The sequence below is a fragment of the Paenibacillus sp. JT31N11 genome, assembly GCF_056269285.1.
The window spans coordinates 978,755-1,021,595 of record NZ_JBWDNQ010000002.1 but is presented as its reverse complement, the minus strand read 5'-3'; the positions used below and the strand labels follow the sequence as shown (position 1 = coordinate 1,021,595).

General features: G+C 47.5%; 34 protein-coding genes (1 of these 34 only partly in view). 30 read left to right on the top strand and 4 right to left on the bottom strand.

Translation table 11 applies throughout. From position 1 onward, the window contains the following. The first annotated feature begins 1,964 nt into the window (after window positions 1-1,964). The 6 genes from AC0YNV_RS12505 to AC0YNV_RS12480 all read left to right on the top strand — a co-directional run bounded on the left by AC0YNV_RS12505 (window position 1,965) and on the right by AC0YNV_RS12480 (window position 6,303). Window positions 1,965-2,141, top strand: a complete 177-nt coding sequence (locus AC0YNV_RS12505) for a DUF6440 family protein (RefSeq protein ID WP_475768386.1) — start codon at window positions 1,965-1,967, stop codon at window positions 2,139-2,141. A gap of 19 nt (window positions 2,142-2,160) precedes the next feature. After that, window positions 2,161-2,535 carry a GntR family transcriptional regulator gene (locus AC0YNV_RS12500; RefSeq protein WP_475768385.1) on the top strand — a complete coding sequence of 125 codons (375 nt, stop codon included), beginning with the start codon at window positions 2,161-2,163 and terminating at the stop codon, window positions 2,533-2,535. Between the two features lie 5 nt (window positions 2,536-2,540). Beyond that, window positions 2,541-3,401, top strand: coding sequence for an ABC transporter ATP-binding protein (locus tag AC0YNV_RS12495; protein WP_475768384.1), 861 nt, complete (start codon window positions 2,541-2,543; stop codon window positions 3,399-3,401). After that, entirely contained in the window at window positions 3,398-4,024 is a 627-nt protein-coding gene (locus tag AC0YNV_RS12490; protein ID WP_475768383.1) for an ABC-2 transporter permease, read from the top strand. Before AC0YNV_RS12495 ends, AC0YNV_RS12490 begins: the two co-directional genes overlap by 4 nt. After that, window positions 4,021-4,212, top strand: coding sequence for a cysteine-rich KTR domain-containing protein (locus AC0YNV_RS12485; protein ID WP_475768382.1), 192 nt, complete (start codon window positions 4,021-4,023; stop codon window positions 4,210-4,212). Before AC0YNV_RS12490 ends, AC0YNV_RS12485 begins: the two co-directional genes overlap by 4 nt. 75 nt (window positions 4,213-4,287) lie before the next feature. Further along, window positions 4,288-6,303, top strand: coding sequence for a M13-type metalloendopeptidase (locus tag AC0YNV_RS12480; RefSeq protein ID WP_475768381.1), 2,016 nt, complete (start codon window positions 4,288-4,290; stop codon window positions 6,301-6,303). A gap of 1,060 nt (window positions 6,304-7,363) precedes the next feature. Here the strand turns inward: AC0YNV_RS12480 and AC0YNV_RS12475 are convergent. The 3 genes from AC0YNV_RS12475 to AC0YNV_RS12465 all read right to left on the bottom strand — a co-directional run bounded on the left by AC0YNV_RS12475 (window position 7,364) and on the right by AC0YNV_RS12465 (window position 9,060). Continuing rightward, window positions 7,364-7,501, bottom strand: coding sequence for a hypothetical protein (locus tag AC0YNV_RS12475; RefSeq protein WP_475768380.1), 138 nt, complete (start codon window positions 7,499-7,501; stop codon window positions 7,364-7,366). A 102-nt stretch (window positions 7,502-7,603) separates the two neighbouring features. After that, window positions 7,604-8,368: an SDR family NAD(P)-dependent oxidoreductase gene (locus AC0YNV_RS12470; protein ID WP_475768379.1), complete on the bottom strand. Its 765-nt coding sequence runs from the start codon at window positions 8,366-8,368 to the stop codon at window positions 7,604-7,606. Between the two features lie 113 nt (window positions 8,369-8,481). Further along, window positions 8,482-9,060, bottom strand: a complete 579-nt coding sequence (locus AC0YNV_RS12465; RefSeq protein ID WP_475768378.1) for a TetR/AcrR family transcriptional regulator — start codon at window positions 9,058-9,060, stop codon at window positions 8,482-8,484. A gap of 130 nt (window positions 9,061-9,190) precedes the next feature. Here AC0YNV_RS12465 and AC0YNV_RS12460 point away from each other — a divergent pair, with 130 nt between their 5' ends. From AC0YNV_RS12460 to AC0YNV_RS12425, 8 genes are all read left to right on the top strand, one after another. After that, window positions 9,191-9,607 carry an Rrf2 family transcriptional regulator gene (locus AC0YNV_RS12460; protein WP_475768427.1) on the top strand — a complete coding sequence of 139 codons (417 nt, stop codon included), beginning with the start codon at window positions 9,191-9,193 and terminating at the stop codon, window positions 9,605-9,607. Window positions 9,608-9,797: 190 nt separating this feature from the next. Beyond that, window positions 9,798-10,667, top strand: coding sequence for an SDR family oxidoreductase (locus AC0YNV_RS12455; RefSeq protein ID WP_475768377.1), 870 nt, complete (start codon window positions 9,798-9,800; stop codon window positions 10,665-10,667). Window positions 10,668-10,845: 178 nt separating this feature from the next. After that, window positions 10,846-11,691, top strand: coding sequence for a polysaccharide deacetylase family protein (locus AC0YNV_RS12450; RefSeq protein ID WP_475768376.1), 846 nt, complete (start codon window positions 10,846-10,848; stop codon window positions 11,689-11,691). A 321-nt stretch (window positions 11,692-12,012) separates the two neighbouring features. Next, complete coding sequence (locus tag AC0YNV_RS12445) at window positions 12,013-15,954, top strand: pectinesterase family protein (protein WP_475768375.1); 3,942 nt, start codon at window positions 12,013-12,015, stop codon at window positions 15,952-15,954. 300 nt (window positions 15,955-16,254) lie between these two features. Further along, entirely contained in the window at window positions 16,255-17,808 is a 1,554-nt protein-coding gene (locus AC0YNV_RS12440; RefSeq protein ID WP_475768374.1) for an extracellular solute-binding protein, read from the top strand. Window positions 17,809-17,912: 104 nt separating this feature from the next. Next, window positions 17,913-18,869, top strand: coding sequence for an ABC transporter permease (locus AC0YNV_RS12435; RefSeq protein WP_475768373.1), 957 nt, complete (start codon window positions 17,913-17,915; stop codon window positions 18,867-18,869). Further along, entirely contained in the window at window positions 18,869-19,744 is an 876-nt protein-coding gene (locus tag AC0YNV_RS12430; protein WP_475768372.1) for a carbohydrate ABC transporter permease, read from the top strand. The genes AC0YNV_RS12435 and AC0YNV_RS12430 overlap by 1 nt, the downstream gene beginning before the upstream one ends. A 46-nt stretch (window positions 19,745-19,790) precedes the next feature. After that, window positions 19,791-20,903 (top strand): glycoside hydrolase family 88/105 protein, encoded by a 1,113-nt coding sequence (locus AC0YNV_RS12425; protein ID WP_475768371.1) that lies wholly within the window; start codon window positions 19,791-19,793, stop codon window positions 20,901-20,903. An 11-nt stretch (window positions 20,904-20,914) separates the two neighbouring features. Here the strand turns inward: AC0YNV_RS12425 and AC0YNV_RS12420 are convergent, their stop codons facing one another. Then, window positions 20,915-23,116: an AraC family transcriptional regulator gene (locus AC0YNV_RS12420; protein ID WP_475768370.1), complete on the bottom strand. Its 2,202-nt coding sequence runs from the start codon at window positions 23,114-23,116 to the stop codon at window positions 20,915-20,917. Between the two features lie 175 nt (window positions 23,117-23,291). On the opposite strand from AC0YNV_RS12420, the gene AC0YNV_RS12415 reads away from it, so the two are divergent. From AC0YNV_RS12415 to AC0YNV_RS12340, 16 genes are all read left to right on the top strand, one after another. Then, on the top strand, window positions 23,292-24,794 hold the full coding sequence (locus tag AC0YNV_RS12415; protein WP_475768369.1) for an extracellular solute-binding protein: 1,503 nt from the start codon (window positions 23,292-23,294) through the stop codon (window positions 24,792-24,794). Between the two features lie 337 nt (window positions 24,795-25,131). Further along, on the top strand, window positions 25,132-25,977 hold the full coding sequence (locus tag AC0YNV_RS12410) for a fumarate hydratase (protein ID WP_475768368.1): 846 nt from the start codon (window positions 25,132-25,134) through the stop codon (window positions 25,975-25,977). A gap of 16 nt (window positions 25,978-25,993) precedes the next feature. Further along, window positions 25,994-26,548 (top strand): FumA C-terminus/TtdB family hydratase beta subunit, encoded by a 555-nt coding sequence (locus AC0YNV_RS12405; protein ID WP_475768367.1) that lies wholly within the window; start codon window positions 25,994-25,996, stop codon window positions 26,546-26,548. Between the two features lie 21 nt (window positions 26,549-26,569). Then, window positions 26,570-27,199, top strand: coding sequence for a hypothetical protein (locus tag AC0YNV_RS12400; protein ID WP_475768366.1), 630 nt, complete (start codon window positions 26,570-26,572; stop codon window positions 27,197-27,199). A gap of 222 nt (window positions 27,200-27,421) precedes the next feature. Continuing rightward, a complete protein-coding gene (locus AC0YNV_RS12395) occupies window positions 27,422-28,345 on the top strand; it encodes an ABC transporter permease (protein WP_475768426.1) in 924 nt (307 codons plus the stop codon). Between the two features lie 40 nt (window positions 28,346-28,385). Beyond that, complete coding sequence (locus tag AC0YNV_RS12390) at window positions 28,386-29,264, top strand: carbohydrate ABC transporter permease (RefSeq protein WP_210037914.1); 879 nt, start codon at window positions 28,386-28,388, stop codon at window positions 29,262-29,264. 172 nt (window positions 29,265-29,436) lie between these two features. Next, complete coding sequence (locus AC0YNV_RS12385) at window positions 29,437-30,327, top strand: hypothetical protein (protein ID WP_475768365.1); 891 nt, start codon at window positions 29,437-29,439, stop codon at window positions 30,325-30,327. Window positions 30,328-30,395: 68 nt separating this feature from the next. After that, window positions 30,396-31,940, top strand: coding sequence for an extracellular solute-binding protein (locus AC0YNV_RS12380; RefSeq protein ID WP_475768364.1), 1,545 nt, complete (start codon window positions 30,396-30,398; stop codon window positions 31,938-31,940). 156 nt (window positions 31,941-32,096) lie between these two features. Further along, the gene (locus AC0YNV_RS12375; protein WP_475768425.1) at window positions 32,097-33,197 is read left to right on the top strand and encodes a mandelate racemase/muconate lactonizing enzyme family protein; all 1,101 of its coding nucleotides are present in this window, start codon (window positions 32,097-32,099) and stop codon (window positions 33,195-33,197) included. A 91-nt stretch (window positions 33,198-33,288) separates the two neighbouring features. Next, the gene (locus AC0YNV_RS12370) at window positions 33,289-34,203 is read left to right on the top strand and encodes a hypothetical protein (protein ID WP_475768363.1); all 915 of its coding nucleotides are present in this window, start codon (window positions 33,289-33,291) and stop codon (window positions 34,201-34,203) included. A 196-nt stretch (window positions 34,204-34,399) separates the two neighbouring features. Then, window positions 34,400-36,709: a helix-turn-helix domain-containing protein gene (locus tag AC0YNV_RS12365; RefSeq protein WP_475768362.1), complete on the top strand. Its 2,310-nt coding sequence runs from the start codon at window positions 34,400-34,402 to the stop codon at window positions 36,707-36,709. A gap of 53 nt (window positions 36,710-36,762) precedes the next feature. Further along, entirely contained in the window at window positions 36,763-37,830 is a 1,068-nt protein-coding gene (locus AC0YNV_RS12360; RefSeq protein WP_475768361.1) for a tartrate dehydrogenase, read from the top strand. A 308-nt stretch (window positions 37,831-38,138) separates the two neighbouring features. Then, entirely contained in the window at window positions 38,139-39,053 is a 915-nt protein-coding gene (locus AC0YNV_RS12355) for a Gfo/Idh/MocA family oxidoreductase (RefSeq protein ID WP_475768360.1), read from the top strand. 39 nt (window positions 39,054-39,092) lie between these two features. Further along, window positions 39,093-40,805, top strand: a complete 1,713-nt coding sequence (locus AC0YNV_RS12350) for a polysaccharide deacetylase family protein (protein ID WP_475768359.1) — start codon at window positions 39,093-39,095, stop codon at window positions 40,803-40,805. A 12-nt stretch (window positions 40,806-40,817) separates the two neighbouring features. Further along, a complete protein-coding gene (locus AC0YNV_RS12345) occupies window positions 40,818-42,053 on the top strand; it encodes a DegT/DnrJ/EryC1/StrS family aminotransferase (RefSeq protein WP_475768358.1) in 1,236 nt (411 codons plus the stop codon). Between the two features lie 121 nt (window positions 42,054-42,174). Continuing rightward, window positions 42,175-42,841, top strand: the beginning of a protein-coding gene (locus AC0YNV_RS12340) for a type 2 periplasmic-binding domain-containing protein (RefSeq protein WP_475768357.1). 932 nt of this gene lie beyond the right edge of the window; 667 of the gene's 1,599 nt are visible here — the first part of the coding sequence; the start codon lies at window positions 42,175-42,177; its stop codon lies off the right edge, out of view.

Sequence of the window (42,841 nt, the reverse complement as noted above, 5' to 3'; positions counted from 1 at the left end):
GTCCCACGGGCACGAACGTTCAATCCCCGGCTATGGCTATCTTACGACCACATAAAAATGAGGTCCACCAGAAAGATCTGGTGACCTCATAATACGAACGGGTACGATAGTGGAGTAGCTACCGCGGCAGATACTCCTATTTTCTTGCAGGAAGTTCAATTATGTAGCGAATAATTCAAGTGAAAAAGCTTATAAATTTATTCGTCAATACTGAGGATGATTGAATTATGAAGTACGTTCTTTTCTTCATAGTCAATGCTGTAGTTGCTTAGTATATCTACGATCAATCATCATTTGTTAAGCCTTTAGTGCAGTCTGTTATCTTAGTCATGTTGGTTTTGGTTATCGATTTGATTAAATACAACAAAAATAAAAGAAAAACTGAATCGAGTTAACGAACACCTATAACGGATCGGTGCTGCTGCCTTTTTACTCTAACGGGTACCTAACTTAACAAAAGACATGTGACTGAAGGAGTTGCTACGGCAGCTCCTTTTGCTTCTTCGCAAAGGCATTAATCAAGAAGTTCCGTTGGGTGTAAGTAGATTGATTGATTTTGGGCTTCCTATTAGGTGGAGTATTTGCGATATAAAGTAAAATTCACATGCAAATTAAATTGGCCCTTACGGTTACAATCTTTTTTGTAATTTCTAGGTACTAACTTTAATGTAGCCGAGTGTTGAACTTACTTTTCACAGTCACCAACTTTAATGTAATTAAGAAGTTGATCAAAAACTCGAAATAGCTTGATATTACTGGATTTTGTAGGTAACAACTACAGTGTCACTGAACAAAAATGTCCGGTTACATTAAAGTTGGAAACTTAACAATAAAGTTGGAACCTTTACATTAAAGTTAGAGCCTGAACAATATTAGTAAGCAACCAGAAGCGTCCCGATGGATTATCCTCGGGACGTTTCTGTACTCAGGAGCATCTATAATGAATTCCATTTGGTGAACGGCTTAATGTCCGCAAGAGTTCACGAACGGCAACCTTTCGTTCAACTAACGGGTACCCATAATGCAAAGACCAGGAACAGATCGCCGCAGCAGGCAACTGTTCCTTTTTCGTTGAAGTAAACGGGCAGGTTAGTTTAATACAACACTACAGTAGTGGGCTATCCGATAAATACTCTCGTGGCTGAGGACGACAATGACATCATTTCACCGAAAGAGATGGAGGTATATGCTGGGGAATCAGCTTTTCGAAGGGTCTTAGAGAATTTGATTCTCAATTCGATAAAGCATAACAACCGGTCCCGTACAAATCTGCTTTGAACAACAACACAGAATGGCTGTATTGACGATCCCTAACGAGGCTAAGGAAATATCCGAAAGTAATGTGATGTTTTTATTTGATCGTTTCTACACGGTTGATCGTACCCGATCTGCCCAAGGAACAGGACTTGGTTGTTCATTACTAAGAGTCTCATGGACAAGATGAACTGAACGCTTATAGAGGAGCTGCACGGGGGAAACTTAAAGATAATCTGCTGTTGTAAATTATGATCTGAGGGTGACATTTTATGACCAATGGCATTAATCGCTAAGCGATAGTTTTATTGAAAGCGACTTGACTTCAGATGAGTCGCTTTTGTTGTCTAAAAAAATTGTTAGAGTCAGCGTGTGAAAGCTACAGGCAACATTTTTTTTCGATAAGTGTAGATAATCAAGGTTAATCCGGTTTCCTGCTTGAACAGGTGGAAATACCTGTAAAAGCCGGTGTGGAAGAGTATCAGAAGGCTGCTTTGAACTAAAGTGCTTAACAAAGCAAGAGTGTCTTATTCTTTTAGTTCCTCCTTTTTATTATTAAATGTCTCTGTCTAAAGATTTTATAAGAAAGTTGACAATTGTAATTGAGTGTACTATATTGTACTTGTTGTATAAGTACAATATAGTACAGGTTGTAGGGATGAATTTTTACCGGAAGACAGTGTTTAAAACGAAAAGTAAGGAGGAGGATTATGAAAAAAGAAACAAGATTTGGAGTAGAGCATATTCAAGCTGAAAGTGCAGTAATGACACAAGTCATTACCGACAAAGAAACTGGAGTGCAATATCTCTTAGCTATATTCCCTAATGTAGGATCAGGGCTTACAGTTTTACTTGATACAGACGGAAAACCTTTACTAAAAAAATAATCTTAAACGGAGTGCTTACATGGAGATTATTATTAGCAGCAATACAAGTAAGCCTATCTACGAACAGATAACATCACAGATCAAAGCTATGATAATGAGTGGTGAACTACAGACTGGTGACCCCATTCCATCTATGCGTTCTATGGCAAAATCTATTCATGTCAGTGTGATTACTGTTCAAAAGGCTTATGAGGATTTGCAGCGGGACGGTTTTATAGAGACTACCGTAGGACGGGGAAGTTTTGTATCGGCACAAAACAAACAATTCTATCAAGAAGAAATCCAGCGCCGGGCTGAGGGACTTTTACAGGAAGCCGCAGATATTGGGCGCACAAATGGTATTCCTGTTGAAAAACTCATCGAGTTATTAAAGCTGTTCTATGTGGAGGAGTAATGGTGATGAACAATGCTTTAACTGTAAATGGACTGACAAAGGCGTATCACGACTTTGTTTTGGACAATGTATCATTTCATGTGCCGCGCGGGTCGATTGTGGGGTTGATTGGTGAAAACGGTGCAGGAAAAAGCACCACAATCAATTCGATTCTTGGATTGAAAAATAAAGATTCCGGCACGGTTACGATTTTCGGCAAGCAGGACCAGGAAATTGATAATGCTGTCCGCAATCAAATTGGCGTTGTTTTTGACGGCAGTAGTTTTCCTGAAGGATTGTCACCTAAAAAGCTAAACAAGGTTTTCCAAAATATTTTTACAGCCTGGGATGAAAAAGGATATTATTCTTTACTAAGTAAATTATCCTTGCCTGCGGACAAAAAGATCAAACAATTTTCCAAAGGAATGAAGATGAAGCTATCTATTGCTGTAGCACTTTCTCACGGTTCCAAGCTTCTGATTTTGGATGAAGCGACCAGCGGACTTGATCCTGTCGTCCGAGATGATATTTTAGATATATTTCTGGAATTTGTACAGGACGAAAGCAACTCCATCCTAGTATCTTCACACATCACAAGTGATTTGGAAAAAGTCGCTGATTATATCGTGTTCATTCATAACGGCAAGGTTATTTTCAACAAACCAAAGGATGAATTGCGATATAAGTACGGGATCATTAAATGTGGTGCGGCACAGTTTGATGCCCTTGACGAACAAGATATAGTCGCTTACCGGAAGCAGGATTATGCCTGGGAAGTATTAGTTGCCGATAAAGATTTGGTGCAAAAAAAATACCCCAATGCAGTGATTGACCGTGCCACAATTGATGATATTATGCTGCTGTATATAAAGGGGGAGCGAAAATGAAGGGGCTTATTCTTAAAGATTTCTATGCAATCCGCGATGGGTTGCTCATCCCCCTGTTAATAATGGTCGTTATTGGAATAGCTCTGTCAGTTTTAAGCTCTCCATGGATTTTGATTGTGATTGCCGGGACTTCGTTTGGCATGATGGCGGTAATGAGCATTCAGAGCGACAAAACGGCGCAGTGGGATAAGTTTTGCGCAACGCTTCCAGTGTCAAGAGTTCAAATCGCTTCAAGCAAATACTGTATGTATATGTTACTTAGCCTGTTGGGAATTGTGGTAGCCTCTATTATTTGTGTTGCTGCTTCAATTATAACATCTGGTTTTGAGTTATCCGCGGTTTATATGAATGTATTCTTTGCACTTATTCTCGCGTTTCTCCCAGCCAGTGTGAATATTCCCTCTTCTTTTTTGCTTGATGGAGAAAAAAGCATTGCCGGAATCATCCTTTCTTATGTAGTTACAGCCGCTGCCTTTGCGGGATTAAGGAAATTGCTGGGCTATTATATGAACATAGAAGAAAATTTGCTATTGGTATACGGTATAGTGGCCGCGATTAGTGTTGTAGCCTATTTGCTCTCATGGATCATATGTCCCAGATGGCTAAGCCGTAAAGAACTATGATGCAAAAATATGAATGGATATTGTGCCCGGTATGCGGTCAAAAAACAAGGATGAAAATGCGGGAAGATACGGAACTGAAAAATTTCCCGTTATTTTGTCCCAAGTGCAAACAGGAAACCTTAATCAATATAGTACAAATGAAAATGTCCGTTATCTCAGAGCCAGACGCTAAGATGCAGAGCCGATAACCGCGGGTACAATCGCAGTTATCGGCTTTCTTTGTATTCATTCATGCAAGAACATTTAATGGAGGAATTAACAAAATGAAAAATAAATCCCGGAATAAGAAACTGACCCTCGTTACTGCCTGTATCATGCTCATATGCCTGCTTGTAATTGCCGTTGTATTTAGGGATTCCCTCTTTTCCAAACCGGAAGGTCCAGCTTCAGTCCGGCCGCAGGATGACCTGTACGCAGCAGTCAATGGTGAATGGTTAGCCTCGACCGAAATTCCCCCTGAAAAAATTTCTGTAGGCGGGCTTGAAGATATTGGCGGCGATGTAGAAGCCCGGCTCATGGCGGATTTTGCCGAAATGTCACCGGACACTGCCACTTCAAGTGGTTTGCCGGAATTTTTGGAATTTTACGATCTAGCCGCAGACTATACCAAGCGAAATGTGGAAGGTGCGGCGCCGCTGCAGCCATACCTGGAACCCATTGATGCGTTGCAAAACCTTTCAGATTTTAACACGGCACTGCCGGATATAATAATCAGCGGCATGTCTCTGCCGCAGATAGCCTCGCCATTGGTGGTCTATGTGCAGCCGGATATGAAGGATGAGCAGCATAACGCACTGTATATGGATATGCCGAAGTTAATCCTGCCTGATGCGGGCTTTTATGATATGCCGGAGGGAGAGAAGCTGCTGGCAAATTATCAGGAAAACTTGCAAAAGCTCTTGGAGATGAGCGGAAGTACACCAGAGGAAGCCGTTCAAATAGCGGAGCAGACGATTGCGTTTGACCGCTTGCTTAAACCGTATTTTAAAACCGCAATGGAAAACAAGGACGCTTCCGCAGGATATAATCCAATGCCGCTTGATGAACTTACCGCAAGCAGCGAATCCATAGACTTCACGGCGCTGGTGTCTACATTGGTGCCAGAGCCTCCCGCATATGTGGTGCTTAGCAATCCGCGTTTTTTCAGCGCATTGGATGAAATTATCAATGAGGACAATTTCCCGTTACTCAAGGGGTGGCTCTACGGGCAAACGGTTTTCGCTGCCGCACCGGCTCTTTCAGAGGAGATGATGGTCACCGCCGATGCCTTTACTATGCTTTTGACGGGTAAAACAGCGATGGACGATCCCCAGACACTGGCTTATCGCTTGGCTTCTGTCCCCTACGACCAGTTAATTGGCGAACACTATGGCCGAATTTACTTCGGCGAAGAAGCTAAGCGCGATCTGACTAAGATGGCGGATAATATCCGCTCGGTGTATACCCGGCGTCTGAAAGCGAATGATTGGCTGAGTGAGGAGACTATCGAGACTGCGATTAAGAAGCTGGAGTCCATGAAAATACACATCGGCTATCCCGAGATGCTCAGCCCGGTGTATTCGCAATTGCATGTCAAAGACGGTACGTTGCTTGATAATTATGTCAGTTTAATGCGACTACTTACGGATGACAATCTACGCAGATGCGGACAGAAGGTAAACCCTGACGAATGGATCCTTCCTGCACACTCTGCTAACGCCGCGTATCATCTACTGAGTAATTCAATCAATTTACCCGCGGCAATCTTGCAAGAACCATTCTATAGCCTGAAGTATTCTCCCAGCCGCAATTATGGCGGCATCGGTGCAATCATCGCCCATGAGATCACCCATGCCTTCGATTCTAACGGAGCAAAGTTTGACCAGTACGGCAGTCTTCGTGACTGGTGGACTGAAGCAGACTACAAGGCCTTTCAGGAGCGTACCCAAGCTATGGTAGTGCTGTTTGACGGTCTGCCGTATGCCGGCGGTAAGGTGAATGGGGAGCTGACTGTAACAGAGAATGTCTCCGACGCCGGCGGCCTTTCCAGCGCATTAGAGGTCGTTCTGGCGCTGCCTGATGCCGATATAAAGGCTTTTTTTGAAAGTTGGGCCACCATTTGGCGACTTAAAGTGACCCCCGAATTTGAGCAATTGTTGCTTGCAAGAGACACCCATGCTCCTTACAAGTTGCGCGCTAACGTACAAATTCAGAACCTTGATGCGTTTTATGAGGTCTTCGATGTACATGAGGGAGATGGGATGTACCTTGAGCCTGAAAAACGTGTGACGGTGTGGTAAAGCAGTTTTGACATCTCGGTCATCATGGCGGGTATCGTTTGTTGCAGAATTTCATCCAAGCTCCTCTACTGTTCAATGCAGAGGAGCAGAAGGCGCTTCTTCATTCTGCTGTTTTTACACAAGGGGCGGGTATCCTTTTACTGGAGCCTTGAACAATGCAAATTTAAAGAAATACTCGTATTCAAATCAAGAACAACTCAGCACCCTTAATCATCATTAATCGTCATTTAACTGGATTCGAAATAATAAGTGGTAATAGTGCACTCGTTAGCGTGTACGTCAAGTCTTTTTTGGCCTTGGCATCCATTATGGTGTGGCTTGCTTAAGTTTGAAGACACGCCCTAATGAATGTACGGAGGAAATTTGAAGAAAATTGGATACATCAGGTATGGAACAGTGGTTTCGCTTTGTCTATAATTGCTGTTTTGGATCTATTTAAAATTCAAGTTGTGGAATTTCCAATTTCCAACTCCAAAAGGACTAATAAGTCGTTAAACTCCCATGAAAATTAAATCTCTGTTACTGTAAAAAGACATTAGTAAAGAAGACGCCGCGCACTCCTTTTTTAAAAAGGGAGCTGCGCCCGAAATGAAGAAGATAGGATTTTGAATAATTAGGAGACTTCCGTTATGGTCACAGAATAACCTAAGTTTTCTAGTCGCCGAACTGCGTACTTTACAATAGATTGTTGCTTCTGTTTGTCAAAATAATCCTCTCCGAGGTCCACGTACATTTCTACACGTGTTAATAGATAGTAGGCAATTCTCAACATAGCATGGGCCACATTTATGGCAGCTCGTTTTTTACTCGGTGATATCCGGATAAATTTGGTCATACTCCCCACTATAGATATTCCGGGACTCAGGGAACATTACAGCAAATATGTGCCGGTTAAATTCAACAGCTTCAGCTCCGACCAATCGTTGATGGGTATGGATGAAATCCGTACCATGCTGGTACGTGGAGGTTTTCTGTCATGAAACTGCTGATTGTCGGTGGGCATGGAATGGTAGGAGATATACTGTTCGTTATTTTCGGATGGAACAAGGGTTTGAAGTCGTCAATACGGCCCGTACGAAGCGCCATTCCGCAGGCTGAAGAGAAGAGACAGGAGTATAGAGACGGCCCGCGGACCGTCCCTCAGCAACCAGCCTTCGCCCGGCATGACCGCCTTGGTCACAACAAGCCTGGGCGGCACTTTTGTGCCGCCCTTATCGATCTACAATAGCAGCCAATCGAATACAGGTAATCGTCCTTTTCTTATGCCTCCCCTATTTCAGATGGAATTGGTATGTATGGATTACCAAGGAAGCGTGTTTTCAAGGAAGAAAAAGGAGCCGGTTGGACCATCCTCAGGCAATGTTGCCGCCATTATGCTCGTACGGCTGCCTTCCACTTCATCAATATCCGCTGCACTTCCACCAATTCTGGTGCTGACCCAACCCGGATGAATGGAATTAACTTTAATCGGTGTGCCCCTGAGTTCCGCTGCCAAATGTATGGTGAAAGCGTTAAGCGCTGTTTTGGATGCGTTATACGCAAAGGTCTTCACGGAATAAAGGGGTTGGTCAGGATTCGCCTGCAGGGAGAGTGATCCCAATATGCTGGACAGGTTGACAATACGTCCGGCATCAGATTTGCGAATCAATGGCAAAAGAATCTGTGTCAGATCAATTTGAGCAAAGAAGTTGGCATCAAATGTATCCCGCAAAACCTTCGATGACAGGGTACTTGTCCGGTTGATAACCTCGATGGACGCACTTTCCTGATCCAGCAAAATCCCTGCATTGTTAATCAGGATATCCAGCTTGCCATAGTTCTCATTCAAGTATTGATAAGCTGCCACATTATCTTCATGCACAGTGACATCGAGTTTAATACTTTCGACTTTGAACCCTTCTTGTTTAAATTGTTGAGCGGCTTCCATCCCTTTTTGAGCATCACGCGCACCGATTACTACCGCAGCTCCTAATTGAGCCAGACCGCGAACCGTTTCCAATCCAATTCCCCGGGCTCCGCCCGTTACCAATGCCACTTTACCGTTTAAATCCTGTGTTGTTGTCATATCTAAATCGTCTCCTTTAATTTTAATAGTATGTGGGTGGGGGATGAAATTTCTTGACGATAAGTGCAATTTTTACGGGAATGATCATTCTCTTATGCTTAAAAAAAAACGATTTACTTTTTTAAAATCTTTATAAATATGGCGGCTCTATCGTAAAGCTTTTCTTTGCTGATCGATGTCCGTGCCAGTACTCTTAGTCCCAATAGCGTATTTTGCATGGACGCCGCCAGATCTTCGGCATCATAATCCGTTGAGAATTCATCGTTCTGCTGTCCCCACTGAATAATAGATGCGAGCAGCTGTTCTTCCTTTGCAAAGCCCGTAATGGCCTTGGCATCAGTAACAGCATCACGTGCGCCCAGCTCAACTGCTGCATTTACAAACAGACAACCCGTAGGGGTATTGTCGGTTTCATCGATGGTGTACTTGAAAATGAAACGTATAGCTTGATCAGCCGTTTCAGCTTTTTTAATTCCTGTCTCAAGATTTTTGTCCATAATTTCTCCATAACGGTCCATAGCCTTGAGAAACAATGCGTGTTTGTCGCTGAAGGTATCATACAGGCTTCTTCTATGAATTCCCATATGTTCAACAAGATCAGCCATGGATGTTTTTTCGTAGCCCTGTTCCCAGAAGAGCTGCATGGCCTTATGAAGAACTGCATTCTCGTCATATTCTTTGCTTCTTGCCATTCAAATTCACCTCCCGAAGTCATCTTATCATTACGGGAACGATTAGTGAAGAATGATTTTAAAATGACTGGTATGAATCTTGACATAACAATTGGTAGTAACTATAATGGTTACAACGGTGGTGATTACCTTGAAACAAATTAGCACGCGTTTTTCGATGGCTGTTCATATCCTTTCCCTGATTGCTGTCAATGTGAACGAATTGACCGGGGACTACATTGCAGGTAGTGTGAATACAAATCCTGTGGTAATCCGAAGAATTATGGGGATGTTAAAAAAAGCGGGGCTAGTGGAAATACGTCCTGGGGTAGGTGGCGCTTCTCTTCTTAAAGAGTCTGAGGAAATTACGCTTCTTGATATATATCGCGCTGTTAATGTGATTGAAGATAACCAATTATTCCGTGTTCATGAAGAACCGAATATAGAATGCCAGGTCGGCCGGAATATCGAGACCGTTCTCCGAGCCGAATTGTATGAGGCTCAATCCGCTATGGAACAGAGGTTGGCACAAACGACATTGAGTCAACTCACTTCAAGATTCACTTAAATGAGAGCTCCCATAAGAGAGCTTTTATTTAAATATAAGAGATATAAAATTTGACCTATACGTTGCTTATATTTTTGGGGAAGAAACTAACTTTGCCGCCAAAAGACGGCGAAGCCGTTTCTTCTTATATAAACATGTTGTAACCTATACGGTTATAACCAAATTGATTCACATTAGGAGGAATGCGAAGATGAAAATCTTGGTGACAGGCGCAACAGGGAAATTGGGAACAAAAGTAGTTGAAACGCTGCTGAAATCAGTACCCGCTAGTCAATTAGCGGTCAGCGTTCGCGACCCGGAAAAAGCAGCAGGACTGCAAGCCCGGGGAGTAGAAGTTCGGCATGGGGATTTTGACCGCCCGGAAACATTGGATTCCGCCTTTGCGGGTATCGACCGGCTCTTAATCATATCAGCAGATGGGGACAACGAGACAAGAATTCGCCAACATACTGATGCGGCAGCAGCGGCACATCGGGCGCAAGTTGGATTCATTGCCTATACCAGTGCAGTAAATGCGAGTGAAAGCAAGCTGTCCCTTGCTCTCGTACACCGTGTCACGGAAGAAGCCATTATTAAAACGGGAATTCCGTACTCCTTCCTGAGAAACAACTGGTACTTGGAGAATGAGATCGGGAGCATTCAAGGAGTGTTGGCAGGAGCGCCGTGGGTGACATCTGCTGGTAAAGGCAAGACTGGCTGGGCTTCACGTCAGGATTACGCGGAGGCAGCGGCAGCAGTATTGGCGCAAGAGGGGCACGAGAATACGATCTATGAGCTTTCTGGCAAACTGTTGACTCAAGAAGAACTGGTGTCTGTTATTGGAGCCGTATTAGGTAAAGAAGTATCTGTGCAGCAAGTCGATGATGCCCAGTATGCCGAAATCATGAAAAGCGCGGGCGTGCCAGAATTCGTCATCCCTATTCTCGTGGGTATCCAGCAGGGCATCCGGGAAGGCACACTTGAGATCGAAAGCAGTGATTTGGAAAAGCTGCTCGATCGTCCAGCTACGCCAATCAGGGAGGCACTGACCCAAATCATTAACGGAATCTCTCAAGCTTAATAATTGAATTCCATTAGAAAACCGTCCTTTCGCTAAGTGAGGGCGGTTTTTTTCTATGGGATTTCGGCGGAAAACTTGAAATTAACGCATCATTAATTCTTCATTCTGTATAATTTATGGGCAATAACAACAACCTAAATGACAGGAAAAAATTTAAAAACGGGGGCTGCACAACTACATGAAACTAAATTGGCTCATTCCATTTCTTGTCGTTCTATCTATAGGTTCTGGTTGTACACAAAGAAGTATAGATCAAAAAGCGCCGCAGCCTGAACCGCGCAGCCTGACTGAGCAATCCAAAACACAATTACAGTCTGCGACACCTGATCTATTGGATGGGTCGGAGCAAAAAATCCGTCAACCCCATTCCCTCTCTCTATCGGATTTGCGAAATAAGTACCAAAGTACATTTCTGCTAAATGGTTCTGCAAAAAAACGTGAAGTCGCTTTGACATTCGACGATGCGCCTGATGCTGATTTCACCCCGCAAATACTTGATGTTTTGAAAAAAGCGGGAGTCAAAGCAACATTTTTTGTGATTGGAAACCGGGCTGAATCACACCCCGATATCATGAAACGCATTGTTCAGGATGGCCATTTAATTGGTAATCATTCCTACAATCACGCGAATCTCCCGAAATTGTCCGACGCCGAGTTTAGGTATCAAATTAATAAAACGGATCAGCTTATTCGTCAATTCACCGGATTTACTCCGAAAATTGTCAGGCCGCCTTATGGAAATATAAGTGAGAGACAAATCCAGTGGTTAGCGAGTCAGCACAAAAAAATTGTGAATTGGAACGTAGATTCTCTGGATTGGAAAGGTTTAAAGGCCGAACAGGTAGAGGGGAATATCCTTGCCCATGTGTACCCGGGATCCATTATTTTGCAGCATGCTGCCGGTGGAACGGGTGAGGATCTATCGGGAACGGTAAAGGCCCTGCCAAACATTATTAGCAAGCTTAAAAACGATGGGGTCAAGTTGGTTACGATTACCGAATTACTGAATATCCCCGCCAAATAAACAGGGTACAGAGGATACCGAATGTCTGGGCGATCATGGCCCGGTAAGTTCAGCCATTCACGGTGAGTGGCTGAGAAGATTCGTTCAAATGTGAGGATTAGGCTCTTTAAGTAGTCTTGACTCAAAAATCCGGGTATTTAAGCGGTGTCATTAGTCCAGATCGTAATCATCATTACAGATCGTATATCAATAGAGCTTCTACATGAGCTAATGATTGTATCCGTAACCATGCGGGAAATGTACAGTGAAAGTGGAGTAAAGGTGCAGAAATAATATAAGGTTTTGCCGACGTCAAAAAAATTCAATACAAGGAGAATTAAGATGAAGATGTATAAAAAACCAACAATGATAATGTTAGCGCTTACAGTTATGTTGGTATCAGTCATGTTCCTTACAGGATTGCGTACGTCCGCCGAGGAGAATGACCCGCCTGAAGACAGCATCGATTCCGGGCTTATCTATGACTATCTTGTAGATAGCTCGCTTCCGGCAGATATTCCCGAAGAGAAAAAATTTAGAACGCTGCAGGCGGCTTATGCAGCCGCGCCGGCAGGGACGGCAGACAATCCGACAGTGATTGGCCTGAAGCCGGACGTCTACCAAATTACGGGAACGGCTACCGAGCCGGGACTGACCATTACTAAAGACTATATAACCTTGCTTGGACTTACCGACGATAGAGGTAAAGTCGTGCTCGCCGACAATCGCGGTAATAAGCAAGGAGCCGGTACGGAGACGACTTCCAATAACGGTTATGTCGTCATTGTAAGAGCAACCGGATTCACAGCCAAGAACCTTACATTCCTTAACTATACGAACATAGATTATGAATATCCGGGCGATCCGGGCAAAAACCTGACGAAGCGGTCGAATGTAGAAACACAGGCAGTGGCGCTGCAAGCGTCTGGTGACAAGCACACCTATATGAATGTTGCTTTCCTCAGCAGATTAGACACACTCTTCTTGCAGACTACGCGTGCCTATTGCAAGAATTGTTATCTGGAGGGTACTGCGGATTTTCTTGGAGGCGGAACAATCAGTGTCTGGGAAGACTCTGAGATTGCTTTTCCGGATGGTTATGGACCTGTAATGGCGGCATCAGGCATTGTCTTCATTAATACGAAATTCACGTCAGATCGAGGCGTGGGCTTCTATAAAGGATTCTCGAATCCGGTTGCGCTGATCAACAGCACGCTGCCTGTATTCACCCCAACAACGCCTAACGTATGGGGAACTACGACCCCGATCGTCAGAAATAATTTATATTCTCTTACGTACAACACGAAGGATACCGCCGGTAACAGAGCGGAATTTGTAGATAGCCTTAATGGCGAGCCTGCCAATCATACATCGAGAGAATTATCGGATGAGGAAGCGTTAGCCTTCAACCCATGGAATCTGCTCCGCGCAACGCCAACGGGTGTCGCAGACGATTGGGATCCAGCGGGCCTTAAAGAGCAATACGCAGACCAGGGCGACTTAATCTACAGAATGGCGATCACAAGCGGAACGCAATCGATTCGAACGGGTGGAGAAGGCGCTGTCCTTAAAGCCTCCGTATCACCCGCAAGAGCGCCTGACAAGACAATTACATGGTCTACGGATTCAGACCTGATCTCTTTAAGCAGCAGCACAGGAGAGGAAATCGTTGTAACCGGCCGGAATACGACAGAACAAGCCGAGTATGTCACGGTCAGAGCAACTGCAGCTAACGGTTTTTATGTTACGGCGCATATTTATGTTGAGCCGGAGTATATTGATCCGCCGACGTTCGTTGAAAAGCCGATTTTAAATGCACCGGCAAACGGCAAAGTAAGTCTCAATTATTCGATGGATCTGGGCAAGAAGGAGGATCAATCGGTCATTACATGGTACATTAGCGACGATGCTGCAGGAACAAATTCAAGAGCAGTCGCCATGAGCAGAGGGAATTTGCCCTTGAAGGAGTACACGCTTACTCCGGGTGATGCTGGAAAATATATTCGTGCAGGCGTTGAGCCCAAGCACTCGATCAGTAATCCGGGCCCAGCGGAATACGCCATGTCCGCCGCACCGATCCGGGAGGCAGACATCCCATCGATGAACGTTTCTCCTAACTTCCGAAACTTCGTCACAACAACAAACGCGGAATACACCAGCGGTTTGTGGACCGTTGCCGGCAACTGGACATCGGCAGCGGGGGCGAATCTGGTACATGGCTATGGGGTTAGAGCGGCTTCGCAGGGAGCGGCGCTGTACTATCAGCAGGATGCCAAGTTTGGAGATATGCAAATCAATGCGGTGCTGTCGCCTGAGAAGATTGAAGGTCAAGGCTTTGGAAGCCCTGGCTCTGGCAGCGACGAACCACTCGTACAGAAATCGGATATCTTTATTAAATACGATCCGCGTACAAAGACCGGATACTCGTTGAGGTTCTGGAGAACAACACAATCCGGACAGAAAGTCATGTTCCAGCTTTATAAGATCGACAATGGTATAGGCCGACCTATTAGCGACACACAAGTATTAACAGGCGTTCTCAAGCCAAACACGTATATCAATCTCGCAATAACAGGAAATACCTTTACGGTAAGCGCCTATAACGATGTGGATGACGAGGTATTATCCCTCGCGGAAACGATTGCTCCGAATGATTTTGGCGGGGCGGGCGTGCAATGGTCTGGAACCGTTTCGAACGGAAACAGCAATGTGTACAGCCGCTTTGATATATCCTACCCCGGGACAGATCCGGGCACGCCGACAGATCCGGGCACGCCGACAGATCCGGGCACGCCGACAGATCCGGGCACGCCGACAGATCCGGGCACGCCGACAGATCCGGGCACGCCGACAGATCCAGGCACGCCGACAGATCCGGGCACGCCGACAGATCCAGGCACGCCGACAGATCCGGGCACGCCGACAGATCCAGGCACGCCGACAGATCCGGGCACGCCAACAGATCCGGGCACGCCGACAGATCCGGGCACGCCAATAAACCCTGACACTCCGGTGAATCCTGTAAATCAGAGTAGCGAAGCGGATGTTATGGTCAATGGGAAAGCTGAACATATAGGAACAGTAACGACGACATCTGAGAACAATCGTACAACGGCAGCGATAGTCATTAACTCTGAGGAACTGCATGCTGTCCTTGAAAGAGCAGGCCAGCATGCAATCATTGAGATATCAACGAATTTGAGCTCTGATTCTGTTAGTGGAGAATTTACCGGCCAATCAGTCCAAATCATGGAGCAGAAACAGGCAGCAGTGAAAATAAAGACTCCGAATGCGACTTATACGCTGCCTGCACAGCAGATTAACATTGACAAGCTATCAGAACAATTTGGTGCAGGCGTAAGGCTCGAAGATATAAAAGTACAAATCAAGATAGCGGCACCGACGGCAGCAGCGATGGAAATCGTTGAGAATTCAGCGGCTAAAGGAGAATTCAGCATCATCGTTTCCCCGCTGGACTTCACGGTGAGAGCTTCTTACGGGGATACCGCAATTGAAGTGGCCAGATTCAATGCTTATGTGGAACGTACAATTGCTGTACCGGAGGGTACTGATACAGGAAAAATCACAACGGGTGTTGTTATTGAGCCTGACGGAACGGTTCGGCATGTACCCACCAAGGTTGTTAGGATTGACGGCAAGAATTTTATAAAAATAAACAGCCTGACAAACAGCACTTACACTGTAGTCTGGCACCCGGTTGAGTTTAAGGATGTCGCAAGTCATTGGGCTAAAAATGCCGTTAATGATCTGGGGTCGCGAATGGTGATCCAGGGGGGCGGCGACGATCTGTTTAATCCGAATCTGGAGATTACACGGGCAGAATTTACAGCGATTCTCGTTCGAGGATTGGGCTTGAAGCCGGAAAGCGGAGCCGGTACGTTCTCGGATGTAAAAACATCGGATTGGTTCAGCGACGCGGTTCAAACGGCAGACGCTTTTAACCTGATCAGTGGGTATGAAGATGGTACTTTCCGCCCGATGGATAAAATCACCCGGGAACAAGCGATGGCAATCATCGCTAATGCAATGAACGTTACCGGCCTGAAAGCAACGCTTCCATCCAGAGCAGCAGAAGAATTGCTTCTTCCGTTCGCAGATGCCAATAAGGCCTCCGAATGGGCGATGGACGGTATTTATGGCAGCTTGCAGGCAGGAATCGTTATGGGCAGAAGCAGCGGGGAGCTCGCTCCGGAAGCTTACATCACCAGAGCAGAGGCTGCCATCCTTGTTCAGAGACTTCTTCAGAAATCCAACCTGATTTAAATCTGCCAGGACAAAAGGTTATCCTTCAAGCAATAAGCTGCTTGCGGGGTAACCTTTTTTCAAACCATCGTGAAAAAGGCGATAGAAAGAGCATTCTTAATCCTGCAGGGGAAACAATTATGCTGAAAGAAAAGCCGCCGTAAGGTCTTGATATATGGAGGTGTCATTAGCACAGATCATAATCATGGGTACAGATCGTGCATCAAACCGTCTTCAAATGAACTAATGATTGTATCTGAAACGCTGCAGATGAATGTACAGTGAAGTTGCACAAAACTAATAATACGGAGGTCAAGCAAAATGAAGAGAAAAGGTTTAGCGTTATTGCTTAGCATGATTATGATCTGCAGCATCGTTCTGTCCGCGTGCTCCGGCAAAGGTGCGGAGAACACGAGTGCACCAGCTGCAGGAGAGTCACCGGCCGGGAACGATGCAGCTGCAACGGATGTGGTTGAACCGGAAGCGCCAACGGAAATCACAATTATGCTTCCATTGAATACACCAGAGACGCCGCCGGACAGGATTAAGAATGAAGTAGAGAAGCTGACCAATACGAAGCTTACTTATCAATTCTTTCCGGCAGATGCGTATGAGGAAAAATTGAACACCGCGTTTGCAACCGGATCGCTGCCGCAGGTCACATATTTGAAGAATCAAGCCAGCTTTATTTTATTTAAAGATGCCATTCGTGATGGACAGTTCTGGGAAATCGGCCCGTATCTCCAAGAGTTTCCAAACCTCGGCAAATTAAAGGAAATCATTCTAAACAATACGAAGGTAGACGGAAAAATCTACTCGTTGTATCTAGGAAGAGAATTAGCGCGTCAAGGTATGATCTACCGCAAGGATTGGGCGGACAAATTAAGCTTGAAGGCTCCCGCCAATGTGGATGAATATTTTGAGATGCTGAGGGCGTTTACCGAAGATGATCCCGATGGCAATAACAAGGACGATACCGTCGGCTTGACGGATCGTAATGATCTGATCTACGGCGCTTTCAAAACAGCTGCTGCATGGTTCGGTACGCCGAATAATTGGGGCGAGCAGGAAGGTAAACTGCTGCCTGAGTTCATGTTCCCGGAATATATCGAAACGATGGACTACTTCGCCAAGATCCGGGATGCGGGATACATGAATAAGGACTTTGCTGCAACGAGTAAAACCGACCAGGTTAATATGTTCCAGGCAGGAACAGCAGGTACTTATATCGGTTCGATGGCAGATGTGAACGGTTTGTTCAATAATCTGGTCAAGAACGTTCCTACAGCTGAAGTTGACGTTCAAAGCCACATTAATGGACCTAAAGGCACATTTGGCAGCTGGACCATTCCCGGCTACAACAATGTTGTTTTGTTCCCGAAATCGGCCATCAAGGATGAAGCCGAATTAAAGAAAATATTAGCGTTCTTCGATAAAATGATGACACCTGAAGTTGCAAATATGATGTACTGGGGCATTGAGAATGAACATTATACCATCGTTGACGGTCGTGCGAAAGATGGAGACGACCCGGACAAGAACATTAGAGAAGTGAAAGGCTATAAGGACAGCGTGATCGGTGAGCCTGAAACAAATGGCCGATACGAGCCTTATTACACGCTTGACGCCGCTAATAAAGCCGTACAATTATCGAAGGAAAATGAAGGCTTCATGATCAATGATCCGACAACAACTCTGGATTCTGCAACTTATACGGAGCAAGGTGTACAGCTTCAGCAAATTATTACAGATGCTACTTATAAATATATTTACAGGAGCATTGATGCAGCCGGATTTCAAGCGGCTATCAAGGATTGGAGAGAACGCGGCGGCGATAAAATCATTGAAGAATATAACGCAGCTTATAAGAAATGAGAGCAGGGCAAAACCGGTAATGAGGTGTAGTCAAGCGGAAGAGATTGTGGATTGAACAATCTCTTCCGAATCGTTAATTCTGTCTGAAGAAAGGAAGAACGATCATGCAAGACTCAGCAGTTCAAACTGCGCAAGCCTATGTGCCAAAACCCGGCAGCAGCGAGCTAAAGAAACGGATCTGGAAAAACAAGCTGCTGTATATCATGATCGCCCCCGGTCTGATTTATTTTGTTTTATTTAAATATTTACCGATGTACGGGTTGATTATCTCGTTTCAGGACTATAAGCCCTTCAAGGGGATAACCGGAAGTGAATGGGTGGGCTTCAAGCATTTTGAAAGATTGTTCACCGAGCCGGATTTCATCAACATTCTATTGAATACGCTTATTTTGTTTGGGATGAATCTGATCTTCTTCTTCCCGATTCCGATAATTCTGGCTTTAATGCTGAATGAGGTCCGAATATCTTATCTAAAACGAACGATTCAAACGATCATTTACATTCCTCATTTTATGTCATGGGTCATTATTGTATCGATCAGCTTCGTTATGCTCACGATGGACGGCGGACTGATCAATGAGCTTCTCGTCTATTTTGGCTTTAATGAAGTGAACTTCCTGCTAAGCTTGGAATGGTTTAGACCCGTGTACATTCTACAAGTAATCTGGCGGGAGGCAGGGTGGGGGACGATTATATATTTAGCAGCCATTGCAGCAGTAGATTTGCAGTTGTATGAAGCAGCCCGCATTGATGGCGCCGGCCGGTTTCGGCAAATTTGGCATATTACATTGCCGGCTATCCGGAGCGTGGTTGTCTTGTTATTGATTCTGAAAATAGGCGACGTTCTTGAACTCGGCTTTGAGCATGTCTATTTATTGTTAAATACGATGAACCGCGGTGTTGCAGAAATAATAGATACCTACGTATTTACGGCTGGATTAAGACAGCAGCAGTTCAGCTATAGTGCCGCAATTGGCGCTTTCAAATCGATTGTCGGGCTTATTTTGATTGCAGCCGCAAACAGATTGGCCAAAAAAATGGGGGAAGAGGGTATCTACTAATGGTCGAAGATACTTCATTCCGGGGACGATTGTTCTCTTCCGTTAATCTTGCCATCCTGATCCTGATTGCCTTGATTATGATTCTGCCGTTCATCCATATCATCGCAGGCTCGTTCACAACCTCTGCAGAGCTATCGGTCAGGAGGTTTGTACTTATCCCAACGCGGTGGAGTCTCGATGCTTACCGCTTTATCTTCTCCACGAGCACCATCGCTAAGGCATTGGGAGTTTCCGCCGGGGTTACCGCTGCCGGAACGGCATTCAGCATGTTCATTACTTCGTTAATGGCTTACGGACTTGCGCGTAAAGATGTGGATGGCAGAAACATGATCATGTTCCTTGTCGTCTTTACGATGCTGTTTAATGGGGGCTTGATTCCAACCTTCCTGGTCGTGAAAGAACTGGGCTTAATCGATTCTTATTGGGCACTCATTGTTCCGGTTACGGTAAATGCCTTCAATATGGTAATACTCAAAAACTTTTTCCAAAACATACCTGAAGGTCTTGAAGAGTCGGCGAAAATTGATGGCTGCAACGACTTTGGCATCTTTTTTCGAATTGTGCTGCCGTTATCCTTGCCCGCGATAGCGACGATTTCACTTTTCTACGCGGTGACCTATTGGAACACTTATCTTTCAGCCATTCTGTATTTGAATGATAATGCCAAATGGCCCATACAGATCCTGCTGCGGCAGATTGTTATTCTCGCCAGCGGTATGAATAGCGATTCATCCATGGATAGCGAAGTCCCGCCACCGGATCAGGCCATTAAGATGGCGGTTATTGTTGTAGCCACCCTCCCGATCCTGCTTGTCTATCCATTCCTGCAAAAGCATTTTGCCAAAGGCGCACTGCTCGGTTCGGTTAAAGGATAGTCAATGGCTGGCTTACGAAAATAAAGCATGAAGGAGAGATATTGGAATGATTAATCAAGCAGAGCACGGCAGGAGGATTCAACGAACCCCTCTGGAATGGGCAGAGGCAGCCTGCAATTCTTTAATGAACCGATATTCACCGATGCAGTTGCCGCCGGCTAACCGCTGGCATTATCATCAGGGTGTGTTCCTGTGCGGGATGCTGCAATTATGGCAGAAAAATCATGACCAACGTTATTTGCTGTATGTGAAAACGTATGCGGACCTGCTGATTGATGAATATGGCAATTTCTACTTTCAACGTGACGAACTGGATGCGATACAGGCTGGGCTTATTCTGTTCACGCTGGATGAACAATTCGGAGAAGCGCATTACCGGTTGGCGGCAGCTAAATTACGGCAGCTTTTCCATACCTTCAATCTGACTTCCGAGGGCGGATTTTGGCATAAAGATAAGTATCCATACCAAATGTGGCTGGACGGTTTATATATGGGCGGAGTTTTCGCCGTGAAGTATGCGAGACATTATAACGCTTCCGAATTAGTGGATCAAACGTTGAAACAGGAAAAGCTGATGAGAACGCATATGCAGGATCCGCGGACGGGATTGTACTATCATGCCTGGGATGAGCGCCGTCTCATGCCGTGGGCTGACCCGGAAACCGGCTGTTCACCGGAATTCTGGGGGAGATCGGTCGGCTGGTATGCCATTGCCATTGTTGACTTGATGGATGATTTGCCCGCAGGGCATCCCGCAACCGCCGAGTTAACCGGACATATTCGCGATCTACTGTATAGCTTGATCCGTTATCAGGATAAAGCCAGCGGTATGTGGCATCAGGTAATAGACAAGGGCAGCCGCCCCGACAACTGGTTGGAGTCATCCTGCACAAGTCTGTTTGTCTATGCGATTGCCAAGGCAATCAAACATGGTTATGTGGATGACGATTGCCGGTCTGCTGCTATCGCAGGGTATGAGGGATTAATTCATTCCCTCTATGAGGATGAGCAAGGTCTTGTCATGCCGGGCATTTGCGTGGGGACCTCTGCGGGCGACTATACCCATTATGTGACAAGGGAAACCAGCGGGAATGATCTGCACGGAGCCGGTGCGCTCATCATGGCGTGCTGTGAAATGGATGGTCTTGTCCAGGCTTAATAATCAAACATTCAACCAGTCTGTCGGTCCTGACGGTATTTGCCCGGCGTTATGCCTTCTATTTTACGGAACGAACGAATGAAATTTTGGGAATTATTGTACTGCAGTTTTTCAGAAATTTCTTTTATGGACATCGTGGTCTCGACCAAATATCTGATCGCTTTGCTGTGGCGATGCACGGCTAAATACTCGCTGAAGGGGATGCCTACCTCCTTACGGAATACACTGCTTAAATAGTTGGGATTGTAATGCATTCTGGCGGCAATGGAATCCAGCGAAATCTCTTTATCAAAGTCTTCTTGAATAATCATGATGATTTGTTCGGAGATATTCTTGTATTGCGATAATGTCCGTTCTTCAATAGCCACGATAATGGGTTCGATTACGGATTGCCGCAACCAAACCTTGATTTCCTTTGTTGTCCGCAATTTGAACATGCGCTCGAAAACCGACTGGTTATCGGTAAATGGCATGTACTGGATGCCAAGGGAGTGTGTGAGCTGGATAAAGTCGATGAGTAATCGGGTTGTCCAAATTTCGTATTCCTTTGGCCCCATACGATTATTTGATAAATTCAGGTAGAACAAAGCCAATAGCTTGTCTACCTCCTCGCGATCCGCAAGTTTAATGGCATCCGACAATTCGTTCTGCACTTTGGAGGGAAAGAACGTGTGGATGGGATATCCCCCTTGCGGCAGCTCCTGGTAATAAATAATCGCTTTATCTCCCAGACGTATCCGGTTTTTCAATGCCTCTATGCTTTCTTGATGGGCCTGCTGGGTCGTGGACAGATCAAAGAACGGCAGGCTGACCCCTATGCTGACATCCACATGGAGATATTTGAAAATCGTACGTTGAATGTCTTGGGCCAGTAAATAAATATCTTCTTTCAATTTGTCCGGGTCTGCTGCGTTGTTCAGCAAAATGGTTGTTTGAGATTGGTCGATGACGACCGGCGTTAATCGGCGATTCTCGGCAATCAATTCTTCTATAATATTGTTAATAGCAAACAGCAACAGGTCCAAATCATTGTCGTCATACCGCGTTCCTTCCAATGTGTCAATCTGGATCGTAATGACGGACAATTGTTTATATGAATCGGTGAAGCCCAGCGATTGGAGCTTTTCGCTGATTTCCCTGGAGCCCAGTCCGCCCTGGAACAGCTTGAACATGAACAGGATTTTGAGCTGCCCTGTTTGTGTTTGCAGCTGACCCTCCAGCTCGGAAGAGAAATGAAACAATTTCTTGATGGGATTATAGATTCTCTTCGTTACGATCCAGGCGGTTATGAGCGCAGCAAGCAGCAGCACGATGCAGATCACGGCCGTAAACCAGCCAATTGCACGCGATTCCTTTGTCAGTTCTTTGATGGATATGAAGGATAGATAGATCCATCCGTTGTAATCGGATTTTTGGTAGGTAACGGTAAATTCAGTACTATGATTGTTAATCTGGAATTGTCCGGAAGAGGGAACCAGATCTGATATCGGATCAAGCACGGATAATTTGACATCCACATCTTTAAGCAAAGTCGGATTGGCTTCCAGGAAGATCTGTTGGTTCTGGTCTACGATCATTACGGATTCATTGGCCACATCATAGGAAAACATTTTACCAAGATAACAGACGGGGATTTGCGTAATAGCCAAGCCCTTTTTATTCATTGAATTGATGGGCAGTTTTTTAATTAATTGGATATTGGATTGGCAGTTGTCATAGGCTGCTGAATTATTAATAGGAGAGTCGACCATCCATACAGAATCGAACGGAAGATCAAGGTACCGGGTAAAACGATCCGCGTCTTTGATCTGATCCAGGCGATATAACCCGACATTATCAATAAACCATCTCTTATCCTGACTAAGCAAAATGATATCCGAAATGCCTGTATCGAAGGTTTGGAGATGAGTCAGTTCCTTTCTGATCTGATTGTACTGTTTAAATTGAGTTACAGTGAGGGGCTCGGTAAGGGTATCGATTAACAAGGCTGAGTTGACAAAGTAGGTAAGAGAATGGTCCGTTGTCTTCAATACTTGTTCAACGCTATTTTGAATACGAAACAGGTTCTGCTGCTTTGAATGATTGGCATTAATCTGAATCGTATGCGATGCCTTGAAGTATGAGAATATCCCAATCGTGATGACGGGCAGTGAACCAATGATTACACCAAATAACAGGATTTTTAGAAAATACATATTCGGTTGTTTACTCATTGATCCTCCTGGAAGAAAGATGATTGCGTCAGCGGGCGAGACTATAAAGCTTTGATATAATACGATGGATTCGTTACAATAAGTATAGCGCTTACATTCGGGAATTCAATACATATTTGTGCTCTATCATCCTAACCAGGGCAATGGTGAATGAACGGAGGAGGAGGTCAAGCAGATGAGGAGCATAGGGATGATAAGACTGTTTGTCTTGACCGGCATATTCATGATGCTCCTTAGCGGATGCTTCTATAATAACACTGGAGATAATGGAAAGACAAAGCAAAAAGAGGACCCATTGGAAATCACCTGGACGGCAATTCTTTATGCGCCTGCACCACCCTCTGATGTTGTGATCAGCAAAATTGAGGAAGCTACAAACACAGATTTGAGCTTTACCTGGGTACCGGACGCGGTAAGTGAAGATAAAATTACAATCGCGCTTGCTTCGCACACCCTTACCAAGGTTGTCACGATTCAAGACATCAAGAGCACTGCCTACTTGAATGCTGCCCGCGGCGGAGTGTTCTGGGAAATAGGTCCATATCTCAAGGATTTTCCCAATCTAAGCAATATGAATCCGTCGATTCTGCAGGATACGGCCATTGACGGCAAGAACTACGGCATCTACCGGGAACGTGATTTGTCCAGACAAGGAATTATTATTCGTAAGGACTGGCTGGAGAAGCTTGGTTTGCCGGAGCCTGAAACCCTCAATGATTTGTATAATATCTTTGTCGCCTTCAAGGAGCGGGACCCGGATGGCAATCTGATTCATGATACATTTGGAATACCTGACCGCAATGATTTGGTATTCGGTATATTTAAGACGCTGGCTTCCTACGAAGGAGCTCCGAATAGCTGGGGGTTGAAGGATGGAAAGCTGGTTCCTGATTTCATGTTCAAGGAATATATGGATACGATGAAATTCATGAAGAAGCTTTATGTGGAGAAGCTGATCAATCCGGACTTCGCCGTGACGAGCAAACAGCAGCAATGGGATTATTTTACGAATGAACATGCCGGTGTGTATATCGGGAATATGGATGATTCCAAGAATCTGAATAGTGCCTTGCTGAAAGTGAATCCCGATGCGCAGCTTGATTTGATCAACCGGATCAATGGGCCTGATGGCAAGCCTCATATATGGTCACAAGCCGGGCATAACGGGGTCTATGTTTTTCCCAAATCACAAGTGAAAACAGAAGAGGAATTGAAGCGGATTCTGGCTTTCTTCGACAGGTTGGGGGATCCGGATATATACAGGTTGACGCAGCTTGGCATAGAAGGGATTCATTATAAGGTGATCGGCGAGCGGGTTTATGAAAATATTTCAGGTGCCGCAGCAGCAATCGAGAAGGATGTTCGGCCACTGTCTTCGATTCAGGTCACCGTTCCCGAGCTGCTTAAACCGGATAATGACCCGTTACGGAAGAAGAATATTTTGTTCAACGCGGACAATGTCAATTTTATTGTTGCGAATCCTGCGGATGCTCTGGAATCGGTCACCTTCAATGAGAAAGGGAATGAACTGAACCAAATCATGGAGGACGCGACCTATGATTTTATTCTGGGCAGCATTGATGAAGCAGGATTCCAGAAAGCCATTGCGGTATGGAGCGAGCAAGGGGGAAATCAAGTCATTGACGAATACAATGAGGCATACCATGCAGCCCATTAGGTTAGAGCATTCAGCCCTTAAAGCAGATCATGCAGGGGACGGTTCGTTTAAAAACAATCATGGAAGCAGCCTTGGCTGATCACAGGATCCTGGTGATACAAACGGCAGTTTCTTCAATAACAGTACTCTCCTCCTGCAGCCGTAGGGGGTTTTTTACGTGCAATCATTGATGTCTGTTGATTATGAAGCAAAGCTTGCAAGATTATATCCGCTGGCAAATGCCCAGTTTCGCGTCATGTGCTCCAGCCTTCGAAAAATCTGGCGCTCTCCTGATTATATCCGGTTATGATGAAAGGGTGTTATGCTCGATTTAACAAAGCATAAAGGTGGAGATTACATGGTGCGTACTATACATGTGGACGAAATTGTCGATAACGTGGCTCGTTTATGTTGGGAGGCCTGCTATTATTTGCCTGCAGACATCGTGGAAGGCTTCAGGAAAGCAGAGCGGACAGAACAATCGCCTTTGGGCAAATCGATCATCAGTCAGCTCATCGAGAATGCCGAATTAGCAGCTGAGCAGCATATGCCTTATTGTCATGATACGGGACTTGCTATCGTATATGCCGATGTGGGCCAGGATGTTCACATTACGGGCGGTCCTTTCCTGGAAGCGATCCAGGCGGGTGTTCGAAAAGGCTACGAGGAGGGCTTCCTGCGCAAGTCGGTGGTCGGCGATCCGCTGCTGCGCGTAAATACAAACGACAATACGCCGGCTGTCGTTCATACGGAAATCGTGCCGGGGGATCAAATCAAGCTGACCTTGCTGCCCAAAGGCGGCGGCAGTGAAAATATGAGCGCCATGAAGTTTCTGCTGCCCGGCGAAGGGGAAGAGGGTGTCAAGCGGTTTGTGCTCGATACCATTATTGCTGCCGGAGGAAAAGCGTGCCCGCCGATTGTAGTCGGCGTCGGGATCGGCGGCTCCTTTGACAAGGTGACGGCGATTGCCAAGGAATCTGTGCTGCGTGAAATCGGACAGCATCATCACGAACCGCATATTGCGAGGCTTGAGAGGGAGTTGCTTGAGCTGGTTAACAAGACCGGAATCGGACCGCAAGGACTCGGCGGAACCAATACCGCACTTTGGGTATCCGTGGAAACCTATGCCTGCCACATTACGGCGCTCCCGGTCGCCGTTAATATTCAATGTCACGCCGCGCGGAAACAATCAACAGTCATTTAGGGAGGAGCTGTACAAGGTGACACAATACCGTGTAAGTACGCCGCTTGCTGAAGATTTCATTCATCAGCTCAAGGCTGGGGATGAGGTGCTGCTCTCCGGCGCCATCTACCTGGCCAGGGACGCTGCACATAAACGAATGATTGCCAGGCTTGAGCTGGGGGAGCAGCTTCCCGTCGATCTGAAAGGGCAAATTATTTTTTACGCAGGGCCTTGTCCTCCCAAACCGGGACAAATCATTGGTCCCATTGCCCCGACGACTGCTTTTCGGATGGACCCTTACGCCCCGGCCATGTACGAATACGGGGTGAAGGGGACGATAGGAAAAGGGCCGCGGGGGGATACGATCAAGGAGGCCTGCATGCGGTACAATGCCGTTTCTTTTGCGGCAATTGGCGGACTCTCCGCGGTACTTAGCCAGAAGGTGAGGGCCGTTGAAATTGTTGCTTATGAGGATCTGGGTCCGGAAGCGATCCGCTGGCTTCTGGTGGAGGACTTCCCGCTGCTGGTCGCTTATGATGCTCATGGAAATGATCTGTACGAACAGGAAATCGCAAAATACAGACAGCTATAAACTATTCGGAGGTCGGCAAATATGAGAAATGTGATGGTAATCGGGGACAGTATCTCTATCCAATATGGTCCCTTTTTGAGCAAGCTGCTGGAGGGCAAGTTCTGCTATGACCGAAAGCGCGGCGGGGATCAGGCGCTGGTCGATCTGGATAAAGCCATGGGCGCCAATGGCGGAGACAGCTCGATGGTTTTAAGCTATTTGAAGTCAGAATGCAAGAGCGGCGTGCGTTACGATATTTTGCTGCTGAACTGCGGCCTGCACGATATGAAGACGGATCCGCAAACCCGTGCCAAACAGGTTCCGCTTGACTCGTACGAGGACAACCTGAAGGAAATAGCCAAACTCGCCATGGAAATGGCAAACGTGGTGGTTTGGATTCGGACGACAGACGTCGTGGAGGAGCTTCATAATATACCAGGCAAAACGTTCCACCGGTTCCATGAAGACGTCTTGCTTTATAATGCAGCGGCTGACTCCATCTTCGCAGGCCTGGGAATACCCCGAATCGACCTGTACAGCTTGACCAGGAAATTCGGAAACTCCGCTTACTGCGATCATGTTCACTTTGTAGATGAGGTGCGGCGGTCGCAAGCGGCATTTATAGCGGGTTTCCTGGAATCGCGATTTGACAATAGCGCAGCCGGCAGTTAACACCTCTAAATGATTATGCGGAGTCGCTCTTATGATTATCAGGCTGGATGAAGCCTGATATACCGCTTTTTGAAAGCGCATCCATTTTGACTCTCTAGTGATTGTATCCGGTTACGACAGGTGATGGTATGCTCGGCTTAACACGAACCCGTCATACAAACCTTGTATGCAGAAAGGATGATCAAATCATTGAAAGCGCTATCGGCAAATAAACCGAATCCCATGGTTACGCCCACGGCTGGAGACTTTCTCAAGAAACGGTTGATCAAAAACCGCTGGATGTACTATATGCTGGCGCCGGGTATTTTGTATTTTCTTATCTTCAAATATGCGCCTATGTGGGGCGTGCTCATCGCTTTCCAGGATTACTCGCCCTTTACCGGTTTCTTGAAAAGCTCTTGGGTCGGCTTCGAGCATTTTCGCATTTTCTTCAGCGAGCCCGAGTTTTGGATGCTGTTTAGAAATACATTTATTCTGGCGGTCTATAATATTTTGTTCTTTTTTCCGCTTCCCATTATTATTGCGCTTTTGTTGAACGAGGTGCGTAAGGAGGCATACAAGCGGGTTATTCAAAGCTTGATTTATATTCCCCATTTTATTTCCTGGGTCGTCGTCGTTGGGCTTGCCTATATTCTGTTCACCACCGAAGGCGGCATTGTGAATGAGCTTATCTTTCAATATGGCGGGGAAAAGATTAATTTTCTGCTTAATCCGGATTGGTTCCGGGTGATGATCGTCAGCGAGTCGATCTGGAAGGAAACCGGATGGGGCACGATTCTATTCCTGGCTGCGCTGTCGGGTGTCGATCCCCAGCTGTATGAAGCGGCCCGGATGGATGGAGCCGGCCGGTGGAAGCAAATGGTTCATGTCACGCTTCCCGCGATTCAAAGCACGATTGTGGTGCTGCTCATTCTTCGCATGGGATCTTTTCTGGATACCGGATTTGAGCAGATATTCCTGATGCTTAATCCAATGAATCGGGAGGTCGGAGAGGTATTCGAGACGTATGTGTATGAACGCGGCATCCAGCAAGGGGATTTCAGCTATTCAACGGCGGTCAATTTGTTCAAATCGGCCATCGGCATTATTTTGGTGGTCAGCTCTAATTACTTCGCCAAGAAGATGGGCGAGGAAGGCATCTATTAGAAGTACAACGTCTATCGCTGGCAGATAAGGAGTGGGTAACATGCGTAAGGGATCGCTTGGCAGCAGATTGTTCGATATCGGCAACAACACCTTTCTGGGTTTGTTCGGTCTGGCCACGGTGCTTCCGTTTATTTATGTCGTCGCAGGCTCGTTCACCTCACCTCAGGAATTTATCACCAGGAAGATTGTGTTGTTCCCGCATGAGTTTTCCCTGGAGGGATACATCTATATTTTCTCCACAAGCGTGCTCCTCACAAGCTTGGGGGTAACGATCTTTATTACGGTCACCGGAACCGCGATCAATTTGCTGTTTACCTGCCTGATGGCCTATCCGCTGGCCCGTAAGGATCTGGACGGACGGCGGATCATCATGCTGGGGGTCATATTCTCGATGCTGTTCAGCGGAGGAATGATTCCGACGTTTCTGGTCGTCAAGTCATTGGGGATGATCAATTCCTATTGGTCGCTGCTCCTGCCCGGAGCGATCAGCGCATTTAACCTGATCGTGCTGAAGAACTTTTTCCAGCAGATGCCGGAGGGGCTGGAGGAGGCGGCCAAAATCGACGGCTGCAATGATCTGCGTATCTTGTGGCAAATTGTACTGCCCCTCTCGCTCCCGGCCATTGCCACCTTCTCGCTATTTTACGCGGTTAACCACTGGAACTCCTTTTTCCATGCGGTGCTGTACATCAACGACAGCTACAAGTGGCCGATTCAGGTGTGGCTGCGGCAAATCGTTATCCTATCGTCGGGCGGACTGGGCGATTCGGCGACCTTTGATTCCAACTATATCGTTCCGCCGAGTCAGATTATCAAGATGTCCGTCATCGTCATATCCACGCTGCCGATCCTGTGCGTCTATCCGTTCCTGCAGAAGCATTTTGCCAAAGGAGCCTTGATCGGTTCTGTTAAAGGATAAGAAATCATGTCTTCCACAGAAGGAGGTTCTATGAATAATCTCTATCAGATGGAACGTTCACCACCGAAGCCAAGACGCAAAAGCTGCCAGCGGTGAAACGACAACCGCGGCTGATCGGACACCAAAGCCCCTGTAAAAGGAAAGCAGCCAATTTTGAAACGGAGGATGAGACATGTCAGAGAGCGTAACTCAAACAGCCTTAATCGAGGATTGTCTTGCCATAATGCTGGTATCGGATCAAATCTGCGAAGCTTTTAAAGAGGTGGCCCAAGGCCATGCGAATTTTGCCCAGTTCGGCAGCGTAACAGACATCTCCGCGGGCTTTCCGGTCCAACTATTGGAGAAATACCGTGACAACTGGGACTCCCATAAGAAGCCAGAAGAGGAAATTGGCTTCAGGTCTGCCCCGCTTGTACCCAAAACCAAACCGGAATCCATCCTGGCCTTTGTTCTTGGCTGGTTATGCCACAGGGCTGCCGAGCATCACCTGAAGCCGGAAACGGCAGAATCCGGAATGTACCGTGACGCTTTTCTTTTCCACCGCTTGTACGTGAATAACAGCAATACGCCGGAACCCTACAGAACAGAGGCATACGATAAAAGGGCCAAAGGCCTGCCTGCCTCAGCTTCCATCAGCAGCAGGGATGTACAGGAATTGTTCCAGGTTATACAGCAGCGCCTTCTCATCGAGATGCATACCTTCGTTCCGGACGTTGAAGATATTGAAGGCTGGCTCGACAGGCTGCATGCCAAATATCAGGAGCGGGCTGCATATATGGACCGCTATGCGGAAGCTGTAATGAACCCGGACCCGGCGAAGGTGCAGCAGCTTGTGACGGATACGAACTTCTATGACGACGAGGATGCGATTATTCAATTGGCTCAAGCAGTCCGGCAGGGGAGGAAGCCGTCACAGGAAACGATCGAAGCGGCGTTCGCAGCCGAGCCGGGGAGCAGCTATGCGAAGGCCTTGAAGGAGGGCCTCGGCAACCTGCGCAATGCCAGCGCGTTCTTCTCAGGCGGGATTGAATCGAATAAATTGAACAAGCTTTTGGCTGTCTAGCGAAAAAGGTCATGCAGCGTGGATACGGGCTTGCGGTTTAATCCAAAAAACCATGGGGGGTTCATTACATGTCCATTCAATGGAAATCGAAGTACTTGCTCAGTCTTGCCGGAAGTATTCTAATCACTGCGGCGTTAGCCGGCTGCAGCAGCCCAGGTCCCTCGGCATCCGATAATCCGCAGGGGAACACGCCTGCGAATGAGGAGAAGCCGTTTGTTATTACCATGATGAATTTGTCTGTATTATCCGAGCCGCCCAAAGAAAACGACCCGATCATTACCGCCGTAGAAAAGCTGACCAACACCGATTTGCAAATTCAATGGGTTCCCAACGGCACTTATGACGAAAAGGTAAATGCCACTATAGCTTCAGGTCAACTGCCGATGGTCCTGCTCGTTGGTTCCCCGACCCCATCCCATATTAAATCCGCCATGAAATCCGATCAGTTTTGGGAAATCGGGGCTTATCTCAAGGATTATCCTGATCTGGAGAAAGCACTGAACCCGGAGGTTTTGAAAAGCACCATGGTCGGAGGTAAAGCCTATACGATCAACCGCGCCCGCTCGCTGGTCGGCGATGGCATGATTTACCGTACGGATTGGCTGAACAAGCTTGGCTTGAAGCCGCCGGCTACGCTGGATGAAATGTATGAAGTGATCAAGGCGTTTGCAACCCAGGATCCGGACGGCAACGGAAAGGCGGATACCATCGGTCTTGCCGAAGAAAAAGGCCTTCGCGGCTTCAAGTTCATATTGGCGGCTATGGGCGGCGGAAACGTATGGGAAGTCAAAGACAACAAAATCGTGCCTGCCCATGAAAGCCAGGCTTATATTGACGCCATGGACTGGTATAAACGGTTGTATGAGGAAAAGCTGATCAATCAGGATTTCGCGATCACGGAGCGGGTGCAAAATATCGATAACGGCAATAAAGGGCTCTTCGGCTTTCGATTGGGCGACAACGACTTTGTTGCCCGCCATACCGAGCTGTTCAAGCTTAATCCCAGTGCCGAGATGGACACCTCAAGCATCCTTGAAGGCGTAAACGGGAAGAAGCTGCTGATGGATGCAGGCGTGTCGGGAGCCTTTGTCATCCCGAAGCAAACCGTCAAGACGGAAGCGGATTTGCGGCGGATTCTGCAATACTTCGATAAGCTTTCCACCGAAGAGGGTCAAAATATTTTCGAATGGGGCATTGAAGGCGTCCACTATTCCGTAGCAGACGGGAAAGCGACCCGTACGCCGGAGCAGGCCACCAAGTATGCGGCAGAGGTGATACAGATGCAGCAGGCTATGCAGGTTGCCGACGGATCGCTTGCTATGGAGGGCACATTGGATAAGTACACGGCAAAATTTAAAGCGGCCAAAAAAGAAGCGGCAGCCATTCCGGATATATTCGTAGTCAATCCGGCAGCGGCTTACAGCTCGTCCACGTATGATCAAAAACGCACACAGCTTGATAAAATTATTAATGACGCGCGGATTAAATATATCATGGGTGAAATAGACGGCAAGGGCTGGCAGCAGGCGCTTGACAGCTGGACGCAATCCGGCGGCGATAAAGTGCTGGAGGAACTGAACAAGGAATATCAGGCCGACCCGAACAAGCAATAGCTCATCTGCACGGCCGCGAAATTTAAGGAGGGGTAGAGCCTGAATAAGCTATATAGCGATTTGTCGTATTTGCACCTGGACGGTTCCCTGACCAAAGCCAGAAGTCATGTAAGCACGGAAGAACTGGAGGAGGAGGCAAATTCTGCGGTCTTGAAGGTGGATGATCTGCGCTCACCGGTCATTATCGAATCGATGGAGCTGCTTTTCAACAACGGGTTATATTTCCTGAGGTCCCGGTCAAAGGACGGCTCCGAGGGGGTGGCTGTGGCCAGCGAGCGTGCGTTATATTTGCATCCTCTTCTCAAGCAGCTGATTCTGCCGTATTTTATCGGTAAGGATGCCCGGGATTTGGAGCAGCTGCTGGAAGGAGTCTATGTGTACCAAAGCAACTATAAGCTTTCGGGTCTTGCTTTGTGGTGCTGCATCTCATGGGTGGAAGCCAGTCTGCTGGATATGCTCGGCAGGATAAGCGGCAAGCCCATTGGCGCTCTTCTGGGAGAGGTCGTACGGAATGAGATTCCGATTTACGTTGCCAGCGGGAACCGGGGAACTACGCCGGAAGAGGAAATTGAGGTGCTCCAGGGGAGAATGGAGGAAACAGGTGCCAAGGCCGTGAAATTCAAGGTGGGCGGTCGGATGAGCAAAAATGCGGATTCGATCAAAGGACGCTCGGAAAGCCTCATCTATATGACCCGGAAGGTTTTTGGCGACCGTATCGCCATCCTCGCGGACGGCAACGGCTCCTACGACCCTGCTGCAGCCATCAAATACGGAAAAATGCTGGAGGAAATCGATGCGTTTTTCTATGAAGAGCCGTGTCCCTTCGAGCATCTGGAAGATACGAAGGAGGTTGCAGATACTCTGGATATCCCTATGGCATTCGGTGAACAGGAAACCAGCATGAGGCGCTTTAGATGGATCATCGACAACGATGCCGCTCAGGTTGTTCAGCCGGACCTGCAGTATAATGGAGGTTTCATAAGAAACACCCGGATAGCCAGAATGGCCGCTCTAAAAGGGATTCCGGTCACACCGCATATCTCCGGCGGCTTCGGTTATGTATATGTGCTTCATTATGCTTCGTATATACCGAATATCGGGAAGTTCCAGGAGGATAAATCGGGCATTAAACAGACCGGTTTCTTATTCCCGGACATGGAGGTCAGGGACGGCACCATCAAAGCGCCGACAGGTCCTGGCTTGGGCATGGACGATTCTACGGTTAATGCTTTACTGCGCAGAGCGTATTTATTTTGAAAATGATTTTCTCAGGATTGTTCCTTGTTACGATTGTTGCTGTCCAAGATGGAAGGCCCGCTATACAATAAGAATAGACGGAGGATGAGACATGTCTGAGAATGTCACCCACACAGCGGTAGTGGAAGACTGCTTTAATCTGATGTTTGCATCGGACACGATCTGTGAGGCCTTTAAAGAATCGGGCCGCAGCCACATCCAGTTCTCGCAATTCGGCAGCGTAACGCGCTCCGGAGATAAATTTACCATTCCGCTGCTGGAGAAATACCGGACGAACTGGGAGGAACGCAAGGATGAGGAGCAATTAGAGTATAAGCTGGCCTTTGTTCTTGGCTGGCTGTGCCACCGCGCGGCTGACCGTCAGATGAAGGTTGTATTTCGTGAGGCGGAACCGGAATCGAGGGAGTTCCCGACGGACTGCAGCATTTATCATGACGCCTTTATTTTCCACAAATTATACGAAAACAACAGCCGCACGCCGTTTCCGTACAGAACGGCAAACTTCGAGACCGGCATGGGAAGCCTGCAGGCGGCACAGGCGGTCAACGTGAATGGTGCGGCAGATACGTTCCGCTTTATTTGGCAGCGTACGCTTATCGGGCTGCAGACGTTTACGCCCGATACGGAGAATGTGGAGGTCTTTTTCGAAAAGCTGCATGCCAGGCACCAGGAGCAGACGATCCAACTGGACCGCTACGCGGAAGCGGTGGTGACGCCTGTCCAAGGCAAAGTGCAGCGGTTTGTGAAGGACACTAACTTCTATAACGAAGAGGATGCGATCATCCGGCTGTCCCAGGCACTTCGTCAAGGAGCGGCGAAGCCTTCCCGGGAAGAAATTGAAGGGGCTTTCGCGGAAGAGCCGACAAGCCATTATGCCCAGGCAGTGAAAATGGGCTTTGGCTATTTGCGGAGTGCCAGCGCCTATTTCACGGGAATCATTGACCAGGATACATTGAGGGACCAATTGGATGTAGGCAAGAAGGGCAGAGACGGCCAGTCGGTTTAACCTATTATCCCGCAGCAGCGATAACCAGCCCTAAGCAAATGAACCGGCTCTTGCAAGTAACCGTTAAGGCCATGCAGCGGTGGGAAGGAAGTATCGTTAATCAAGAGAACGATCCTGTCATTACAACTGCACAGAACAATCATCCATATTGCTTACAGGTTGGTTTTACTGCTGTATAAATAGGTGGTGGCTGCTCATGTTTAAATTCAACAGATATCTGACTAAGATGATTGTGTTCACAATTGGAGTCAGTACGCTCCCAATCATTTTGCTTGGCCTGTTTTTCTACACGAGGACCTCTGGAACGATTCAGGAAAAGGTTAATGAAGGGAACATTCTTATTCTGGAGCAGACACGACTGCGCGTGGAGCAGGTGCTGGTTACGCTCGATCTTCAGATTGCGCGGCTCTCGGACAGCACCTTGGTTATGGAAGTGCTGGATAATGGCATTATTCCATCCCAATTTATTCTGGTTCGAAACATATTAACCTCCATGTCGCAGGTCCAGACCTTTGATGTCGGCGTACAGGATATTCACTTGATCAACTTAAAGAAGAACTGGATATTAAACAGCGGCGGACTCAATAAGCTGTCGGATTCGGAGTCTTCAAAAATATCGGGCTATCTGAATATTAACAATGACAAGTTCTGGATTGCCGGTCAGGAGCGTTTGCTCCATAACGCCAGCAGCGCAGCTGAACCAAGCCTCACCATTAATCTGGTTAAAAAAATTCCCGCTTTTTCCGAGAATCCCGATGGCATGTTTATTGTCGAAATCCCCAGCAAGCAGCTGCGCAGCTACTTGTCCAACAACAATACGCTGGGAGAAGTTATTATTCTCGATGAGTCCTACCATGTCCTGGCCACCCAGAACGAAACCATGCAGATGGAAGGGGAGGGCCTTGACACGCTGATAGCCAGGCTGCGCAAATCGGAAGAGCCATCCGGTTTATACGAAGCCCAATATGGCGATAAACAGGTTGGCGTTGCGTTCCAGCGCTCCTCTTTCAATGGATGGGTGTACATATCCGTCATTCCCATTGAGCAGATCCGCTTTGAGTCAAGAAGAACGGGATGGATCATACTGGCCACCTGTATTATAATGCTGTTTATAGCGGTTATTTTTTCTCTTACCGGCTCACAGCGTATGTACGCTCCGATTCAACGGCTGTACCAATCCCTAATTGCCAACCAGGACAAGGGACGTAAACGGATTGATGAATTTCATACGATCAATGAGGGCTTCACGCGCATGCGCAATGTTCAAGTGCAGATGGCCGATCAAATCAAGAACCACATCCGGCAGCTGGAGGAGTATTATGTGCTCAAGCTGGTAAGGGGGGATATGAAAGCTTCAGAAATCAATGAGAAGCTGGGGCATCTGAATATCGGCTTGAACAAATGGAAACGGATGGCTGTGCTCACGATCCAAATCGATACCTTGAAAGGCACGCGGTACAGTGAAAGGGACAGCGAGCTGCTGCTTTTTGCTATAAGCAATATGGTAGGCGATCTTATACCGCAGCATAACCGGCTGGTACCCATTGTCGTGCAGTCCTCTCAGGTAACGCTCATCTTTGATGATCCGAAATCGACAGAGGAATTCCGAACCTATATGTATGCGATTGCCAAAAAGGTTCAGGACGAGGTCGAGAATTATTTGTCGCTGCGGATCAGTATCGGAATCAGCAGGTCTTACGGCGGACTCAAGGATGCCAACAGAGCTTATAAGGAAGCGATGGATGCACAGAAGTACAGGGTGCTGTTTGGACAGCGGACCATTCTTCACATTGATGACGTACAGCCTGTCCAGAATGTGACTACGGAATATCCAAAGGAGCTGGAACGGCAAATATTTGATGCCGTCAAGATGGCGGACCGCGAAAAAACCCGACAGCTGCTGGATCCCTTCTTCGAGGAAATTTCCGGGCAATATCAAAATTATAACGACTATCAAATTGCGGTTACAAGGTTTTTTGTCAATCTGATCAGGCTTCTGCAGGACAGCGGCATCTCCCATTTCGAGCTGCTCGGAGGCGATCCGCCGCTCATGGAGCAGTTGTATGCGCTTGCATCGGTTGAGGATGTGCGGAACTGGTTTAAATCCCAGATTATCGAGCCTATGGTATGCGTGTATGAACAGCAGCGGAAAACGAAATATCAAACCATCTCCCAAGAGGTAGTGCAGATGATTCATGATCATTATGATACCGACATCAGCCTTGAATCGTGCTCCAACCTGCTTAATTATCATCCCAGCTATATCGGCAAGGTGCTCAGGCAGGAGATGGGGATCAGCTTCAGCGACTATTTGATGCAATACCGGTTAAATAGAGCAAAGGAAATGCTGGAGGATACGGATATGAAAATATCCGAAATCGCGGGAAAGCTGCGATACAACAATTCGCAGAACTTTATTCGATCTTTCCGGAGGCTGGTGGGGATGACGCCCGGAACCTATCGTGATGAATACATCGATAAGCTGTGTAATGGCCAGAAGCTTTGAGGAGAACGTTTCGCACTCAAACGGAACGATCAGATTGCGTGGAGGTATCGAGGATGAACAGTTATGAGATTGCCGTCATTCCGGGGGATGGAATCGGCAAGGAGGTTGTACCCGCTGCTTTGAGAGTGCTGGAGGCAGCTGCGCAGATTGATGGCGGGCTGGCTTTTAAATGGACGGAATTTCCTTGGAGCTGCGAATACTATTTGGAGCATGGTCGGATGATGCCGTCAGACGGCATATCGACCTTACGCAGCTTCGATCAGATTTTTCTCGGAGCCGTCGGCATGCCCGATCTGGTACAGGACCATATTTCGCTCTGGGGCTTGCTCATCCAGATCCGCCGGGAGATGAAGCAGGCCGTTAACGTTCGTCCGGCCAAGCTGCTGCGCGGGCTGCGTTCCCCGCTCAGGGAACCCAAGGACTTCGATCTGGTCGTAGTCCGGGAGAATTCCGAGGGTGAATATTCGGAAATCGGAGGGCGGATTCATCGCGGTCCGGATGAAATGGCGATTCAAAACGCTGTTTTTACACGCAAGGCTACGGAGCGTGTAATGAACCATGCATTCGAGTTGGCCAAGGACCGTAAGGGCCATGTGACGAGCGCTACCAAATCGAACGGAATCACCTACAGCATGCCGTTTTGGGACGATGTGTTCAAGGGAGTTTGTACAGCATATCCTGACATTCCGACTTCAGCGATTCATATCGATGCCTTAGCTGCCTTTTTCGTGATGAAGCCTCAAATTTTTGATGTTATCGTTGCATCCAATTTATTCGGGGATATACTAACGGACCTGGGCGGAGCCATTATGGGCAGTATTGGAATTGCTCCTGCCGCGAATTTGAATCTGGAGCGGGAATACCCTTCGATGTTCGAGCCTGTCCACGGATCAGCACCGGACATTGCAGGCAAAGGGCTGGCCAATCCGATAGGACAAATTTGGACCGCCAAAATGATGCTGGATTTTCTTGGATATAAGGAAATTGGGGAGCTTGTCCTGGCTGCCATTGAAGATACGCTGGAGGCGGGTGTGAAGACCCGTGATCTTGGCGGCAATGCGACGACCAATGAGGTTACACAATCCATTCTGGATCATCTGTTAAATAAGCAGAGATCATAGATTAGCAATTGGGGTTGATAGAAACCCGAATTCGTAAAAAGGCGTAATCATCTAACCGTCAACCGAAAGGTTGAAGTTAGACGGTTACGCTTTTTTTACATAACGCGAGTTGAAGTCCACTACATAAAAGAGAGGTATTTGTCATCGCCAATTGTTAATGCGGCCATTATTCTTGGGAGCTGATTCTGGTGTTTTCTCAGGATGGAATTGCCGAAAAAAGAATTGACAGGAAGATGAAATGCCAGTAATGTAAATTTATAATACAGGTATATAACAAGTATCTATAAAAAGGGTCAGGAGGAGGAAGCTTGAGCGATTCAACATTGAAGATCGGCATGATCGGATTGGATACTTCGCATGTAACAGCCTTTACCGAGATGCTTCACAAAATCGATCATCCTTACCATGTTCCTGGAGGCAGGATTGTCACTGCTTTTCCCGGAGGTTCACCTGACTTTGAATTAAGCCGTTCCAGAGTTGAAGGATTTACAGAAAACCTGTCCGGAACATACGGCGTTGAAATGAAGGACACCATCGAAGAGGTGGCCGCCGTAAGTGACGCCATTCTGCTTGAGACCGTCGATGGCAGGGTTCATCGGGAACAGTTCATGAAGGTCGCGCCTTACGGTAAACCGGTATTTATCGATAAGCCTTTTGCGATTTCCTTGGCGGATGCGGAAACCATCGCTGCAGCAGCGAAACAATATCAGGTTCCGCTTATGAGCTGCTCCGCGCTCCGGTATGCGGAAGGGTTGACGGCTGATTTGGAGAACTCCGGGAAGGAGTCCATCATGGGCATGGACTGCTATGGTCCAATGGCGTTGGAGCCGACTCAGCCGGGCCTGTTCTGGTATGGCATCCATACGGCGGAGATGCTGTTTGCGGCCATGGGATCGGGCTGCGTTCAAGTAAGCGCGGTGACGAATGAACATCATGACCTTATCGTTGGCGTTTGGAAGGATGGACGTATAGGAACCATACGCGGCAACCGAAAGGGCAATTCGCAATTCGGAGCCGTTATCCATCGAATGGATAGCTCGAGCTTCATTGATGTGTATGCGCAGAAAAAACCTTATTATGCCAGCTTGCTGGAACAAATCATGGCGATGTTCCGTTCCGGAAAATCGCCGATCGTTCTGGAGGAAACGCTTGAAATCATCCGCTTTATCGAAGCGGCCAACATCAGCCGGAGCAGCGGCAGAACCATCAGGCTTTCCGCTTGAAGACAACAATTTAAACATGAAGGGATGCGGAGCAAGCGCATGAGAATGGCTAGAATAGGCGTGCTGTCGGATCAACAGGCTGCCCGGCGCCGCCACCGTTACGGCATTAACGTATTCGAATCGTATATCGGTGAGCTGTTGGCACATGCAGGATTGCCTTTTCAATGGATAAATCGGTTAGGGGATATTCAGCAGTACGATCCGGATGTATTAATCATCGCCTTAGCAGAGGAAGATCCGGAGACGGAAGAAGCGATTTGGGCATATTCGGAACAAGGCGGTACTGTTATTTCATACGGGGGCTTGAACCGGCTTGCCGTCAGGCTCGGCTGCTTCGAGCAGCGGGAATTGGCGGTTGGCTATACGGATCCGGACCGGCAAGGAGCGTTCGGTGATGTGCCTCTGCGGTATTTAAGCGCCAAGCCGTGGGAGATTGGCGAAACTTCCGTCGCCTATTGCGCCCAGGCATCCGGAACGCTGCGTATCGATACACCGGACGGAGCGGAGGCAGGCGCTGCACTGCTGCAATTCACCATCGGAAGGGGCAGGATAGACCGCTGGTCCGTCAACATTCCGAAGACGGTCGTGATGTTCCAGCAGGGAACAAGCCCGGTGCTTCACGACGGCATTCCGGCCAAAGACGGAACGGGCAGCGTAGATGAAGGGATCTTGAAGGCGGATGACCGCTGCGGAATGGATTGGGAGCTGGACCGTCTCTATACGGAGACGGGCGCCCCTTATTTTGCTTATCCTTACGCAGACATCTGGAGGGAGCATCTGATTGCGCATCTGCTGCAAATTGTGACCGGTAAAGGATTGACGATTCCTGTAATCGGCTACTGGCCGGACGGCGTTCAATGTGTAGCGGCCATATCACATGACAGCGACCTTAATATCGACGAGACTGCTGACACTACACTGGATGTCCTGAAGGAATGCGGGATACATTCGACCTGGTGCATGATTGAGCCAGGGTATCATTCTGATGTCTATGAGCGTGTCAAACGCGATGGACATGAACTCGCCTTTCATTATAATGCGCTCGATATCCAGAATGGGAAGTGGAGCGAGGACGAATTCGACCGGCAGTTCGAATGGTTGAAGCAGGCAACAGGCCTGCATGCTGTCACCTCGAACAAAAATCACTATACCAGGTACGAAGGCTGGGGAGAGCTGTTTGAATGGTGCGAAAAGAATGGCATACAGGCGGATCAAACGAGGGGTCCGAGTAAAAAAGGCAACATCGGTTTCCTGTTCGGAACCTGCCATCCCTATTTTCCCATCGCCTGGTTCGATCGGCATAACCGTTTGTATGACGTGCTGGAAATCAGTTTCCTGACTCAGGATCTGGATCATGTCAACTTGGCGGATTCCAGCGTCGTGATCCCTTTCCTGGAGCAAACCGCGAAGGTGGAGGGAGCAGCGCATTTTCTCTTCCACCAGGTCCATATCCATCAGCAGCCTGCAGTGACGGATGCGCTGCGGAAGGTGGTCGCCGAAGCCGTCAAGAGGGGGTTCCAGTTCTGGACGTCGGAGCAAATCAACAATTGGGAGCGTTCACGCCGGGGGATAAGGATCGACGGAATTGGGGAGCAGGGAGAGATCATGGCAAGCGGTACAGAGGGGATCAACGGGATTATCGTCTATCTGCCGATGCCAATTACGGAAGCAGGACCTAATGTGGTAGAACGTTTCGGTGTGCCATGCAGGAAGACGGTGCTCAACCGTTCATCAAGAAATTTGTCCTTATAGGAGGTTTTCAAAATGGAAGACCAATTGGCTATTCACGGCGGTCCGAAAGTGAAGAGCGGGCCGTTCGGCAGCGGACAGCGATTTGGTATCGAGGAAGCGAAGGAATTAATCGAAGCCCTGCAGCAGAATACGCTATTCTATCACTTCGGCGGCAAAGTGAAGCAGTTTCTCCGCGACTTCAACCATATCTATGGAGTGGACTACAGCGTTGCCGCCTCGTCGGGGACGGGAGCCATTCACATCGCTTTGGGGGCGGCCGGCGTTACCTTAGGGGATGAAGTTATTACAAGTCCGATCACGGACCAGGGAACACTGGTTGGAATTCTGTATCAGAATGCGATTCCCGTATTTGCCGATCTCGAGCCGCATACCTACAATATGGACCCTGCGTCCGTGGAGGCCCGGATTACAGGCAGGACAAAGGCGATTGTCGTTGTCCACCTAGCCGGAAATCCTTGCGATATGGATGCGATCATGGACATCGCCGCACGGCATCAGCTTAAGGTGATCGAAGACTGCGCCCAAAGCTACCTGAGCCGGTACAAGGGAAGGCTTGCGGGTACAATCGGCGACTACGGCTGCTTCAGCACCAATGATTTCAAGCATATCTCAACCGGTGACGGAGGCATGGTTACGGTCAATTCGGGAGAAGAGGAGGATTATCACACGGTTCATGCATTCGCAGACAAGAACTATCGGCGTTTTGGGAGCAGCGTCATGCGGGATCTCCAGACTCTTGCACCCAATTACCGGATGACGGAACTTCAAGGGGCGGTCGGCATCGCCCAGCTGAAGAAGCTCAGCTGGATCTGCGGGCAGCGAACCGATTACGGCAGCCGAATCAGCGCCGGAATCGATAGGATCCGCGGTATCTCCCCTCATTGCGTTGTAGAGGGCAATACAAGCACATTCTGGTTTTATATGCTTCGGGTGAACGAAGAAGAGCTGGGCTGCAGCCGGAACGAGTTCAGTGAGGCGCTTGCTGCGGAAGGGATTCCGTGCAGCGCCGGCTATATTCCCGATGTCGTCTATATGCAGCCGATGTTTCAACAGCGGAGTGCGTATCCTGGCAGCCCTTTTCCTTTCGATATAACCGGCATTACCTATGATCGGGGATTATGTCCGAATGCGGAGGAGATATTGAGGACGGCCGTTCGAATCAATGTGAATGAATATTACACGGATTCGGATATCAATGACATCATAAAAGCAGTCCATAAGGTATCCGATCATTACCAAAAGAATTGACAGCGATTACACGCTCAAAATTATAGTTGACGTTTGTTTTTTTATCAGAATATAATACAGGTACGATACATATATCGTATTTTATGTGTTAGTTATATTGACGTTAAGGAGGTCGCGATTCATGAAAGTGTTGAAGCTGAATGTATTGCTTGCCATGATGCTGACATTTATCCTGATACTTGGTGCTTGTTCTTCCGACAACAAGAGCGGCGGCGATCCCGCGAGTGAAGAAACCGCTGCCGGGGAGGATTCCGATAATGAACGCCTCCATCTGAATTGGTTTGTCACTTCATCGGGAGATGCTGTGCTTCCTGAAGGGGATGCGGATTTTATCGGACAAGCAATCGAAGAAAAATTCAATGTCGATCTCAATATCCAGTACTTGCCTTCAGGCGCAGACTTTGACAGCAAGATCAGCCTTCTGCTCGCTTCGGGGGATACCCCGGACCTGTTTACGGCGACGGGAGTAGCTTCCCAGAAATTTATCCTGGACGGTGTCACCGCGGATATGTCGCCGTTTGTGACCCCTGAGAAAATGCCGAACTATTTCAAATGGATCAGCGAGACGGAGCTTGAACGCTATGCAGTCGAAGGGAAATTCGAACGGGCCCCGCTTATTTTCCCCCGTGAGGTATACCGATCCTATTATATCCGTCAGGATTGGCTGGATAACCTGAAGCTGCAAATACCGGCCAACTATGAAGAAATGATGAAGGTGATGCACGCATTTACATTCGATGATCCGGATCAGAACGGCAAGAACGATACGTATGGTTTGACGACTGTCG

What these genes read in the sequence shown, in the direction of transcription:
- AC0YNV_RS12505 (WP_475768386.1), top strand. Translation starts at nt 1,965, where the DNA reads ATGAAAAAAGAAACAAGATTTGGAGTAGAGCATATTCAAGCTGAAAGT.
- AC0YNV_RS12500 (WP_475768385.1), top strand. Translation starts at nt 2,161, where the DNA reads ATGGAGATTATTATTAGCAGCAATACAAGTAAGCCTATCTACGAACAG.
- AC0YNV_RS12495 (WP_475768384.1), top strand. Translation starts at nt 2,541, where the DNA reads ATGAACAATGCTTTAACTGTAAATGGACTGACAAAGGCGTATCACGAC.
- AC0YNV_RS12490 (WP_475768383.1), top strand. Translation starts at nt 3,398, where the DNA reads ATGAAGGGGCTTATTCTTAAAGATTTCTATGCAATCCGCGATGGGTTG.
- AC0YNV_RS12485 (WP_475768382.1), top strand. Translation starts at nt 4,021, where the DNA reads ATGATGCAAAAATATGAATGGATATTGTGCCCGGTATGCGGTCAAAAA.
- AC0YNV_RS12480 (WP_475768381.1), top strand. Translation starts at nt 4,288, where the DNA reads ATGAAAAATAAATCCCGGAATAAGAAACTGACCCTCGTTACTGCCTGT.
- AC0YNV_RS12470 (WP_475768379.1), bottom strand. Translation starts at nt 8,368, where the DNA reads ATGACAACAACACAGGATTTAAACGGTAAAGTGGCATTGGTAACGGGC.
- AC0YNV_RS12465 (WP_475768378.1), bottom strand. Translation starts at nt 9,060, where the DNA reads ATGGCAAGAAGCAAAGAATATGACGAGAATGCAGTTCTTCATAAGGCC.
- AC0YNV_RS12455 (WP_475768377.1), top strand. Translation starts at nt 9,798, where the DNA reads ATGAAAATCTTGGTGACAGGCGCAACAGGGAAATTGGGAACAAAAGTA.
- AC0YNV_RS12450 (WP_475768376.1), top strand. Translation starts at nt 10,846, where the DNA reads ATGAAACTAAATTGGCTCATTCCATTTCTTGTCGTTCTATCTATAGGT.
- AC0YNV_RS12445 (WP_475768375.1), top strand. Translation starts at nt 12,013, where the DNA reads ATGAAGATGTATAAAAAACCAACAATGATAATGTTAGCGCTTACAGTT.
- AC0YNV_RS12440 (WP_475768374.1), top strand. Translation starts at nt 16,255, where the DNA reads ATGAAGAGAAAAGGTTTAGCGTTATTGCTTAGCATGATTATGATCTGC.
- AC0YNV_RS12435 (WP_475768373.1), top strand. Translation starts at nt 17,913, where the DNA reads ATGCAAGACTCAGCAGTTCAAACTGCGCAAGCCTATGTGCCAAAACCC.
- AC0YNV_RS12430 (WP_475768372.1), top strand. Translation starts at nt 18,869, where the DNA reads ATGGTCGAAGATACTTCATTCCGGGGACGATTGTTCTCTTCCGTTAAT.
- AC0YNV_RS12425 (WP_475768371.1), top strand. Translation starts at nt 19,791, where the DNA reads ATGATTAATCAAGCAGAGCACGGCAGGAGGATTCAACGAACCCCTCTG.
- AC0YNV_RS12420 (WP_475768370.1), bottom strand. Translation starts at nt 23,116, where the DNA reads ATGAGTAAACAACCGAATATGTATTTTCTAAAAATCCTGTTATTTGGT.
- AC0YNV_RS12415 (WP_475768369.1), top strand. Translation starts at nt 23,292, where the DNA reads ATGAGGAGCATAGGGATGATAAGACTGTTTGTCTTGACCGGCATATTC.
- AC0YNV_RS12410 (WP_475768368.1), top strand. Translation starts at nt 25,132, where the DNA reads ATGGTGCGTACTATACATGTGGACGAAATTGTCGATAACGTGGCTCGT.
- AC0YNV_RS12400 (WP_475768366.1), top strand. Translation starts at nt 26,570, where the DNA reads ATGAGAAATGTGATGGTAATCGGGGACAGTATCTCTATCCAATATGGT.
- AC0YNV_RS12395 (WP_475768426.1), top strand. Translation starts at nt 27,422, where the DNA reads ATGGTTACGCCCACGGCTGGAGACTTTCTCAAGAAACGGTTGATCAAA.
- AC0YNV_RS12390 (WP_210037914.1), top strand. Translation starts at nt 28,386, where the DNA reads ATGCGTAAGGGATCGCTTGGCAGCAGATTGTTCGATATCGGCAACAAC.
- AC0YNV_RS12385 (WP_475768365.1), top strand. Translation starts at nt 29,437, where the DNA reads ATGTCAGAGAGCGTAACTCAAACAGCCTTAATCGAGGATTGTCTTGCC.
- AC0YNV_RS12380 (WP_475768364.1), top strand. Translation starts at nt 30,396, where the DNA reads ATGTCCATTCAATGGAAATCGAAGTACTTGCTCAGTCTTGCCGGAAGT.
- AC0YNV_RS12370 (WP_475768363.1), top strand. Translation starts at nt 33,289, where the DNA reads ATGTCTGAGAATGTCACCCACACAGCGGTAGTGGAAGACTGCTTTAAT.
- AC0YNV_RS12365 (WP_475768362.1), top strand. Translation starts at nt 34,400, where the DNA reads ATGTTTAAATTCAACAGATATCTGACTAAGATGATTGTGTTCACAATT.
- AC0YNV_RS12360 (WP_475768361.1), top strand. Translation starts at nt 36,763, where the DNA reads ATGAACAGTTATGAGATTGCCGTCATTCCGGGGGATGGAATCGGCAAG.
- AC0YNV_RS12350 (WP_475768359.1), top strand. Translation starts at nt 39,093, where the DNA reads ATGAGAATGGCTAGAATAGGCGTGCTGTCGGATCAACAGGCTGCCCGG.
- AC0YNV_RS12345 (WP_475768358.1), top strand. Translation starts at nt 40,818, where the DNA reads ATGGAAGACCAATTGGCTATTCACGGCGGTCCGAAAGTGAAGAGCGGG.